The organism is Pseudomonas sp. A-RE-22 (assembly GCF_019956035.1).
GTDB classification, from domain to species: Bacteria; Pseudomonadota; Gammaproteobacteria; order Pseudomonadales; family Pseudomonadaceae; genus Aquipseudomonas; species Aquipseudomonas brassicacearum.
The window spans coordinates 1-57,671 of the sequence record NZ_JAHBCZ010000088.1 but is presented as its reverse complement, the minus strand read 5'-3'; the positions used below and the strand labels follow the sequence as shown (position 1 = coordinate 57,671).

The 57,671-nt window shown below is 62.3% G+C and carries 48 protein-coding genes (1 of these 48 running past the window's edge); 20 read left to right on the top strand and 28 right to left on the bottom strand.

The window, feature by feature from the left end:
* On the bottom strand, nt 1-878 hold the 5' portion of the coding sequence (locus KGA89_RS28870) for an ABC transporter substrate-binding protein (protein WP_003200192.1). It extends 262 nt beyond the left edge of the window; the window shows 878 of its 1,140 coding nt (coding positions 1-878); the start codon lies at nt 876-878; its stop codon lies beyond the left edge, outside the window.
* A 503-nt stretch (nt 879-1,381) separates the two neighbouring features.
* On the opposite strand from KGA89_RS28870, the gene KGA89_RS28865 reads away from it, so the two are divergent.
* Both KGA89_RS28865 and KGA89_RS28860 read left to right on the top strand, forming a co-directional pair.
* Nucleotides 1,382-3,040: a nitrite/sulfite reductase gene (locus KGA89_RS28865; RefSeq protein WP_223473139.1), complete on the top strand. Its 1,659-nt coding sequence runs from the start codon at nt 1,382-1,384 to the stop codon at nt 3,038-3,040.
* Nucleotides 3,024-3,518, top strand: coding sequence for a DUF934 domain-containing protein (locus tag KGA89_RS28860; protein WP_003200186.1), 495 nt, complete (start codon nt 3,024-3,026; stop codon nt 3,516-3,518). Before KGA89_RS28865 ends, KGA89_RS28860 begins: the two co-directional genes overlap by 17 nt.
* A 211-nt stretch (nt 3,519-3,729) precedes the next feature.
* Here the strand turns inward: KGA89_RS28860 and sohB are convergent, their stop codons facing one another.
* On the bottom strand, nt 3,730-4,761 hold the full coding sequence (gene sohB / locus KGA89_RS28855) for a protease SohB (RefSeq protein WP_223473138.1): 1,032 nt from the start codon (nt 4,759-4,761) through the stop codon (nt 3,730-3,732).
* Nucleotides 4,762-4,987: 226 nt separating this feature from the next.
* Between sohB and KGA89_RS28850 the strand changes: the two genes are divergently transcribed.
* From KGA89_RS28850 to KGA89_RS28835, 4 genes are all read left to right on the top strand, one after another.
* The gene (locus KGA89_RS28850) at nt 4,988-5,698 is read left to right on the top strand and encodes a histidine phosphatase family protein (RefSeq protein WP_223473137.1); all 711 of its coding nucleotides are present in this window, start codon (nt 4,988-4,990) and stop codon (nt 5,696-5,698) included.
* A 51-nt stretch (nt 5,699-5,749) separates the two neighbouring features.
* The gene (locus KGA89_RS28845) at nt 5,750-6,064 is read left to right on the top strand and encodes an SCP2 sterol-binding domain-containing protein (RefSeq protein ID WP_003200180.1); all 315 of its coding nucleotides are present in this window, start codon (nt 5,750-5,752) and stop codon (nt 6,062-6,064) included.
* Nucleotides 6,065-6,278: 214 nt separating this feature from the next.
* Nucleotides 6,279-7,997, top strand: coding sequence for a hydrogenase maturation protein (locus KGA89_RS28840; RefSeq protein WP_223473136.1), 1,719 nt, complete (start codon nt 6,279-6,281; stop codon nt 7,995-7,997).
* Nucleotides 7,998-8,060: 63 nt separating this feature from the next.
* Nucleotides 8,061-8,924: a LysR family transcriptional regulator gene (locus tag KGA89_RS28835; RefSeq protein ID WP_003200177.1), complete on the top strand. Its 864-nt coding sequence runs from the start codon at nt 8,061-8,063 to the stop codon at nt 8,922-8,924.
* Nucleotides 8,925-8,997: 73 nt separating this feature from the next.
* Here the strand turns inward: KGA89_RS28835 and KGA89_RS28830 are convergent, their stop codons facing one another.
* A complete protein-coding gene (locus tag KGA89_RS28830; protein ID WP_003200175.1) occupies nt 8,998-9,234 on the bottom strand; it encodes a YdcH family protein in 237 nt (78 codons plus the stop codon).
* A gap of 217 nt (nt 9,235-9,451) precedes the next feature.
* On the opposite strand from KGA89_RS28830, the gene KGA89_RS28825 reads away from it, so the two are divergent.
* Nucleotides 9,452-9,973: a DUF4142 domain-containing protein gene (locus KGA89_RS28825; protein WP_003200174.1), complete on the top strand. Its 522-nt coding sequence runs from the start codon at nt 9,452-9,454 to the stop codon at nt 9,971-9,973.
* Between the two features lie 193 nt (nt 9,974-10,166).
* Here the strand turns inward: KGA89_RS28825 and KGA89_RS28820 are convergent, their stop codons facing one another.
* From KGA89_RS28820 to KGA89_RS28790, 7 genes are all read right to left on the bottom strand, one after another.
* Nucleotides 10,167-10,448: a hypothetical protein gene (locus KGA89_RS28820; RefSeq protein ID WP_027912559.1), complete on the bottom strand. Its 282-nt coding sequence runs from the start codon at nt 10,446-10,448 to the stop codon at nt 10,167-10,169.
* Nucleotides 10,449-10,544: 96 nt separating this feature from the next.
* Nucleotides 10,545-12,656 (bottom strand): PAS domain-containing hybrid sensor histidine kinase/response regulator, encoded by a 2,112-nt coding sequence (locus KGA89_RS28815; protein ID WP_223473135.1) that lies wholly within the window; start codon nt 12,654-12,656, stop codon nt 10,545-10,547.
* Between the two features lie 117 nt (nt 12,657-12,773).
* Complete coding sequence (locus KGA89_RS28810) at nt 12,774-15,851, bottom strand: error-prone DNA polymerase (RefSeq protein WP_223473134.1); 3,078 nt, start codon at nt 15,849-15,851, stop codon at nt 12,774-12,776.
* Complete coding sequence (locus tag KGA89_RS28805; RefSeq protein WP_003200166.1) at nt 15,848-17,269, bottom strand: Y-family DNA polymerase; 1,422 nt, start codon at nt 17,267-17,269, stop codon at nt 15,848-15,850. Before KGA89_RS28805 ends, KGA89_RS28810 begins: the two co-directional genes overlap by 4 nt.
* A 7-nt stretch (nt 17,270-17,276) precedes the next feature.
* Nucleotides 17,277-17,909, bottom strand: coding sequence for a translesion DNA synthesis-associated protein ImuA (gene imuA / locus KGA89_RS28800; RefSeq protein WP_003200164.1), 633 nt, complete (start codon nt 17,907-17,909; stop codon nt 17,277-17,279).
* Entirely contained in the window at nt 17,909-18,526 is a 618-nt protein-coding gene (gene lexA / locus KGA89_RS28795; RefSeq protein ID WP_013692700.1) for a transcriptional repressor LexA, read from the bottom strand. Before lexA ends, imuA begins: the two co-directional genes overlap by 1 nt.
* Nucleotides 18,527-18,808: 282 nt before the next feature.
* The gene (locus KGA89_RS28790) at nt 18,809-19,852 is read right to left on the bottom strand and encodes an AraC family transcriptional regulator (protein WP_223473133.1); all 1,044 of its coding nucleotides are present in this window, start codon (nt 19,850-19,852) and stop codon (nt 18,809-18,811) included.
* 206 nt (nt 19,853-20,058) lie between these two features.
* Between KGA89_RS28790 and KGA89_RS28785 the strand changes: the two genes are divergently transcribed.
* The gene (locus tag KGA89_RS28785) at nt 20,059-21,003 is read left to right on the top strand and encodes a transporter (protein ID WP_223473132.1); all 945 of its coding nucleotides are present in this window, start codon (nt 20,059-20,061) and stop codon (nt 21,001-21,003) included.
* A gap of 82 nt (nt 21,004-21,085) precedes the next feature.
* On the opposite strand, the gene KGA89_RS28780 is transcribed toward KGA89_RS28785, so the two are convergent.
* The 3 genes from KGA89_RS28780 to KGA89_RS28770 all read right to left on the bottom strand — a co-directional run bounded on the left by KGA89_RS28780 (nt 21,086) and on the right by KGA89_RS28770 (nt 23,888).
* Nucleotides 21,086-22,384 carry a D-arabinono-1,4-lactone oxidase gene (locus KGA89_RS28780; RefSeq protein ID WP_223473190.1) on the bottom strand — a complete coding sequence of 433 codons (1,299 nt, stop codon included), beginning with the start codon at nt 22,382-22,384 and terminating at the stop codon, nt 21,086-21,088.
* A 115-nt stretch (nt 22,385-22,499) separates the two neighbouring features.
* Complete coding sequence (locus KGA89_RS28775; RefSeq protein WP_223473131.1) at nt 22,500-22,871, bottom strand: c-type cytochrome; 372 nt, start codon at nt 22,869-22,871, stop codon at nt 22,500-22,502.
* Between the two features lie 132 nt (nt 22,872-23,003).
* Complete coding sequence (locus KGA89_RS28770) at nt 23,004-23,888, bottom strand: LysR family transcriptional regulator (protein WP_053123328.1); 885 nt, start codon at nt 23,886-23,888, stop codon at nt 23,004-23,006.
* Nucleotides 23,889-24,018: 130 nt separating this feature from the next.
* On the opposite strand from KGA89_RS28770, the gene KGA89_RS28765 reads away from it, so the two are divergent.
* On the top strand, nt 24,019-25,662 hold the full coding sequence (locus tag KGA89_RS28765; protein WP_038858847.1) for a GMC family oxidoreductase: 1,644 nt from the start codon (nt 24,019-24,021) through the stop codon (nt 25,660-25,662).
* Between the two features lie 144 nt (nt 25,663-25,806).
* A complete protein-coding gene (locus tag KGA89_RS28760) occupies nt 25,807-27,429 on the top strand; it encodes an MFS transporter (protein ID WP_003200149.1) in 1,623 nt (540 codons plus the stop codon).
* 42 nt (nt 27,430-27,471) lie between these two features.
* Here the strand turns inward: KGA89_RS28760 and KGA89_RS28755 are convergent, their stop codons facing one another.
* From KGA89_RS28755 to KGA89_RS28740, 4 genes are all read right to left on the bottom strand, one after another.
* Nucleotides 27,472-29,949, bottom strand: coding sequence for a TonB-dependent siderophore receptor (locus tag KGA89_RS28755; protein ID WP_223473130.1), 2,478 nt, complete (start codon nt 29,947-29,949; stop codon nt 27,472-27,474).
* Nucleotides 29,950-30,045: 96 nt separating this feature from the next.
* On the bottom strand, nt 30,046-31,005 hold the full coding sequence (locus KGA89_RS28750) for a FecR domain-containing protein (protein ID WP_223473129.1): 960 nt from the start codon (nt 31,003-31,005) through the stop codon (nt 30,046-30,048).
* Nucleotides 31,002-31,523 (bottom strand): sigma-70 family RNA polymerase sigma factor, encoded by a 522-nt coding sequence (locus KGA89_RS28745; protein WP_003200143.1) that lies wholly within the window; start codon nt 31,521-31,523, stop codon nt 31,002-31,004. Before KGA89_RS28745 ends, KGA89_RS28750 begins: the two co-directional genes overlap by 4 nt.
* A gap of 103 nt (nt 31,524-31,626) precedes the next feature.
* Nucleotides 31,627-32,034, bottom strand: coding sequence for a response regulator (locus KGA89_RS28740; protein WP_003200142.1), 408 nt, complete (start codon nt 32,032-32,034; stop codon nt 31,627-31,629).
* 244 nt (nt 32,035-32,278) lie between these two features.
* Here KGA89_RS28740 and KGA89_RS28735 point away from each other — a divergent pair, with 244 nt between their 5' ends.
* Both KGA89_RS28735 and KGA89_RS28730 read left to right on the top strand, forming a co-directional pair.
* A complete protein-coding gene (locus tag KGA89_RS28735) occupies nt 32,279-34,225 on the top strand; it encodes a DNA topoisomerase III (RefSeq protein ID WP_223473128.1) in 1,947 nt (648 codons plus the stop codon).
* A gap of 664 nt (nt 34,226-34,889) precedes the next feature.
* Nucleotides 34,890-35,219 carry a hypothetical protein gene (locus KGA89_RS28730; protein ID WP_003200138.1) on the top strand — a complete coding sequence of 110 codons (330 nt, stop codon included), beginning with the start codon at nt 34,890-34,892 and terminating at the stop codon, nt 35,217-35,219.
* Between the two features lie 63 nt (nt 35,220-35,282).
* On the opposite strand, the gene glsB is transcribed toward KGA89_RS28730, so the two are convergent.
* Entirely contained in the window at nt 35,283-36,191 is a 909-nt protein-coding gene (gene glsB / locus KGA89_RS28725; protein WP_003200136.1) for a glutaminase B, read from the bottom strand.
* Nucleotides 36,192-36,409: 218 nt separating this feature from the next.
* Here glsB and KGA89_RS28720 point away from each other — a divergent pair, with 218 nt between their 5' ends.
* Complete coding sequence (locus KGA89_RS28720; RefSeq protein ID WP_003200134.1) at nt 36,410-36,604, top strand: hypothetical protein; 195 nt, start codon at nt 36,410-36,412, stop codon at nt 36,602-36,604.
* Nucleotides 36,605-36,613: 9 nt separating this feature from the next.
* Here the strand turns inward: KGA89_RS28720 and KGA89_RS28715 are convergent, their stop codons facing one another.
* Nucleotides 36,614-37,633 carry a hypothetical protein gene (locus tag KGA89_RS28715; protein WP_223473127.1) on the bottom strand — a complete coding sequence of 340 codons (1,020 nt, stop codon included), beginning with the start codon at nt 37,631-37,633 and terminating at the stop codon, nt 36,614-36,616.
* Between the two features lie 179 nt (nt 37,634-37,812).
* On the opposite strand from KGA89_RS28715, the gene KGA89_RS28710 reads away from it, so the two are divergent.
* The gene (locus KGA89_RS28710; RefSeq protein ID WP_223473126.1) at nt 37,813-38,220 is read left to right on the top strand and encodes a YkvA family protein; all 408 of its coding nucleotides are present in this window, start codon (nt 37,813-37,815) and stop codon (nt 38,218-38,220) included.
* Between the two features lie 25 nt (nt 38,221-38,245).
* Here KGA89_RS28710 and KGA89_RS28705 read toward each other — a convergent pair whose 3' ends face one another.
* From KGA89_RS28705 to KGA89_RS28690, 4 genes are all read right to left on the bottom strand, one after another.
* Entirely contained in the window at nt 38,246-39,175 is a 930-nt protein-coding gene (locus KGA89_RS28705) for a ZIP family metal transporter (protein WP_013692696.1), read from the bottom strand.
* 310 nt (nt 39,176-39,485) lie between these two features.
* Nucleotides 39,486-39,863 (bottom strand): general stress protein, encoded by a 378-nt coding sequence (locus KGA89_RS28700; protein ID WP_013692695.1) that lies wholly within the window; start codon nt 39,861-39,863, stop codon nt 39,486-39,488.
* Between the two features lie 396 nt (nt 39,864-40,259).
* Nucleotides 40,260-40,508, bottom strand: coding sequence for a metallothionein (locus KGA89_RS28695; RefSeq protein ID WP_013692693.1), 249 nt, complete (start codon nt 40,506-40,508; stop codon nt 40,260-40,262).
* A gap of 35 nt (nt 40,509-40,543) precedes the next feature.
* Nucleotides 40,544-40,816 carry a hypothetical protein gene (locus KGA89_RS28690; protein ID WP_223473125.1) on the bottom strand — a complete coding sequence of 91 codons (273 nt, stop codon included), beginning with the start codon at nt 40,814-40,816 and terminating at the stop codon, nt 40,544-40,546.
* Nucleotides 40,817-41,001: 185 nt separating this feature from the next.
* Between KGA89_RS28690 and KGA89_RS28685 the strand changes: the two genes are divergently transcribed.
* Complete coding sequence (locus KGA89_RS28685) at nt 41,002-41,829, top strand: NAD-dependent protein deacetylase (protein WP_003200121.1); 828 nt, start codon at nt 41,002-41,004, stop codon at nt 41,827-41,829.
* A gap of 46 nt (nt 41,830-41,875) precedes the next feature.
* Here KGA89_RS28685 and KGA89_RS28680 read toward each other — a convergent pair whose 3' ends face one another.
* Nucleotides 41,876-42,781, bottom strand: a complete 906-nt coding sequence (locus KGA89_RS28680; protein ID WP_223473124.1) for a LysR family transcriptional regulator — start codon at nt 42,779-42,781, stop codon at nt 41,876-41,878.
* Between the two features lie 130 nt (nt 42,782-42,911).
* Between KGA89_RS28680 and KGA89_RS28675 the strand changes: the two genes are divergently transcribed.
* The 3 genes from KGA89_RS28675 to KGA89_RS28665 are packed head-to-tail and all read left to right on the top strand — an operon-like array spanning nt 42,912 to nt 45,504.
* Complete coding sequence (locus tag KGA89_RS28675) at nt 42,912-43,610, top strand: CoA transferase subunit A (RefSeq protein ID WP_003200117.1); 699 nt, start codon at nt 42,912-42,914, stop codon at nt 43,608-43,610.
* Nucleotides 43,611-43,645: 35 nt separating this feature from the next.
* Entirely contained in the window at nt 43,646-44,311 is a 666-nt protein-coding gene (locus KGA89_RS28670; protein ID WP_003180355.1) for a CoA transferase subunit B, read from the top strand.
* An 11-nt stretch (nt 44,312-44,322) separates the two neighbouring features.
* Nucleotides 44,323-45,504 (top strand): acetyl-CoA C-acetyltransferase, encoded by a 1,182-nt coding sequence (locus KGA89_RS28665; protein WP_003200115.1) that lies wholly within the window; start codon nt 44,323-44,325, stop codon nt 45,502-45,504.
* A gap of 248 nt (nt 45,505-45,752) precedes the next feature.
* On the opposite strand, the gene KGA89_RS28660 is transcribed toward KGA89_RS28665, so the two are convergent.
* On the bottom strand, nt 45,753-46,463 hold the full coding sequence (locus tag KGA89_RS28660; RefSeq protein WP_223473123.1) for a FadR/GntR family transcriptional regulator: 711 nt from the start codon (nt 46,461-46,463) through the stop codon (nt 45,753-45,755).
* Between the two features lie 337 nt (nt 46,464-46,800).
* On the opposite strand from KGA89_RS28660, the gene KGA89_RS28655 reads away from it, so the two are divergent.
* Both KGA89_RS28655 and gudD read left to right on the top strand, forming a co-directional pair.
* A complete protein-coding gene (locus KGA89_RS28655) occupies nt 46,801-48,147 on the top strand; it encodes an MFS transporter (RefSeq protein WP_003200111.1) in 1,347 nt (448 codons plus the stop codon).
* A 28-nt stretch (nt 48,148-48,175) separates the two neighbouring features.
* Nucleotides 48,176-49,519 (top strand): glucarate dehydratase, encoded by a 1,344-nt coding sequence (gene gudD / locus KGA89_RS28650; protein WP_223473122.1) that lies wholly within the window; start codon nt 48,176-48,178, stop codon nt 49,517-49,519.
* 128 nt (nt 49,520-49,647) lie between these two features.
* Here gudD and glgB read toward each other — a convergent pair whose 3' ends face one another.
* The 3 genes from glgB to KGA89_RS28635 all read right to left on the bottom strand — a co-directional run bounded on the left by glgB (nt 49,648) and on the right by KGA89_RS28635 (nt 57,405).
* A complete protein-coding gene (glgB, locus tag KGA89_RS28645) occupies nt 49,648-51,882 on the bottom strand; it encodes a 1,4-alpha-glucan branching protein GlgB (RefSeq protein WP_223473121.1) in 2,235 nt (744 codons plus the stop codon).
* Between the two features lie 11 nt (nt 51,883-51,893).
* Nucleotides 51,894-55,238, bottom strand: coding sequence for a maltose alpha-D-glucosyltransferase (gene treS / locus KGA89_RS28640; RefSeq protein WP_223473120.1), 3,345 nt, complete (start codon nt 55,236-55,238; stop codon nt 51,894-51,896).
* 169 nt (nt 55,239-55,407) lie between these two features.
* Nucleotides 55,408-57,405 carry an alpha-1,4-glucan--maltose-1-phosphate maltosyltransferase gene (locus KGA89_RS28635; protein WP_003200102.1) on the bottom strand — a complete coding sequence of 666 codons (1,998 nt, stop codon included), beginning with the start codon at nt 57,403-57,405 and terminating at the stop codon, nt 55,408-55,410.
* Nucleotides 57,406-57,671 lie beyond the last annotated feature (266 nt).

Genomic DNA, 57,671 nt, shown 5'->3' with positions numbered 1-57,671 from the left:
ACGCTCAAGCGCCCGTCGATGCGGGCCTGGAGCGCCGCCCTGGAGCTGTTCATGGCGCTGAACAACACATCCTTGCCCGGTTGGCGACCCGCTTCCTCGAACGCCTGCATGGCGCCCAGGGCCATTTCATCATTGGCCGACCAGACCAGCGCGGTCTGCGGATAGCGCTTGATCAACTGGCTTGCCTGCTCATGAGCCCGTTCGCGATTCCACTCGCCATAGACCAACTGGCGCAGATGCACTTGCGGGTGCTCGGCCAGCGCCCGGAGCAGGCCTTTCTCGCGCAGTTGCGCCGAAGGGGTGAGTTTCTTTCCGGAAAAAGCCAGCAGATCGAGCGTCTGCCCAGGCGCCAACGGTCCGTATTGTCGCAACAGTTCCTTGAGCATCAGGTAACCGCTGCGCTCATCATTGGGCACCAGGCTGCCGAGCAACTCGGGAGGTGGGGCACCGTTCTCTGTCAGCAGGCGAGTCTGATCGCTGGTCAACGTGTTGTTCACCAGGAACAGCTTGACCCCACTGCCCTGCGCCAATTGCAGGATCCGCGGGGCGACATACTGCTCGTTGACCAACACCAGATAGTCCGGACGGTCCTTCGCCGTGACGGCCTCCCGCGCCTGGCGAATCATCCGCTGGGGATCGCGCTCGGCATACTCCACGCGCAGCCGCAAGCCCAGTTTGCTTGCCGCCGCTTGCATGAATTCGGTGTAGCTGACCCAGAAGGGCTCGGTGGAGTACCCCGGGTTAAGGAACACGACTGAAGGAGCAGCCGAACTGCCAGGCAACGCCTCGGACGAAGAAGAAACCACATGGGCGGCCTGGGCCTGGGCCCAGAATGACAGGCATAACAGCCCCAGTAGCCTACAGATAAACTTCGACATCCCGCCCGCCCCAAATAATACGCCACCCAGTATAACGACCCGGGTGGCGAACGGGCACATGAACACGAGACCTTCATGTGGCCTGCAACGGCTCGAACTTATTGATGACTGACCCAGAACACTGCGGTGCCCACCACCAGGATAATCAGGAACAAAATGGCCCAGGCATCAACAGTACTGTCGCTTTTCCTTGCTTTGGTCGGATTGCTCATTGCATCGCCTCTTGTCGGTTTTGTAGGTGATTGCATAGGGACTCGACCACAGTTAAGACGATGATTGCCCGTACGACAAATGTGGGTTAGGCAATAATCAATCTCATTAGTCGATTTGGTTCTTTACATATACTCAAACATCACTTTTGCGCATAACTCAAAACAGGTATCTTGCACCGGCTCCTCTAGGAGTGCGCGGCCGTGCGCGCAGAATTGCCGAGGCAGAACCCGATTCCAGCGAGCCAACATGCAGCTGTTTCTGATCGGCCCAAGCCTGAGACCGAGACTTATATGTACGTATATGACGAGTACGATCAGCGGATCATCGAGGACCGCGTCAAGCAGTTCCGTGATCAGACCCGACGCTATCTGGCAGGCGAGCTGAGCGAAGAAGAATTCCGCCCTCTGCGCTTGCAGAATGGCTTGTATATCCAGCGCTTCGCCCCGATGCTGCGCGTGGCTGTGCCTTATGGCCAACTGACCTCGCGCCAGGTGCGCAAGCTGGCGAAAATTGCCCGCGACTACGACAAGGGCTACGCCCACATCAGTACCCGGCAGAACGTCCAGTACAACTGGCCAGCCCTGGAAGATGTGCCCGAGATCCTCGCCGAACTGGCCACCGTGCAGATGCACGCGATCCAGACCAGCGGCAACTGCCTGCGCAACGTCACCACCGACCAGTTCGCTGGTGTCGCAGCCGACGAGTTGATCGACCCGCGCCCGTGGTGCGAGATTGTCCGCCAGTGGACGACTTTCCACCCGGAATTCGCCTATCTGCCGCGCAAGTTCAAGATCGCCATCAACGGCTCGACCTCGGACCGTGCGGCCATCGAAGTCCACGACATCGGCCTGGAAACGGTCTACAACGCGGCCGGCGAGCTGGGCTTCCGTGTCCTGGTCGGCGGTGGCCTGGGGCGTACGCCGGTGGTCGGCGCGTTCATCAACGAGTTCCTGCCGTGGCAGGACCTGCTGAGCTACCTCGACGCCATCCTGCGGGTATACAACCGCTACGGCCGTCGCGACAACAAATACAAGGCGCGGATCAAGATCCTGGTCAAGGCCCTGACGCCTGAAGTGTTCGCCGAGAAGGTCGAAGCCGAGATGGCTCACCTGCGCGGCGGCCAGACCACCCTGACCGAAGCCGAAGTGCATCGCGTCGCCAAGCACTTTGTCGACCCGCAGTACAAGGCGCTGGATAATCAGGACGCCGAACTGGCAGCCCTCGACAAGGAACACCCAGGCTTCGCCCGCTGGCGCACCCGCAACACCCTGGCCCACAAGAAGCCGGGTTATGTCGCGGTGACCCTGTCCCTGAAGCCGACCGGCGTCGCGCCAGGCGACATCACCGACAAGCAACTGGACGCCGTGGCCGACCTGGCCGAGCGCTACAGCTTCGGCCAGCTGCGCACCTCCCACGAACAGAACATCATCCTGGCGGACGTTGAACAGAGCCAGTTGTTCACCCTGTGGGGCGAGCTGCGCGAGCAAGGTTTCGCCACCCCGAACATCGGCCTGCTGACCGACATGATCTGCTGCCCGGGCGGCGATTTCTGCTCGCTGGCCAACGCCAAGTCGATCCCTATCGCCGAATCGATCCAGCGTCGTTTCGACGACCTGGACTACCTGTTCGACATCGGCGAGCTGGACCTGAACATTTCCGGCTGCATGAACGCCTGTGGTCACCACCACGTCGGCCACATCGGCATCCTGGGCGTGGACAAGAAAGGCGAAGAGTTCTACCAGGTCTCCCTGGGCGGCAGCGGTAGCCGCGACGCCAGCCTGGGCAAGATCCTCGGCCCGTCGTTTGCCCAGGACGACATGCCTGACGTGATCGAGAAGCTGATCGACGTGTACATCGAACAACGTACCGAAGACGAGCGCTTCATCGACACTTACCAACGTATTGGCATCGACCTCTTCAAGGAACGCGTCTATGCAGCGAATCATTAAGAACAACGAGGTTGTCGACGAAACCTGGCACCTGCTGCCCAAGGACGCGACCCTCGATGGCATCTCCAACTGTGACGACCTGATCGTGCCCCTGGCCCTGTGGCGCGATCATGCCCACGCCCTCAAGGCCCGCGACGGCGGCCTGGGCGTGTGGCTGGACGCCGACGAGGAAGCCGAGGAAATCGGCGAGGACGCCAACCAGTTGCAGGTCATCGCCTTGAACTTCCCGGCCTTCACCGACGGGCGCAGCTACTCCAACGCCCGCCTGCTGCGTGACCGCTATGGTTTCAAGGGTGAATTGCGGGCGATTGGCGACGTACTGCGCGACCAGTTGTTCTACATGCGCCGCTGCGGCTTCGACGCCTTTGCCTTGCGCGCCGACAAAGATCCCTACGAAGCCCTCGAAAGCCTCAAGGACTTCTCGGTGACCTACCAGGCAGCCACTGACGAGCCGCTGCCGCTGTTCCGTCGTCGCTGAGAAAGCCCTACGAAAAAGCCCTGAGCCGGGTGTACCGGTTCAGGGCTTTTTTGTTTCTGAATGATCAATGCCCAGCTCCCCCCCGAACCACTGTGGGAGCGAGCTTGCTCGCGATGGCGGTGTGTCTGGACAGAGGATGTTGGCTGTGCCACCACTTTCGCGAGCAAGCTCAAGCTCGCTCCCACAGGGAATTGGCGGTTCTGCCCCCGAATTACCAGAACCGCTGCTGGGTCAGGCGGCTCCACCAACTGAGCAGCACGCGATCCACCGAGCCGCTGGCCGCCATGCCGATGCGTTCCTGCAGGCTTTTGCGTTCGGCGTAGTGCAGGTGGTACAGCTCGGCACCCTTGGCGCGTTCGGCCAGGTATTCATCGCTGGTTTTCAGCTCGTCCACCAAGCCCTTGCCCTGCGCCGCGACACCCAGCCAGACCTCACCGGTCGCCACTTCATCGATGGCCAGTTGCGGGCGGTAGTTGGACACGAAGTTCTTGAACAGCTCATGGGTGATGTCCAGGTCTTCCTGGAATTTCTCCCGGCCCTTCTCGGTATTTTCGCCGAACACCGTCAACGTGCGTTTGTATTCCCCGGCCGTCAACACTTCGAAATCGATGTCGTGTTTCTTCAGCAGCCGATTGACGTTGGGCAATTGCGCGACGACGCCGATGGAGCCCAGGATCGCGAAGGGAGCGCTGATGATCTTCTCGCCGATGCACGCCATCATGTAGCCGCCGCTGGCCGCGACCTTGTCGATGCAGACTGTCAACGGCACGCCGGCCTGACGGATCCGCGCCAGTTGCGACGAAGCCAAGCCGTAGCTGTGGACCATGCCGCCGCCACTTTCCAGGCGCAGCACCACTTCATCCTTCGGCGTCGCCAGGGTCAGCAGCGCAGTGATTTCATGACGCAGGCTCTCGGTGGCCGAGGCCTTGATGTCACCGTCGAAATCCAGCACGAACACCCGGGGCTTGGCCGCCGGCTTGTCCTTGTTTTTCTTCCCGGCCTTTTCAGCCTTGCCTTCGGCCTTGCGCAGAACCTTGAGCTGATCCTTGTCCAGCAGCGTCTGTTCCAGGCGCTCACGCAGCCCCTTGTAGAAATCGTTGAGTTTGCTCACCTGCAACTGGCCGGTCGACTTACGTCGCCCCTTGCTGCGCAGCGCCGCAAAACTGGCCAGCACCACCAGGATGGCGATCACCAACGTCACGGTCTTGGCCAGGAAACCGGCGTACTCGATGAAAAACTCCACAGCAACTCCTTAAATGCAATGCGCCACTGAACGCAGGCGCGTAACGGTCCCAGCATACCCATGCGCCTGCGTCGCGACCAGTCATGAAACCGCTGGTTACCTTAACGCGAGCGAGGCAGGACAAGGCTGCAACGGGCATTTCAAACAAGCGTATGTTTTTTCATTGACAGCTCACCGCCATCCCCATAACCTCGCCAAACCTTCAACGTACCGGGATGACGCGGACGTGGGCAGTATCTATCTGATTCGACATGGCCAGGCCTCCTTTGGTGCGGACGACTACGATGTCCTTTCACCCAATGGCGTGCGCCAGGCGCAAGTGCTCGGCGGTCACCTGGCGGAGCTCGGTGTCGTATTCGATCGCTGCCTCTCGGGTGACCTGCGTCGCCAACAGAATACCGCCATCGGTGCGCTGGGCCAGATGTCCGCCGCCGGGTTGCCGGTTCCCGAGCTGGAAATCGACGCCGCGTTCAACGAGTTCGATGCCGACGCGGTCATTCGCGCCCTGCTGCCGGACATGCTTCCCCAAGAGCCCGAGGCGCTGCATATCCTGCGCAACGCTGCGCAGAACCGCGCCGAATTCCAGCGCATCTTCGCACTGATCGTCGAACGCTGGCTCAGCGGCCAGTATGACCCGCCGGGCCTGGAAAGCTGGCTGGGTTTTGTCGAGCGAGTCCAGGCGGGCCTGCACCGCATCCTGGAGCAAGCCGACAACACCCATAAAATCGCCGTGTTCACCTCCGGCGGCACCATCACCGCCCTGCTCCACCTGATCACCCGGATACCGGCCCGACAGGCCTTCGAATTGAACTGGCAAATCGTCAACACCTCGCTCAACCACCTGAAATTCAGGGGCCGCGAGGTGGCCCTGGCTTCCTTCAACAGCCATGCCCACCTGCAACTGCTGAAGGCCCCGGACCTCATCACCTTTCGCTGAGTCCGGATTACTGTAGACCCTTGCTGTACCACCCAAATAAGGATCGAAACCATGACCTCCGTAGCCGACGCCGTACAAGCCATGAAAGCCAAGTTCAACCCAGCCGCCGCTGCCGGCCTGGACCTGGTATTCGGTTTCCGCATCGACGATACCAAGAATTTCTCGCTGGTCGTCAAGGACAGCACCTGCGAACTGCAGGAAGGTGAAAACCCGGACGCCCAGGTGACCCTGGTGATGGACGGCGAAACCCTGCAAGGCATCGTCGACGGCAGCACCGACGGCATGCAAGCGTTCATGGGCGGCAAGCTGCGCGCCGAAGGCGACATGATGCTGGCCATGAAACTGTCCGAGCTGTTCCCAGGCTGAGACTGCGCTCGCGTTCTTCGCGGGCCTTTGATTGCAGACGAATCCCGCCCCCGTGGCGGGATTCGTGTTTTTGCCCTCCCCTGATCCCGCGTTGCACTCACAACCTTGATCCCTGTCAGTTGTCGCTCTTCCCCCAAGCGCTAACGTAGCGCTTCCATCAAGCCAGGGACGGCTCATCGGGAGCCGGCGCCTGCTCATCTCACGGAAGAGACTCATGCCCACACTGAAGATCATTTTGCTATCGAGTGCCTTCAACGGCCTGACCCAACGCGCCTGGCTGGACCTGCGCGAGGCCGGCTATCGTCCCAGCGTCGTTCTGTTCACCGATCCGGCCTCGGTCTGCCGGCAAATCGAAGAAAGCGGCGCCCACCTGGTGATCTGCCCGTTCCTCAAGGACCGCGTACCCGAGCAGTTATGGCGCAACCCGTTGCGCCCGGTGGTGATCATTCATCCCGGAATTGTTGGCGACCGCGGCGCCAGCGCCCTGGACTGGGCGATCACTCGGCAGCCCGAACGCTGGGGTGTCACGGCGTTGCAGGCGGTAGAGGAAATGGACGCCGGGCCAGTCTGGGCCACTTGCGAATTCGACCTGCCCCAAGGCCTGCGCAAATCCGAGCTGTATAACGGCCCGGTCAGCGATGCGGCCATTCGTTGCATCCGCGAGGTCGTGGAAAAATACCTCGACGGTTTCATCCCGGTGCCACTGGACTATGACCGTCATGACGTGGTCGGACGCCTGCAACCGAACATGACCCAGGCCCATCGCACCTTCAGCTGGCACGACAGCACCGGCTTCATAAAACGCTGCATCGATGCCGCCGACGGTCAACCCGGAGTGCTGGCAAGCCTGGCCGGCGAGCAGTTTTACCTGTACGACGCCCATCCGGACGTTCGTCACGGCCTGCCCGGCGAACTGCTGGCCGTGCGTGACGATGCGGTGCTGGTGGCGACAGGGGATGCAAGCCTGTGGATCGGCGCCCTGCGCCGCAAGCCGCAGCCCGGCGAACAGACCTTCAAGCGTCCGGCACGCCACGTATTGTCGAACCGGCTCGAAGGCGTCCCGATGCTCGACGGTTCCCTGGCTCGCCAGCCGTTCAGCGATGAGCCTTACCAACCCATTCGCTATCGGGAATGCGGCCATGTGGGAGAGCTGACGTTCGAGTTCTATAACGGGGCGATGAGCACTGAGCAATGCCAACGGCTGGTGGCGGCATTGCGCTGGGCCAAGTCCCGGGACACTCAGGTACTGTTGATCCGCGGCGGGCGCGGCAGCTTTTCCAATGGTGTGCACCTGAACGTTATCCAGGCCGCCGCCGAACCCGGCCTGGAGGCCTGGGCCAACATCCAGGCCATCGATGACGTTTGCCTTGAGTTGTTCAGCGCACGGCAACTGGTGGTCAGCGGCCTGACGGGTAACGCCGGGGCCGGCGGTGTGATGTTGGCTCTCGCGGCCGATATCGTGCTGGCGCGCCGTGACATCGTGCTCAACCCGCACTACGCGACCATGGGCCTGTACGGCTCCGAATACTGGACCTACAGCCTGCCCCGCGCGGTCGGCCCGGACATGGCCTGGAAACTCACCCAGGACTGCCTGCCGATCAGCGCCCTCCAGGCGTTGCGCTACGGCATGGTCCAGGAGATCGGACCACGCTGCCCCGACGAGTTCGGCCTGTGGCTGCTGCAGCGAGCCAACAGTGCGCTGCTCGATCCGAACTATGAAAGCATCCGGGTTCGCAAGGCCGAGCGGAGCCTGTCAGCGATCCAGGCGTGCCGCGATGGTGAGCTCGCGCAGATGCGACATGACATGGTGGACAATCGCCACGGCTTCGCCGACAAGTGCCGTGGGTTCGTCTTCAAGCACAAGGCCTGCCGCACACCAGAACGCCTGGTCGCCCCTTGGGCGCGAACAGCACAGGCCCAAGCCGTCCAATAATGCCCGGTATCGGCGAGGCGCGGCAGCTCTTACAATGCCCGCTTCCCCCGTATCGGCCTGAACATGGACATCGACCTCGCCCGCACCTTCCTGGAAATCGTCCGCCACGGCAGCCTCGCTGCTGCGGCCGAAAAGCTGCACGTGACCCAGACGGCGATCACCGCCCGGGTGCAGAAGCTCGAAAGCCAGCTCGGCTGCGCGCTGTTCGTGCGCAACCGTGCCGGCGCGCGCTTGACCAGCGACGGCGAGGCGTTTGTGGTCTACGCCAACCAGCTCGTGCAGACCTGGGAAGCAGCCCGCCGGGACCTGCCACTGCCCGAGGGTTATCGCAACGTCTTGCACCTGGGAGGCGAGGTCAGCCTGTGCAATCCCTTGATGCTCGCCTGGGCCGGCGAACTGCGCCAGAAAATTCCCGGCCATGCCCTGCGCATGGACATCCGCGACGGCGAGAAACTGCTGCAACAGCTGGAGCTGGGGCTGCTGGACGCGGCGGTGGTGTATCAACCCGAATACTGGCCGCGCCTGCAGGTAGAACAGCTGCTGGAAGAAAAACTCATCCTGGTACGCCTGGCCGCCCGTCCCGAACCCTACGTGTACATCGACTGGAGTGCTGACTTCCGCCGCCAACACGACACCGCGCTACCGGACAAGGCCAAGGCCGCCGTGACCTTCAACCTCGGTCCCCTGGCCTTGCAGTACATCCTGGAAAACGGCGGCAGCGGTTACTTCCGCACCCGGGTCGTGCAGAGCTACCTGGACAGCGGCATCCTGGAACGGGTGCCCAAGGCACCGGAATTCAACTACCCCACTTACCTGGTCTACTCCCGCGATCGGGATTCAGCAGCGTTGCAGCAGGCATTCGAGGTGTTGCGAGAGATCGTCAAGACCGGCAGCGACTGGTCGCAGCGCTGGGATCCATTGACCTGAGTTTATGAGAGTGAGGGCCTCGCCCAAAAAGCCCTTCGCAACACGAAGGGCCTTCACAGGTTCGGTCCCGAGGCTAGCGCTGCATCTGAGCCACGATCTCGTCCTTGACCAGCAATCGCTTCTTCTTGAGCGTCTCCAAAGCATCGTCGGACAGCGCGCCGGAGGACGGTTTCTCGGCTTCGACCACCTCGGCATCAAGTTGGGAGTATTTTTGAATTAACGAGTCGAGCCTTGGATTCTCGCTGCGTTTTTGCTGGATGTGGTCTTTTGTGCATTTGAGATCCTGGCACAAATCGTGGGACACCGGCATGGAACACCTCCTTCGATGGGTCGGTGGCAGGCGCCCTTGCGGCACCCGTCGATTATCAGGATGGCCTCCTCGACAGGGTTCTGTCGACCGCCAATCCGACCAGCGGTGACCGTTCGTCGTACCGGATCGCTTGGCGATCAAACCTTTGCCTGTACCCCACCCTCCATTGCTCAGAGACGACAAGAGTCGCTCGTTCAACTTGTGTGGAGACTTACCTATGGACAGATTTACCCTGCGTCAACTCGGCCTGGCAGTTGCCCTGAGTACCAGCATGGGCATGGCATGGGCCGCGACTTCCAACGACTTTGTCGACAACGCGGCGGCCGGCGGCATTGCAGAAATCGAGACCAGCAAACTGGCCTTGGAAAAAAGCCAATCGGCGGACATCAAGGCGTTCGCCAACAAGATGATCACCGACCACACCAAGGCCAACGAAGAGCTGAAAGCCCTGGCGCAAAAACATGACATCGAAGTACCCGACGACACCACGCTGATGAAAAAAGCCAAGGCGAAGATTCTCGACGTGCGCGATGAGTCTTTTGATGCGGCCTACGCCAACAACCAGGTCAAGGCCCACGAAGAAACCATCGCCCTGTTCAAGAAAGAAGCCGAAACCGTTACCGACGACAAGAAGGCTGGCAATACCGAACTCAAGGCGTTCGCCCAGAAGATGCTGCCGGATCTGCAACATCACCTGGATGCCGCCAAGAAACTTCAGGCTGCGCATCCAAGCAAGTAGAGCGAGACACTGCTCACCCAAGGAAAAACGGCGCCTCCCTTGGAAGGGAAGCGCCGTTTTCTCGAAGCGCCCCCCTGTGGGAGCGAGCTTGCTCGCGATAGCGGTGTTTCAGTCACAGGGATGGCGAATTTGCCACAGTCATCGCGAGCAAGCTCGCTCCCACAATGGCTCGGTGTCGCACATCCTTCAGGGGCTAGCCACCATCGGTGTCGATATCAGCGTCAGTATCCTCGCCAGATTTCGGCCGATCCGGTTCAGGCTTGAAGCCGGGACTGAAGGTGTTGTCATTGTCCTGATGATGATGCTTCTGATCGACCTCAGTGGCGCCGCTTTGGGCCTGGTCCGTTCCGGCAGGGCTGACTGGCTGGGCGCTCGCAGGCTTGTCCGGGACTTGGGGGTCGATGGCCGGATCGTTACGGGGGGACGGTGTCTGCGCCTGGCCTTGTTGCTGGGTGGTTGCGGGATCGTCGTTCATGGGCACCTCGTTCATGGCAGGGCCGGATGGATGACCGGTCTTGAACATTCGAAGGTGACGCGACGGCTTCGGTTCCATTTGTTTGCAGCGCCGCGATCAGCCGCCCAGCACACTCCTCACCATCCGGGTCAGCGCGTCCGGGCCGTAGGGTTTGCTCAATAAATGGGTATCGGGGCTCAGTTGATGGTTCCGGGAGATGATGTCCCGGGTGTGTCCCGAGGTGAACAGCACCGGAACCGGCGGGTTCTGCACCTTGGCCCAGGCGGCGAGGTCGGAACTCTTGATCAAGCCGGGCATGACCACGTCGGTGAAGATCAAGTCGACCGAGATGCCTTCCAGCAGCAGCTTCATCGCCTCATCACCGTTGGCGGCCGTGAGGGTCCGATAACCAGACTGTTCCAACAGTTCCACCGACGCGCTGCGCACCTCTTCGTTGTCCTCCACCACCAGGATCGTCTCTTGCCTGCCGGACTGAAGCACGTCGTGTTGCTCGGTTTCCCCCGCTTCGGGCGCAAGGCTTCGAGGGAAATACATCCGTACCCGCGTGCCCTCGCCCAGGTCGCTGGAGATCTCGATATGGCCGCCACTTTGCTTGACGAACCCGAACACCATGCTCAGTCCAAGCCCGGTGCCCTGGCCATCGGTCTTGGTGGTGAAAAACGGTTCGAACACCTGCTTCAGGATGTCGGGCGGCATGCCGGCACCGCGGTCGATCACCGACAGCCGGACGTAGTCGCCGGCCGGGATCCCCTTGCCGGCACAGAACGCTTCATCGAGTCCGATGTTCTCACCGATCAGGCGGATGGTGCCCTCGCCGCCCATGGCATCGCGAGCATTGATCGCCAGGTTCAACAGGGCGTTTTCCAGTTGATTGCGATCGACGTGGATGCACCAGGGCTCCTGGGGCAGGCTCACTTCAATCTGGATGGTTTCGCCCAAGGCCCGCTGCAGCAGTTCACCCATGCCATCGTAGATACGTCGTGGGTTGTAGACCGCCGGTGACAATGGCTGGCGCCGGGCAAAAGCCAGCAACTGCGATGACAACTTGGCCCCCCGTTCCACGGCTTCGATGGAGGCACTGACCCGCCGTTGCACGTTGGGGTTGTCCCGCTCGTGGCGGGCCAGCAAGTGCAGATTGCCGGCAATCACTTGCAGCAGGTTGTTGAAGTCATGGGCCACGCCGCCAGTGAGACCGCCAATGGCCTCGAGCTTTTGCGACTGACGCAACTGCTCTTCTGCCGCCAGCCGCGCCTGCACCTCGTCGGCGACCCGCTGTTCCAGGTCGCGGGTGAATTTGAGCAGCGAAGCTTCGGCTGTCTTGCGTTCATTGATGTCAATCAGCACACCTGGAAAACGCAGGGGCTTGCCCGTGGCATCGAATTCGCAGCGACCGCTGGCCAGCACCCACAGGTAATCACCGCCCACGCGGCGCACTCGATATTCAGCGCTGTAAGGCACGCCCGTGCGCACGGTCAGTTCGACCCGCTGGTTGACCTCTTCGAGGTCATCGGCGTGGATGCGCTGGCGGGCAATTTCGATGGGCAGTGCGTCCAGCGAACAGTCTGGCGGGTAGTTGAAGGTACGGGCGAAACGCTCATCGCCCGACAGGGTGTCGGCCTGGATATCCCAGACGAACGACCCCAGCAATGGTCCGGCCGAGAGGGCCAACTGGATGCGCTCATTGACGGCCCGGTAACTGCGTTCGGCCTCTTGCCGGGCGCGCTCGGTCAACACGAGCTCGGTGGTCTCCACCACAATCGCCAGCACGCCCGCCGGGGACTGGTCGTCATCGGGCACCGGGCTGTAATAGAGGTCCATCCACACATCTTCAGGCTTGCCATCGCGCAGCAGGACCAACTCTTTGCTGCGGTAGGACAAGGTGCCGCCGGCCAGGCAGACGTCCAGCACATGCCGATTGAATTCGGCGACCTCCGGCCAACCCAACTCCACCGCGCACCCCAGCAGGTAGGGATGACGGCCACCGGCGAACTCGGCATAGGCATCGTTGTAGATCATGAAGCCCTGGCGGCCCCACAACATCACCATCGGCAAGGGCGAAGCCAGCAACAACTGAACGGCACTGCGCAGGCTGGCGGACCAGTGCTCGATGGCGCCCAACTCGGTCCGGCTCCAATCGAACGCCCGGATACGCCCGGCCATTTCACCGCCCCATCCAGGGCACCCGTGATTTTGGGATAGAAACTGCATGGTCGATTCTGAACCTCAAAATGCCTGCAGGGAGTCGGCATTACACAAATCCCTTGCGATCAGTGCTTCGAGCGCTGGGTTGGCGTTTGGTTTCATGGGAGGATCCTGTTTGCGGATTCAGCGGAAATCACGGCTATGCACCTGGATACCCGCCAACAACTCGGTCAGGTCGCTCAGGCGCCCGGCGATCAAGTGGCGGACCTCGCCGACGCTTTCCCAGCGCCCGTCGACCCTGAGCAATTGCGAGCCCACCAAGGTCTTGCGCTGGCGTTCGGCCAAGTCGCGCCAGACCACCACGTTGAGGTTGCCGAATTCATCTTCCAGGGTGACGAAGGTTACACCGCTGGCCGTGCCCGGGCGTTGGCGGCCGGTGACCAACCCGGCGACGCTGACATTGCGCCCATGCTCCACATCCTGCAACTCCCGTGAACTGCGGCAGCGCCGGGCGCGCAGTTCGGGACGCAGCAGGGCCAGTGGATGAGGGCCCAGTGTCGTGCCGAGCGTGGTGTAATCGGCAAACAGGTTTTCCCCCAGCGTGGGTTTTGGCAGGGCCACGGGTGGTTCCTCCTGACTGGGCAAACCGGCGAACAAGCCCAGTTGCTTCTGCACCCCGGCCACTTCCCAGCGGGCACGATGGCGATCACCGGCCAAACCCTGCAAGGCACCGGCGTCGGCCAGTTGCGCCTGGGCCCGGGCATCGAGCTGCGCGCGCTCGCCCAAGTCGGCCACGTCGCTGAAGGGCCGATACCGGCGGGCCGCTTCGATACGGCGGGCATCCTCTTCGCGAAAGCCCTTGACCATGCGCAGCCCCATGCGAATCGCCGGTTGTCGGCCTTCCATGGGCTCGAGGCTGCAATCCCAATCGCTGGCACACACGTCCACCGGGCGGATCGACAGTTGATGCCGGCGGGCATCCTGGAGGATCTGGTCCGGGCTGTAGAACCCCATGGGCCAACTGTTGATCAGGGCACAAGCGAACGCGGCCGGTTCGTGGCATTTGAGCCAACTGCTGGCGTAGGTCAGCAAGGCGAAACTGGCGGCATGGGATTCGGGAAAGCCGTAATTGCCGAAGCCTTTGATCTGTTCGAAGATTTGCGCGGCGAATTCAGCGGTGTAGCCGTTTTTCTTCATCCCCTGCGCCAGGCGTTCCCGATGGGGCTCCAACCCACCGTGACGTTTCCAGGCAGCCATGGAGCGACGCAATTGGTCTGCTTCACCCGGGGTGTAATCGGCCGCAACGATGGCGATCTGCATGACCTGCTCCTGGAACAAGGGAACACCCAGGGTGCGGTTGAGCACTTGCTTCAACGCTTCAGAGGGATAAGTCACCGCCTCTTCTTTGTTTCTGCGCCGCAGGTACGGATGCACCATCCCACCCTGGATCGGCCCGGGCCGTACGATCGCCACTTCGATAACCAAATCGTAGAACGTCTTGGGCCTCAGCCGAGGCAACATCGACATCTGCGCCCGGGACTCGATCTGGAACACACCGATAGTATCGGCGCGGCTGATCATCTCGTAGGTCGCCCAATCATCCTGGGGCAGCGACGCCAGGGCGTAGCGCTGGCCCCGGTAGTGCTCGATCAAATCGAAACAGCGACGAATCGCACTGAGCATGCCCAGGGCCAGGATGTCCACCTTGAGCAGCCCGACCGCATCCAGGTCGTCCTTGTCCCACTGGATGATGGTGCGTTCGGCCATGGCGGCGTTTTCCACCGGCACCAGGGTGTCCAGGGGCTGCTCGGAAATCACGAAGCCGCCAGGGTGCTGGGACAAATGCCGAGGGAAACCGATCAATTGCCGGGTCAGGCTCAGGACCCGGCGCAACACCGGGCTGTCCGGGTCGAAGCCGCCTTCACGCAGGCGCTCCACTGGCGGCGCCTCGTCGCTCCAGCGGCCACAGCAATCGGCCAGGGCGTTGACCTGGTCCGGCGGCAGCCCCAGGGCCTTGGCCACATCGCGCACCGCGCCGGCGCCGTGGTAACTGCTGACCACCGCCGTCAATGCCGCACGATGACGACCGTAGCGCTGGAACACGTACTGCAGCACTTCCTCGCGACGGTCGTGTTCAAAATCGACGTCGATATCCGGCGGCTCGTTGCGCTCCCGGGACAGGAAGCGTTCAAACAACAGGCTGGTAAGGCTGGGGTCGATTTCGGTGATACCCAGGGCGTAGCACACTGCCGAGTTGGCCGCCGAACCACGCCCCTGGCAAAGGATATGGCGGCTGCGGGCGAAGCTGACGATGTCCTGTACGGTGAGGAAATAACTGTCATAGCCCAGCTCGGCGATCAGGCTCAGCTCCTTGTCGATCTGTGCCCGCACTTTGTCTGTCGCGCCATCCTTCCACCGCTCGCGCATGCCGCGCTCAGTCAGTTCCCGCAGCCAGGACGCCGGGTCATGCCCCTCGGGCACCAGCTCGCGGGGGTATTGGTAACGCAGTTGGCCAAGATCGAAGGTGCAACGCCGGGCGATGTTCAGGGTTTCGTCGAGCAAGGCCCGCGGGTAGAGATCGGCCAGATCCTTGCGGCTGCGCAGGTGGTGCTCGCCGTTGGGGTGCAGGCGCTGGCCAGCCTCGGCCACCGTGACGTGGTGGCGGATGGCGGTCATGGTGTCCTGCAGGGCACGACGGCCGCGCACGTGCATGTGCACATCACCACTGGCCACAACTGGAAGATCCAAGCGCTCGGCCAGCGCCAACGAGTCTGCCAACCGACGGCGGTCGTCCTGTCCACAATGCAACTGGACCGTCAGCCACAGGCGCCCGGCAAAGATCGACTGGAGCCAACGGCCATGTTCCTCGGCGTCTTTGCCCTCGGCTATCCACAACGCCAGCAGCCCCGACAAGGGCTGGTCGAAGTCCTCTCGCACAATGCGATAGTGACCCTTCTCGCTGCGACGTCGGGCGCGGGTGATCAGCCGGCACAAGGCTTGATAGCCCTCCAGGTTTTCCACCAGCAACACCAGCTTCGGGCCGTTCTCGACCTGGATTTCGCTGCCGACGATCAGTTGCAGTTCCAGTTCCTTGGCCGCCTGCCAGGCCCGGACGATTCCAGCCAGTGTGCATTCATCGGTGATCGCCAGTGCCTGGTAGCCCTCTTGCCTGGCCCGACGACACAGCTCCAGGGCACTGGAGGCGCCGCGTTGGAAGCTGAAGTTCGACAGGCAATGCAGCTCTGCATACTCGACGCTCATGCGAACCAGCCCTGCAGCCACAACGGCCCGCCCTCGCCCACCGTTCGATAGGCCCAGCCACGTTGTCCGCTGCGGGTTTCGATCAGGTAGTAGTCACGGCGTACGTCGGCGCCGTCCCACCAACCGGTCTCGATGCGTTCCGGGCCCATGAGGATTCGCGCCTGGCTGTCCTGCAGCAGCTGGGCTTCATTCAGCAGCCAGCCGGGACGCTGCACGCCAGCGCGCACCGGACAGGCCTGGGGCCGGGGTTGCGGTGTCATTTGCCAGGCGCATTCAGGTCGATGGTCATCGCGAAACCCCAGGCCCTGCACCGCGTCATCCCCCAGCCGCGCCCGCAGGCGTTCGCGCAGTTGCTCCCAGGGCAAGGACTGTTGCGGGCGCTCGTCGAACAGCTCCAGGCGCTGGGGCACGAAACTCGGCAGGTCCTCGGCACACAAGCGAAAACCCCGCACTGGGGCCGCGACCTGTACCTGTTCCAAGCGACCGCGGGCCAGTTCGAAGAGCATCGCAGGGTCCCGTTCGGCGCTGAGCAAGCCGACCTTGATCAGCGTGTCCGGCAAACCGGCGTGCTCCAGGTGCAGGTCGAAGCGCTGCACGCCGCTGTCGCGACCGCACAGGAAGGCCGACAAGTCACCGGTCAGCCGGCGCAACGGAAACAGCAGCGCCTGATGGGACTGAACGTCGTAGTTGAGTTCGATGCGCACATCGAAACGGTCTGGCGGCAGGTAGAACGACAGCGCCAGGGTGCGACTGCCCGTCAGCGCGTCGAGGTGCTTGAGCACCTGGGCCTCGAAGCGCCGAGCCAGGGTCTGCCGGGGCAAGGCCTGGACCTGGCTCAGACGGCGCAGGCCCATGCGCGACAGCGCCGTGGCGACCTCGGGTTCCAGGCCGATCCGCTCCACGGGCATGTCTCCCAGGCATTGTTGCAAGGTCTCGGCGTCGGGCACCACCAGGGCGTCATAGGCATTGGCCAACACCCGCGCCGCCACCGGATTGGGCGCGGCGACGATGCGATGACGAAAACCCAGCTCGGTCAGCTCGGTCCGCAAGCGCGCCTCGAACACCGGCCAGGGGCCAAACAGGCCCAGGCTCGACTCGATCTCGAACAGCAGCGTACGCGGGTAATGCACGCTGACCTGGGAGCTGAAACGGTAGGCCCAGGCCGCCAGGAACTGTTGCCAGTGTTCGATTTGCGCCGCGTCGTATTCGGCGGTGGCAAAGCCTTTGCTCAAGGCCTGGGCGGCGGTCATGGTCTGGCCGGGACGCAAGCCCAGAGCCCGTGCCGGCGCATTCACCGCTTGCAGCACCCGACGCTGTGCCGGACCGGTCAGCAATGCCAGGGGCTGGTCGGGATCGGGGCGCTGACGCAGCGCGGCGTCCAGCGCCAATTGCGGGAAGAGAATACAGACCCAGCGCATCGCAACCTCAATGCCCGGTTTGTGGGGCGAGCGTGGCAAAGGCAATCGGCGCCGAACGAGCCACCCCGCCGCGGCATTTGAGCACGCGCAACTGCGCCGGCCGGGTATCGATGGCGATGCGCAGCGCCGCCGGCGACGGGTTGATGGCCTCCTGGATCGAGCGCCAGGCGAATGCCAGGGTCTGGCCGGTTTCCGCCGCCACTTGCAAACGGCGCAAGGCCCGGTCGTCCGCCTGGCGGGGCCAGCACAGGACCGCGCCACAACTGCCCGAACGCAAGCACTGTTCGGTGGCCCACAGGGCATCGCGCTCATCGGCGCGGATCACCGACAACTGTTGCAGGTCGACGCCAGCGTTCTGCCAGGCCTGGGGATAGGGCACGAACGGTGGCGCCACCAGCACGATCCGCTCCCCCGCCGCCGACAGCCGCGCCAGGGTCGGCCACACCAGTTGCAACTCACCCACGCCCGGCGCGGCGATAAGCAGTTCCGTCAACGCCGCCTCCGGCCAGCCACCACTGGGCAACGCCGCATCCAGCGCCGCATGGCCGGTGGGTTGCGGGCTGGCGGCTGGCGGCGCAGGCCGACCCTTCCAGACCTGGCCGCCGTTGAACAGCGTGTCCAGCGCAACGACGGCGCCCATCAGCCTTGCCTCACCAAGCCACAGAACACCCCTTCTATCGCCAGGTCCTGATCGGCCTCGACGATGATCGGCTGGTAGGCCGGGTTGCGCGGCAACAAACGCACCCGCTCGCCAATGCGCTCGAAGCGCTTGATGGTGACTTCACCGTCCAGACGCGCCACGACAATCTGGCCGTTGGCGGCCTGCGGTGTGCGCTGCACGCCCACCAGGTCACCGTCGAGAATGCCGTCCTCGATCATCGAATCGCCCTGGACCCGCAGCAGGTAATCCGGCGCCTTGGTAAAAATCGCCGGGTCCAGCATCAGGCGGCTGTGGACCTCGGCATCGGCACCAATCGGCAGCCCGGCGGCCACTCGCCCCAGCACCGGCACGTCCAGCAACTCGGGTCGTGGTGGCTGGTTCAGCAAGCGAATGCCCCGGGCCTGGTGCGGATTGACCTCGATGAAACCGGCTTCGGTCAGCGCCAGCACATGCTTGCGCGCCACACTGCGGGAGGCAAAACCAAACGCCTCGCTGATTTCAGCGAGGCTGGGAGGCTGGCCCTGATCGGCGATGCGTTCGCGGATGAAAGTCAGGATGGCGGTACGGCGGGGAGTGAGAGTCGTCATGGAGTACATTTGTACTCTTTAAGGATTTTTCTGACAAGCGCCGCCAGTCAGTTCACAGCGGGAGCAATCTCTGGCCACAGGTATCAACACTTTTCCTCAAGTGAACAGCATTACCTTGTGGGAGCGAGCCTGCTCGCGAAGGCATCAGGCCATTCGACATCCATGGAGGCTGACCCACCGCCATAGCGGGCAAGCTTTGCTCCCACAGTTGGATCGAGGTACGGCTGCAGAACCAGGCCGACTGTCAGGTCGCTTCCCACACGGCTTGAGAAATACTGTTTGGACATACCCTTAGAGCCGGGCGTCGGCGCTCTCGTTGCGAAATGCGCTCGGGCTCATGCCTGTCCAGCGTCGGAACGCCCGGCGAAAACTGCGCACATCGCTATAGCCGACTTCTTCAGTGATGCGCTCGATGGACAGTCCAGGGTTGGCCAACAGGTTCAGGGTCCGGCCACGGCGCACTTGTTCGAGCAAGGCCTCGAAGGTCAGGTTGTGTTCGGTCAGGCGCCGACGCAGAGTGCGGCTGCTCATGTTGAGATCGCTGGCGATTTTCTCGATATGGCTGCCCCGGGTCAGGTCCCGGGCAATCGCCCGTTCCACGGTCTGGATCAGATCGATTTTCTGGTGTACCTCGGTGGTCTCCTGCTCCAGCAAGGCCAATGCCTGGCGCAGGGCCAACGGGTGGTGATTGGGCAAACGCATATCCAGCCAGCGCACGTCGATCAGCATGCGATTGTGTCGGCAACCGAAGTGCACATCCGGTCCCAAAATCCGCTGGTATTGCTGGGCATAGGACGGCGCGGCGTGCATGAACTCCACGGCCTGGGGCTTGAAGTCGGGCCCCGCCAGCGCCCGGCCATAGACCATCAGGCTGGCGAAGAACTCTTCCACGGCAAACACCTGGATCTCGGCGAAAGGCAGGCGGCAGATCGCCTCGACCATTATGCGGTCAGTGGCTTCTTCGACGCTGGCCACGGCGATGCCGCCGCTAGTGTGCTGGTAACGGACGCCCAGGGCGAAGGCATCGCGCAGGGTTTCGCACAGCGATAAGACGTGGCCCAACAGGCCGAGGGTGCCAAGCACGTTGCGGTCGCCCACCCACAACCCCAGCCCCTGGTCGGGTAACAGCTTGAGCGCCCGTTGAATCATGACCACGGCCTGGCGGTAGGAAATGCGCTGGGCGGGATCTTGCAGATCATCGAGGCCGAACCCCAGGCCGCGACACAGGCTGGCGGCATCGAAGCCTTTGTCCGCCACCACTTCGGCCAGGGTCTGCAGCAGGAATGGCGATACCAGCGCCAATTCATAGGTCGGGTCGATGACTTTCATCTGCATGGGGCGGGTTCCGGAGCACGTTAGGTGGCGTTTTTGTAACCGGTTGTTTCACAAAGTTAGCATGCCCCAGCGGATCGAGGGGCACAAAAATCTGGCCGCCCAAGTCCCCTGTATGGCCGCCAATACCCTGCCCTGTTGGCGGCGAACGGCTTATTTGTATGGCTCGGACTTTCGGTGCATCACCAACAATAATAATGAGCCCCCACATGAACCCGATCCGCACGACACTCGCCTTGCAATTGACCCTCGGCCTGGCCTGCGCCAGTGCCTTGCCGGCCCTGGCTACCGAAGCCGGGGTCGACAACATCGGCCCCGGTACAGATGGCTTCTTCATGCTGCCGCTGGAGGTCGACAGCCTTCCGGACAACATGGTTGCGTTCAACGTCTACTACAACCACTACAAGGCCCGGAAGCTCAACATCAGTTCGTTGGGCGGCGAAGTGCCGAATGTCGAAATCGAATCCACGGCGGTGATCCCGCGCATCGATTACTTGAGCCCGTTGCGGGTGGCCGGTGGGCGCCTGGGGATCTACATCGCCCAGCCGTGGCTCAAGCAGGAAGTCTCGGTGTTCGGCCTGCATGACACCCGCGAGGGCATGGGCGACACCACGATTTCGCCCATCGTGCTCTGGGACATGGGCAAGAACCTGACCCTGGCCGCGGCGGTGGAAATCACCGTGCCGACCGGCGAATACAGCACTGATCGACTGGCCAATACCAGCAACAATTTCTACACCTACAAGCCGCTGTTTTCCTTCACCTGGCTGCCCACGGAAAACACCGAGGTGTCGATGAAAACCACCTACAGCTTCAACCGCAAGAACAAGGACACCGACTACCGTTCGGGGCAGATTTTCCACTTCGATTATTCCGCCAGCTACCGCCTGACCGACAACGTGATGCTGGGGCTCAACGGCTACTACCTCAAACAGACCACCGACGACAAACAGTACGGCCGCACCGTGCAATTCGCCGGGCAGGACGTCGACGATGGTGTGCGCGGCCAAGTCTTCGCCATCGGCCCGGCGCTGCACCTGACCTTCCTCAAGTACGCCAGCGCCGAAATCCGCTGGGCCAAGGAATTTGCAGTGGAGAACCGCACCGAGGGCGAAATGCTCTGGGCAAAGATCAGTATTCCGTTTGCGTTTTGAATGGATGCAGCCATACCCCTTGTTTTGTCATAAGACCGAGTCGCCTGCTTCGCGAGCAGGCTCGCTCCCACAGGTTCTTCCTTCAGCTCAAACCCAGAATCGATGAAAGATGCCCATTGAGGAACTTGCCGCTGGGGTCCAGCGCCTGGCGCACCTCGGTGAATTCCGTCCAGCGCGGGTACAGCGCCTGGAGCGCCTTGGCGTTCAGGGAATGCAATTTCCCCCAATGCGGACGACCCTGGTATTTCCAGAAGATCGGCTCGATGGCGGCAAAGAAATTGTGATGGTCCATCTGGTAATGCTGGTGCACCGAGATCGAGCAACTGTCCCGGCCTTCGAACATGCTCAAGGCAATGTCGTCGGCCTTCACGTAGCGGTATTCGATGGGAAACCAGGTGCGCAGGTCCTTGTCGCGGATCAGCGCCAGAATCTCCCGCAGGCACGCCGGGCCGTGTTCGGCCGGCACCGAGTACTCCATCTCGTTGAAGCGCACGGTGCGAGCGTTGGCATAGATGTCATGGGAGTCACCGACCCGGTCGTCGAAATCGGCCACCAGCCGCAGGCTGTTGAGCAGCGCTCGCCGGATCGCTGGAAAGTCGCTGCCGTACTTGTCGAGGTTTTCGATCAGACTGACGAATTCGTTGCCGCCCTCCTCCTCGGGGCTGATCGGCGGCGTGGCCGGATCGGTGGTTTCGTTCAGGGCGATCGACAACGCATAGTCGGAATGGGTGACGACCTGCATTTCCCAGTGCTGGTTGTCCCGGGTGTTGGTGTCCACGTCTTCGAGCAACTCCTCGGTTATCGCCACCCATTGGTGCTCGCGCAAGCGATAGGCGGCGCGGTTCTGCAGGCGCACGCGGGTCACCAGCCCCAGCGCGCCAAGGGACACCCGAGCGGCCTTGAACACTTCAGGATGACGCTGGGCATCACAATCGAGGACCGCACCGCTGGCCGTCACCAGTTGCAGGCCGACCACTTGGGACGCGTACGAGCCGAAGGCCTTGCCAGTGCCGTGGGTCGAGGTGGCGATGGCACCGGCCAGGGTCTGGTAATCCACGTCGGCCATGTTCGGCAGTGCCTGGCCGATGGCCTTGAGCGCCGGGCCCATGCGGGACATGGGCGTGCCGCCGCCGAACTCGGCTTGCAGGCTGGCTGCATCATGAGCCAACAGGCCGCTGAAAAAACTCAGCGACAACAAGGTGCCGTCAGTGGGCACCAGGGCACTGAAGGAATGCCCGGAACCCACCGGACGAATCCGCCCTTCGGCGCGTCTCACCACGCTCACCAGTTCATCGAGGTCCTTGGGGGCCAGGCGCGCCGCCGGCAGGCAACTCTGCGCACCGGACCAGTTGCGCCATGGAATCAGCCGCGGCGCGCGCATCAGCTCGGCCAGGGCGCCCTGGCTGCCCAGGGCCGTAAAGGCTGCGACAACGCCGGCCTGTTGCAGCAACCGGCGCCGTGAGGAGTCCATCGTCATGCCGTAGTACCCGTAGTTATTATTGGAAGTGTTGGCCGGACATGAAGGCAATCAGGGCCAGGAACTGCTCTTCGGAACAGTGCATGCACAGGCCCATCGGCGGCATGCCGTTGTAGCCGTTGATCACGTGGTCCAGCAGGGTGTCGGCGCCCTGGGCCACCCGTGGCGCCCAGGCGTTCGTATCGCCGGTCAACGGCGCCCCGGCAGCGGGGTTGGCGTGGCAGAGCTTGCAGCTGCTGTCGTAGACCTGGGCCAGCGCCGCATCGCTGGGCATGGCCGTGAACACCGTGGGCGCGGGCGGCTTGGCCTCTTCGCCGCACCCTGTGAGCAGGGTGCCGAGCAGCACGATGAAGGCTGAGTGGAACACGGTTGAAGGCGTGGTAGCCGGCATAGTGGCCCTCTCGGCGGCGCTTTTGTTGTGGGTCAACACTAAGGCACGCCACTGCATCGGCTTGAGGTCATTGGGGGCCATAAAAGGGGGCTTGGGCGGCCAGGACATATGCACCCTGGCGAGGGAGCTTGCTCAGGGCAACAGCAGCCCCTGCTCACGCTCGCACAACTGCACCACGTAATCCCACAGCACCCGCAATCGCACGGATTTGTGCAGTTCGCGACGAGTGCTGATCCAGTAACTGCGGCGGATGGTTTCGTCCGGCAGCAACGGCACCAGCGTCGGGTCGCCGCTGGCCATGTAGCAAGGCAGCACGGCGATCCCCAGGCCCGAGCGCGCGGCCTGTTGCTGAGCGATGACGCTGGTGCTGTGGAACACCACCCGAGGGTTGCGGCAGAAGCTGTTGAGGAACATCAGTTCCTGGCTGAACAGCAGGTCATCGACATACCCGATCCAGGCGTGGCGGGCCAGGTCCTCGCGGCTGCGCAGTGCTGGCGAGCGGTCCAGGTAGGCCTGGCTGGCGTACAGCGCCAGGCTGTAGTCGGTGAGTTTGCGGGTGACCAGCAGGTCGGCCGCCGGGCGTTCGAGGTGAATGCTGATTTCCGCCTCACGGTTGAGGATGCTGACAAAGCGCGGCACCGCCACCAGTTCCACTTCCAGCCCCGGATAACGCTGGAACAGCCCGTCCATGCGACTGGCGAGGAACATGATGCCCAGCCCTTCGGTCACCCCCAGGCGGATCTTGCCCAGGGGCGCACTGGATTGGGTGATGTCCTCCTGGGCCAGCAACGCCACGTTTTCCATGGCTTCGGCGTGCTTGAGCAGCGTCTCGCCGGCCGGGGTCAGTTCATAGCCCTGGGCATGCTGGACAAACAGCGCGGTGCCCAGGCTTTTCTCGATGGCCTCGATGTGCCGGGCCACGGTGGCGTGGGTGGTGTTCAGCCGTCGTGCAGCCGTCAGCAGACGCCCGCTGCGTTGCAGCTCCAGGAAATAACGCAGGTCATTCCAGTCGAACATGAGGCGATCCTTGAACGCGCCTGAAGGCATGACTGTTTATAAACGCACAGCCGCTGCGCAAAAACTAACATTCTTTTGACGAAAACTAACAACTAGGATGGATCCCACAAAAACAAGAATGAGGTCGCGAATGCAACCTGTCGTCGATGAATACGATTACGTGATCGTGGGCGCCGGCCCTGCCGGATGCCTGCTGGCCAATCGGCTGTCGGCCAATCCGCAACACCGGGTGCTGCTGCTCGAAGCCGGTGGGCGCGACAACTATCCGTGGATTCACATCCCGGTCGGCTACCTGTTCTGCATCGGCAACCCACGCACCGACTGGTGCTTCAAGACCGAAGCACAACCAGGCCTGCAAGGGCGCGCCTTGAGCTACCCCCGCGGCAAGGTCCTGGGTGGCTGCTCCTCCATCAACGGCATGATCTACATGCGCGGCCAGGCGACGGACTACGACAGCTGGGCCGCCGAGGGCAATTCCGGCTGGGCCTGGAACGATGTGCTGCCGCTGTTCCGCCAGAGTGAAAACCACTTTGCCGGCGCGTCCGAATTCCACGGCGCCGCTGGGGAATGGCGGGTCGAACGCCAGCGCTTGTCATGGCCGATTCTCGATGCCTTCCGCAGCGCCGCCGAACAGAGCGGCATCCCCAACGTCGACGACTTCAACAGCGGCGACAACGAAGGCTGCGGCTACTTCCAGGTCAACCAGAAAGCCGGGGTACGCTGGAACGCGGCCAAGGCGTTTCTCAAGCCGATTCGCCACCGCGCCAACCTCACGGTATTGACCGACGTCGAGGTCGACCGCGTGTTGCTGCGTGACGACCGCGCCCACGCCGTCAGCGCCCGCTGGCAAGGCAAGGGCATGACCTTCAAGGCCCGCAAGGAAATTGTCCTGTGCGCCGGAGCCGTTGGCTCGCCGGGCATCCTGCAACGTTCCGGGATCGGCTCGCGCAACCTGCTGCAACGCCTGGGCATCGGTGTGACCCATGAACTGCCCGGTGTCGGCGGCAACTTGCAGGACCACCTGCAACTGCGGCTGATCTACCAGTTGGAAAACGCCCGCACCCTGAACCAGATCGCCGGCACCCTGTGGGGCAAGATGGGCATGGGCCTGCGCTACCTGTACGACCGCAGCGGCCCACTGTCCATGGCCCCCAGCCAGCTCGGTGCATTCGCCCGCTCGGGCCCGGAACAGGCCTCGGCCAACCTCGAATACCACGTACAACCGTTGTCCCTGGAACGCTTCGGCGAACCGCTGCACAGCTTCCCGGCGTTCACCGCATCGGTCTGCGACCTGCGCCCGCAAAGCCGTGGCCGGGTGGACATTCGTTCGCCCGACCCGCACGAAGCACCGCTGATCCAACCCAATTACCTGAGCCATCCCGAAGACTTGCGGGTCGCCGCCGACGCCATCCGCCTGACCCGACGCATCGTCGCGGCCCCGGCCCTGAGCGCGTTCAAACCGGTGGAATACCTGCCGGGCCCCAGCCTGCAAACCGAAGAGGAGCTGCACCAGGCCGCCGCCCGGATTGGCACGACGATTTTCCACCCGGTCGGCACGTGCCGCATGGGCCAGGATCGCGACGCGGTGGTGGATGCGCAACTGCGTGTCCACGGCATCAAGGGCCTGCGCATCGCCGACGCCTCGATCATGCCGCGCATCACCTCGGGCAACACCTGCTCGCCGACCTTGATGATTGCCGAGAAGGCGGCGCAGATGATGCTTGAGGCAGACACGAGAATCACCACGCCCCAGAAGGAGCCGGCCACGGTCTGAAAAACAGCAGAGCCCCCTTGTGGGAGCGAGCAAGCTCGCTCCCACAAGGGGATGGGTCGATTCAAGGAAAGTGTGTCAAATCAGGAGACGCCACCCCGGCGTCGCAGTGGAACAACAAAAACAATCACTGTGAGGGATACCGCTATGTCCGAGCATGTTCAGTCCCTGGAAGCCACGCGCAGCGTCGGCACCAGCCAGGAAACCCAGAAAGTCATCTTCGCCTCGTCCTTGGGGACGGTGTTCGAGTGGTACGACTTTTTCCTCTATGGCGCCCTGGCGGCGGTGATCAGCAAGCAGTTCTTTGCCGGGGTCAACGACACCACCGCGTTCATTTTCGCCCTGATGGCGTTCGCCGCCGGCTTCATCGTGCGGCCATTCGGGGCACTGGTGTTCGGCCGGCTGGGGGACATGATCGGGCGCAAATACACCTTCCTGGCGACCATCATCCTCATGGGCCTGGCGACGTTCTGCGTCGGCCTGCTGCCCAACTACGCCAGCATCGGCATCGCCGCGCCGATCATCCTGGTGGTGTTGCGCATGCTCCAGGGCCTGGCCCTGGGCGGTGAGTACGGTGGCGCGGCGACCTACGTTGCCGAGCACGCGCCAATGGGCAAGCGCGGTTTTCATACCAGCTGGATTCAGTCCACCGCTACCCTCGGGCTGTTGCTGTCGCTGCTGGTGGTGCTGGGCTGTCGCTACTTCACCGGCGATCAGTTCGAAGTCTGGGGCTGGCGCATTCCGTTCCTGCTGTCGATCCTGCTGCTGGGCATCTCCACCTGGATTCGCCTGAGCCTGCATGAGTCGCCGGCCTTCCTGAAAATGAAAGAAGAAGGCAAGTGCTGCAAGGCGCCGATCCGCGAATCCTTCGGCAAATGGGAGAATCTCAAGGTGGTGCTGATCGCCCTGTTCAGCATCAACGCCGGGCAAGCGGTGACCTTCTATGCCGCGCAGTTCTACGTGCTGTTTTTCCTCACCCAGTTCCTGAAGATGGACCCGGCCCTGGCCAACAGCTTGCTGATTGTCAGCGTGGTGATCGGCGCACCGTTCTTCATCTTTTTCGGCTGGCTGTCGGACAAGGTCGGGCGCAAACCGGTGCTGATGATCGGCCTGCTGCTGGCCACCGCGCTGTACTTCCCGATCTTCAAGACCCTGGCCCACTACGCCAACCCGGCCATCGACCAGGCGAGCCGCCAGGCACCGATCACCGTGATCGCCGACCCGGCAACCTGTACCTTCCAGTTCGACCCGGTGGGCAAGGCGCGTTTCGACAGCCCTTGCGACAAGGTCAAGACCTTCCTGGTCAAGCAAGGCCTGCCCTACAGCAGCGTCGCGGCCCCGGCCGGCAGCACGGTGCAGGTCAGCGTCGGTGACGTGAAACTCGAAGGTTACGACGAAGCCGCCCTGCGCGGCGCCGTGACCCTGGCAGGCTACCCGCAACAGGCCGATACCCAGCAGATCAACCGGCCGATGATCGTGGCCTTGATCGTGGCGCTGATCATCATCTCCGCGATGTGCTACGGACCGCTGGCAGCGTTGATGGTCGAACTGTTCCCGACCCGCATTCGCTACACCTCCATGTCCCTGCCCTATCACATCGGCAACGGTTGGTTCGGCGGCTTCCTGCCCACCGTGTCGTTCGCCCTGGTGGTCTACACCGGGGATATTTTCTACGGGCTGTGGTACCCGGTGGTGATCACCGGGGTGAGCCTGGTGGTGGGCATGATCTGCCTGCGGGAAACCCGGAACGTGGACCTGGATAAAAACTGAGGATGAAACCGTGGCGAGGGCACTGGTGCCCTCGCCAGCGGATCAGAAACGCGCCTTCACGGTCATGGTGAAGTTGCGCGGCTCACCGTAATAGTTACCGAAACCCTCGGTGCCGATGGTGGTGTAGTAGCGCTTGTCGAACAGGTTGTTGCCATTGAGGGCCAACGACCAGGTGTCATCGATGCGGTAGCCGACGCGGCCATTCCACACGGCATAACCGGCCTGGGTGATCTTCTCGCCCGTCGCTGGCGATACCCGGAAGTTGTCGCTTTGGGCATTGACCCCGGCACCGACACTGAACCGTTCGAACGCTCCGCCGAGGGCATAATCGCCCCACAGGCGCAGCACATGACGCGGCACATAACTGTTGAACGAACCACCGTTGAGGCTGGTGTCTATGTCGCTGAGGGTCTTGGTCTGGGTGTAGGTGTAGCCGGCAAGCAGTTGCAGGCGCTCGATGACTTCACCGCTGATCTCGGCTTCGAAGCCCTGGGCGCGAACCTTGCCGGAGTTCTCATAGCAGTAACCGTCCGAGGACGCACAACTTGAGTTGTAGTCGGTCTGCGCCTGGTCTTTCTGCAGCGTGCGGAACAGGTTGAAAGCGCTGTTCAAGCGTCCCTCGAACCACTCGCCCTTGATCCCCAACTCATAACTCTCGCCCACCAGGGGCTTGAGCGCCGCGCCGCTTTCGGAGCGATAGTTGCCCTGGGGCGTGAAGATATCCGAATAACTGGCATAGGCCGTCAGGTGCTCATTGAGGTCCAGCAGCACGGCGGCAAACGGCGTGACCTGGCCGGTCTCCGTGCTCTTGGCGTGCTCCGAACCACCCGTGAGGAACACCGAGTCGGTCTTGGAGCGGTACCAGCTCACCCGACTGCCGACGACAAAGGTCAGCGGGTCCGCCAGTTTCAGGCGCAGGGTCGAATACATGCCTTGCTGCTGGGTAACGGTCTTGACCGGGCCACCGCGCGTCGAGTTTTCGATGAAGTAACTGTCGTCCGGTTCGGGAATATGTCGATCCGGATCGAACACGTTCTGCTTCTGTGGCAGCAGTGCCACCGAGAAGAAGTCATCCTTGTCCGAACGACTGGCGTTGAAACCAACGATCAATTCATGTTGCTGCCCCAGGGCGTCGAACTTGCCGTCGAGATAGGCGTCGAGGCCGTAATCGACCTGGTCGTAGTCGTACATGCTGCCCAGCAGGTTGGTGGTCGAGGTGCCTGGCGCCACCGAACCCGATGCAAAGGCGTATTTGATGTCCTGGGTATTTTTCGTATAGACACCGGCGACCTTCACCGCCCAGTCGTCATTGAGCTGATGCTTGAGATCGCTGAACACCGTGGTCCGCTGGCTGCGCCAAGTGTTCCACGACGGATCCAGGCAAGTGGAACGGCTGAGTTTCAGATCGCTGCCGTCCCGGTAGCGAGGAAGCCCGCCCCAGCAAGGGCTTGCATCGACGTCTTCATAGGCAACGCCCACGCCGAGCATCGTGTCGGGCGACAGATCGAAATCCAGGGCACCGTAATAAATCTGGTCCTTGCGCTGGGCATCGTCGTAGAAATAATGCCGGCTCTGCTCGGCGATCACCGCCCTGCCCCGCACGGTGCCGGAATCATTCAGCGGGCCACCGGTATCGACCTGCCCGCGGTAGTTGTCCCAAGTGCCGCCCGAGAGGCTGAGTTCGGTCTGGGCCGTGGCCTGGCCACGCTTGCGGACAAAATTGACGCCACCGGAAGTACCGCCCGCGCCTTTCATCATCCCTGCGGCACCGCGCAGGACTTCGACCCGGTCGTAATAAGCCATGTCGCTGCTGAAACTGTCGGCCTGGACATAGCTGTTGCCCATGTCCAGCGGAACGCCGTCGTATTGATACTGACCGGACATCCGGAACCCACGGGAATAGAAATACTTGCCGCCCATGGTCGAGTCGTAGACGGTGATGCCGGGGGTCTTTTCCATCACTTGATCGATGGTATTGAGGTTCTGGTCATCGAGCATCTTGCGGGTGATCACCGTCACCGACTGCGGCGTTTCGCGCAGGGAGTGCTCGCCCTTGCCGATGGTCACCGCGCCCGTCGTGTAGGAACCACTGTTCTCGGTGGTCGCCCCGAGCATCTGTGCCTCGATGCTGGTTGCTCCCAGTTCCATGACCGAACCGTTGGCAGGTAACCGGCGCAGCACGTACGTGCCGTTGGCCTGGGGCTCAGCTTGCAGGCCGCTTCCGCCAAGAATGCGAGCGAAGCCGTCAGCCACGCCGAAAGAACCTCTCAGGCCGGGCGATTGCAGATCCTCCAGTTGCCGGGCATCAAACGAAAGGGCGACACCGGCGGCGCTGGAGAAACGGGTCAGCACATCCACCAGGCTGCCGGCGCCGATATCGTAGGCCTGCACCGAACGCTGCTGCACCGAGGCGCCTGGAACCGGGTTGGCATTCACGGCCGTGGCGCCGACGGTGGTGACAGCCAGCAAGCCGATTTTCACTGCAAACACCAGACGGCCTGGCGCGCTTACCCAAGGCATATTTCCCCTCCCCAAAACGGTCGATAAAAACTCACTGAGGAAGAGCCGAACGATGAGGCTGAAAAGTGCAGGGGCGGATATTTTTATTACACAGCGTCACCGCCGCTCGCCACCTGCGACCTGGACCCAGAATCGGCTGTAGCGCGTCACCCGCAACGAAAAGCCGCTCTCCAACGCCGCCAGGGCGAGGTCAGTGTTATCGACAGGAAACACACCGGAGACCTTCAAGTCGCCAATCGCCGGGTCCCAGCGCAGCACACCGGGGCGATAGCGCGACAGTTCATCCAGCAGCGCCGCCAGGGGACGGTCAATGGCGATGATGCTGCCCTTCTGCCAGGCACCAACCGACACATCGTTGCCCCGCAACGTGCCCAGCGACCGCTCATTGAAATCCAGGCGCTGGCCGGCTTCGACCCGCCTCCTTGACCCCATCGCCGGCAGACTCACCTCGACCGCTTTCTCCAGCACCGCTACTTCGCCGCCTCGCGCCTCACCACGGACGATAAACCGCGTGCCCAGCGCAAGCACCTCGACCGGCCCCGTCACCACTTTGAACGGACGCCGCAAGGGATCAACCGCCGTCGTCACGAGCACCTCACCCCGCAACAGCTCCACGAGCCGCTGCTGTCCATCGAAACGAACATTGATCGAGGTATCGGTGTTGAGCAGGACCGTGCTGCCATCAGCCAGTTGGAACTCGCGACGCTCGCCCACGGCGGTGCGGTAATCGCAAAACAGGTTTTGGCTTGCCTGACTGCGCCAGCCCAGCCAGCCCAGGCCGCCAGCGGACGTCAGCAGCAAAACGCTACGCAATACCTGGCGGCGGGATCGATGGTGGGCGTCGCTCAAGGTCGGTGCGGCCAGGGCGCCCGGTACGCTTGCCATCTGCTCGGCCACTGCCGCCATGCGTTGCCAGGCTTGGCCGTGCAGCGGATCGGCAGCCAGCCAGGCGCGCCAGTCGGCCCGGTCCGCGTCGGTGGTGATACCGGAATGCAGCCGGGCGTACCACTGCGCCGCCACGCGAATGGCGTGCAACTCTTCAGGGGGCAGGTTCATGAAAGCTGCAGTTGAATCTGCATCAGGCAGCAATGCTCCATGGCCTTGGCCATGTGATTGTTGACCGTGCGTACGCTGACACCCAGGCGTTCGGCAATTTGCGGGTAAGTCAGGCCATCGAACTGCGACAGGATGAACGCCTGCCTGACCCGCGGCCCCAGCCCCAGGAGCAAGCGGTCGATCTCCATCAGGGCCTGGAGCATGATTGCCTGCTCTTCCAGCGAGGGGTGCTGCTCTTGCGGCATGGCCGCCAATACTTCGAGGTAGGATTGCTCCAGCGAGCGACGGCGAAACAGGTCGATCAACAGCCCTTTGGCGATCATCGACAGGTACGGTCGTGGCTCACGGATATCCAGCGCAGTGCGCGCCTTGATGACCCGCACAAACGTATCCTGGGCAAGGTCCGCGGCATCGAAGGTGTTGCCCAAACGCTTGCGCAGCCAGCCCTGGAGCCAACCATGATGATCACTGTACAGAACGTCGACAGCACTGCGTAGGGACAGATCGTTGGCGGACATGGCAATGGAATAATTCGCGACTGATAATGACTCGCATTGTCATGGAGCCTATCGCCGCTTGCAACCCAAACATGCCCGGCCACCACCCACTCGCTGGAATGACTCAGTTCATGGAGTGACTTTTTACCGTGCTTTCCACCAGGTCCAGCATCTGTCCCAGCGCCCAGGGCTTGGCGATGAACGAAGCATGATGCTTGATTCCCGCGCTTTCCGGGGTCTCGAAACCGGACATGATCAGCAGCGGTATCTGCGGCCAGCGGTCGCCGGTCAGGTTGGCCAGGTCCGCGCCGTCGATCTTTCCGGGCATGGTGATATCCGTGAGCAACAGGTCGACGTAATGGGCGCTCTCTTCGAGAAACGTCAACGCCGCGTCGGCGCTTTCCCGAGGCTCCACGACAAACCCTTCCTCCTCGAGAATTTCACAGAGGAACTCCAGGATGGTCGGATCATCTTCCACAACGAGAATCAAACGTGTAGTCGCCTGGCCGTTGCCATTTGGCATCGAATTCATGAAAGTGACTCTCCTTGACCTCATAAAACCTTCTTTGCGGCAACAACCGCCTTGAAGTTATGAGCAATCCCCCTGCGAGAAATTCATTCTGTGTGCCAACAGGCCGCCGAATGTCATGCCAGAGCCGTCCTGGCAACGCAGCGCAACGCTTTTTATCTGTATATCCATACAGATAAAACTTGCCCTGGCGCGCATCCATGACCATGCTACAGCCCCATGAAAATCTGCTCGGGAAAAGGGCGCTATGCAGCTGTACCTGTGTGAAAAACCGTCCCAGGCCAAGGACATCGCCGCCGTGCTCGGTGCCACGCGCCGTGGCGACGGTTGCTGGCTGGGCCCTGGCATCACGGTCACCTGGTGCATCGGCCATCTGCTGGAAACCGCCCCACCCGACGCCTACGACGCGCGCTACAAGCGCTGGGTACTGGCCGACCTGCCCATCGTGCCGGCGCAATGGAAAATGACCGTCAAGCCGAAAACCGCCAGCCAGTACAAGGCGGTCAAGCGCCTGCTGGGGGAAGCGAAGGAATTGGTGATCGCCACCGACGCCGACCGCGAAGGCGAAATGATCGCCCGGGAGCTGGTGGAACATTGCCGTTATCGCGGGCCGATCCGGCGGCTATGGCTGTCGGCCCTGGACGAAGCATCGATCCGCAAGGCCCTGGCCGCCCTCAAGCCGGGGGCCGAAACCTTCAACCTGTATCACTCGGCGCTGGGCCGTTCCCGGGCCGACTGGCTGATCGGCATGAACATGAGTCGCCTGTTCACCCTGCTGGGGCGCCAGTCCGGCTACCAGGGCGTGTTGCCGGTGGGCCGCGTACAGACACCCACGCTGCGCCTGGTGGTGGACCGCGACCGCAGCATCGCCGACTTCGTACCGATCGCCTATTGGGCCATCGACGTGCAGCTCAGCCACGAAGGCACGGCGTTCACCGCCCAGTGGCGCGCCGACCCGGACGCCTGCGACGACCAGGAGCGCTGCCTGAACCAGGCCCTGGCCCGAGACGCGGCCATGGCCATGAGCAACGCCACCAGCGCCCGGACGCTGAAAGTGCGCACCGAGCGTCTGCGCGAAGCGGCACCCTTGCCCTTCGACCTGGGCACGCTGCAGGAAGTCTGCTCGAAGAAACTCGGCCTCGGCGCCCAGGAAACCCTGGACATCGCCCAGTCGCTCTACGAGACCTACAAGCTCATCACCTACCCTCGCAGCGATTGCGGTTTCCTGCCCTTGAGCCAGCACAGTGAAGCACCAGCCATCCTGGCCGCCCTCGCCCAGGCCGACCCAAGCCTTGCACCGCTGCGCGAGCACCTGCAGCCGCAACGCAAGTCCCGGGCCTGGAACGACGCCAAGGTCAGCGCCCACCACGGCATCATTCCCACCGCCGCCGCCAGGAACCTCGACAAACTCGCCGGCAAGCAGCGCGCGGTCTACACGCTGATTCGCGCGCGCTACCTGGCGCAGTTCCTGCCCAACCACGAATACGACCGGACCCAGGCCGACTTCGACTGTGCCGGCCAGGCGCTGCGGGCCGTGGGCAAGCAGATCGTCGAACCCGGCTGGAAACGCGCCCTGCCCGAAGCGCTGGCCCCGGCCAGGGGCCGTGAAGCACCGGCGCCGCAGACCTTGCCGGCGCTGGCCGAAGGCCGCGACTGCGCCGTGGACGAGGTGAAACCCAAGGACCTGTGGACCCAACCGCCCAAGCCGTTCACCGAAGGCGACCTGATCAAGGCGATGAAGAACGTCGCCAAACTGGTAGAAGATCCGCTGCTCAAGCAAAAGCTCAAGGACACCACCGGCATTGGCACCGAAGCGACCCGGGCCTCGATCATCCAGGGGCTGCTCGACCGCGGTTACCTGGTGAAAAACGGCAAGGCGCTGTCCGCCACCCCGGCGGCCTTCAGCCTGATCGACGCCGTGCCCCGGGCCATCGCCGACCCGGGCACCACGGCCATCTGGGAGCAGGCGCTGGACATGGTGCAAAGCGGCGAAATGAGCCTGGAGGAATTCGTGACCCGACAAGCCGCCTGGATGAGCAAGCACGTCGCTCGCTGCCAGGGCATGAGCCTGACCATCAGCGGCCCGGCCAGCCCCGCCGGGCGCGGCGCAACGCCGTGGAAAAACAAACGCAAGCCGGCCAAGCGCAAGGCTGGCGGCGCACCGCGCAAGGCGAGCAAGGCCAAGGCGACCTGAGCAGCGGCTCACCGAAGACATGGAACCTGTGGCAGAAGATCTGTGGGAGCAAGGCTTTGTGGGAGCAAGGCTTGCCCGCGAAGCAGGCGACTCGGTTCCAGATCGACCGTGTGATCTTCATCGCGGGCAAGCCTTGCTCCCACAGATAAATCCGCGCCTTCGCCAATTTTTCATACCCAAACCGTTTTGTCCGACAATATGTAGTGACCAAAAATAATCACTACAAAACCGTTGACGCCTCCGATTTGCCCTTGCATGATGCAGACGTCTCCCCGATCGGGAGTACAGGCAACTGTTTGAGCAAGCTCGTCTGACCGCCGAGCTGTTTTTTGGATAAGGGACTGCCCACAAGGCAGATTGAAGGTGCTGACCTGGCCTGACCGTCCGGTAACAAGGACGAGAAACGCCGGCGATCAATCCTCATGACGCGTGTGGTTCGACCCTCGAAAGTTGACACTGCCTGAAGATTCTTCGCTGTTTCTCTTCGTTGTAGCGCATTTGCGTAGCAGCCCTTCGATAAGACTACACAACCGATGCACGACCCTGTCGAAGTTCGACGGAAGAATGCTGACGGCCTGGTTTCGGTAGCAGGCAGGTACTTACCGAGTAGCGAAGTTTTTGCGAACCACCAGACAGATCAACCAAATGGTCAAGGGGCTTACACATGAATCTGAATAATCAACCATCTATTGATGAACTGGCTCGCATATTCGCAGCACACAAGGACACTCTCGACAGCCATATCCTGTGGATCAGCAAGACTGGCCAGGTGCATATGGACTGCCTGTCGCCCTACACCCGCGAAGACGAGTTCGAAAAGAACACGCAAGAGCTGGGTGCCCGGCTGAAGATGTACCGTCGTGGCCAGGGCTACGTTGGCAAGAAGGCCGCGGCCGACAAAGACTTCATCGGTCGCGTGTTGCAAACGCTGACCCAGGCCTGGCAGTCGATGCAGAACACTTCTGAGGTCCGGGTCATCGACCGCCTCTGCTGATCACTACTCAACAAAAAGGCCCGCTCCTGGATCAGGAGCGGGCCTTTTTTTGTGAGGCAGGTTCTAGAACACCGACCAGCCGATCCGCTGGCTCATCAACTCCAGCGCCGCCATGCCGGCCAGGGAGTTGCCGGCGACGTTGAGCTCAGGCGACCAGACGCACACCGTGAACCGCCCCGGCACCACGGCGACAATCCCGCCACCGACCCCGCTCTTGCCCGGCAGGCCGACGCGATAAGCGAAATTGCCGGCCTCATCGTACAAACCGCTGGTGGCCATGATGGAATTGACCTGCTGGGTTTGCCGGGCGCTGAGGATCTGTTCGCCGCTGTGCTTGCAGAACCCGTCGTTGGCCAGGAAGCAGAATGCCCGTGCCAGGTCGACACAGCTCATCCGCAGGGCGCAGTGGCTGAAGTAACTGCGCAGTACCGCTTCCACATCGTTATGGAAATTGCCGAACGATTGCATCAGGTACGCCATCGCCGCGTTGCGGGCGCGGTGCTGGTATTCCGATTCGGCGACCTTGCCGTCCACCATCACCTGTGGGTTACCCGACAGACGGCGTACGAAATCGCGCATCGACAGCGCCGGGGCGGCGAAACGCGACTGGTTTATATCGCAGATCACCAACGCGCCGGCATTGATGAACGGGTTGCGTGGTCGACCGCGTTCGAATTCCAGTTGCACCAGGGAATTGAACGGTTGGCCGGACGGCTCATGGCCCAGGCGCTCCCAGATCGCTTCGCCGGAATGCCCGATGGCCTGCACCAGGCTGAACACCTTGGAAATACTCTGCACCGAAAACGCTGTTTCGGCGTCGCCGGCGCAATACAACTCGCCGTCGTTGCCATACACGGCAATGCCCAACTGGTTGGGCGCCACAGTGCCCAGGGCCGGAATGTAGTCGGCCACCTTGCCCTGACCAATCAGGGGGCGAACCGCATCGAGGATCTCGTTCAACAGTGCTTGCATATGCGCGGGGTCCAGTCATTCCCCGTTCGAGTGCGGGGATACAGACGCTAGACGCTGGTGGGCGAGGTCAGAGCACACTGATTATCAAGCTTCAGGCACACAACCCTCCGGCAAGGGGATCTGTGGATGCAGACTTTGTGGGATCAAGCGCTTTCACAGGCGCTTGTCACAAAATCGAGCGGTCTATAGTTCCAAGGATCAATCGACAGGAGCAGACGATGCGCCAGATCATGCAAAAAGAACCCTGGTGGGCCTCGCCGCCCAAGCCCGGGCAGGATGAAAGCGAGCTGGAATGGGGCTGGCTGGTGATCTACAGCGAAGGCGAGCCGCGCTTCGAGTTCATCAAGGAACGCCCATCGGACGAACAGATCCGCCAGCGCAAGGGTTGTCGCGTCACCCTCGGGTCAGAATGAGCCGGCCCGTCACGGCTTGATGTCCGGCAATGCCACCGCGCGATTGGCCAGCTCCGCCTCCACCAGGTTGCCTTCTATTTCCTCGTCCAGGTAGTACACCGGTGCCATCACCCCGCTGAGGGGGTGCTTGAGCGACTTGAACCACGCCTCATCGAACGCAGCGCTCAGGCTTTTGCGGATTTCTGCCTCCATTTCCGGCCGCTCGCCCTCGTGGATGATCGCGCGAATACCCGCCACACCCACCGAGATCAACGCCCCGGCCGCCTTCCCGGCGACCGCCGCCGCCGCGCCGGTCGCTCCGCGTGTGGCAAATTGCGCCTCGATTTTTTCGCTGGTGTGTTGCGCCACCGTTGCGATCACCGCCTCTGAGGGCCCGGCACCTGTGGCAGCGGCCTTGTTGATGTGATCGATCAGGGCCGCATAAGCTGGCAGCGTGTTCAGCGGTTCGGTATGCACCACCTCGTACAACGACGCGTTACGCGCCGCCGGCGGCCCCAGGTTGATGGCAGGAATGCCGTGGAGGCGCCGGTTCATCAGTTCGTTCGGGATTCGATGCCGCAGGGCGATGACCTGGACCTGCTGATTGAGCTGGCGTATGTAGTAGTCCGTCGCGGCAGCCCTGATCGCCTCGGGATCAATTTCCACCGCCACCGGTTCCAGTACCCGCTCGCGATATTGTTCTTGCAGGTAAACCGCCAGGCGCCTGGCCGAGGAATCCTCCTCAGCCTTGGCACTGGCGGCATACCAGCTGACCTTCACCGCCAGCCATTCCTGGGTCCAATAGCTGCTGAACCAGGGGATGAACTCAGCCTCGGTGCGTTCATAGACCAACACACGCCAATGTTCCATCGACCCGCGGGCGTAGAGCCCCGCCTTTTCGATAGCGCTCTTCGATGCTGCGATGATCTGCTGGTCCACCTGTCGCCAAGTGGCCTGGTCAATCGTCACCGTGGCAACCTGTTGACCGCGCTGCGGCGTGGCGCACCCCGCCAGAACGAGCAAAACGGCCAGCACCAGCGAACGCAGCACGATCGCGCCACCCCGGATTCAGGTCACCCATGGGGTTGAGTATAGGTCGCGAGAACAGTAAAACCTGTGGAGGCAAAAACCTATGGGAGCAAACCTGTGGGAGCAAAGCTTGCTCCCACAGGTGTCATCTCGCAGTTTGCGAGTATCCTTTGTCGATCCCTAGACCTTGCAGGGCTTTGATGACCAGGCTCCTCGAACGTCTTCGCCAATGGGCCAGGACCCTGAAACGCCAGACCATGACGCTGTGGTTCTGCTATCGCCATCCGCAGACGCCCTGGCTGCCCAAATGGATCGCCATTATCGTGGTGGCGTATGCCCTGAGCCCCATTGACCTGATCCCGGATTTCATCCCGGTATTGGGTTATCTGGATGATGTGATCTTGTTGCCCCTGGGGATCTGGTTGGCGCTTCGCCTGATGCCGCTCGCAGTGCTCGCAGAATGTGCAGACAAGGCCCGGCAATGGCGGGAAAACGATGGCCAGCGCCCGGTGAACAAGCTAGCGGCGGCGTTGATTGTGCTGGCCTGGATAGCGACACTGGCAGGTACCTGGTTCATGTTCTACGGCGGTCCCGTCAATACCGGCTGAAACCATGCATTCGGTTCAGGGGGGCTCAGCCCAGCGCCGTGTCGAGAAACATCATCACCGCAAACCCCATCATCAGCCCCAGAGTGGCCGGTGTTTCATGGCCGTTGCGGTGGGTTTCGGGAATCACTTCGTGGGATACCACGAAAATCATCGCCCCCGCCGCCAACCCCAGGCTGATGGGGTACGCGACGGCGACGCCCGATGACATGCCCAGGCCGATCACCGCGCCCAGTGGCTCCATCAACCCCGAGCCGACCGCGATGAGCGCGGCACGCAAGGTGCTGATACCGGTAACCCGCAGCGCCATGGCAATGGCCAGGCCTTCGGGGATGTCCTGGATAGCGATGGCGGTGGTCAGGGGCAGGCCGACCTTGAAGTCGCCGTCGGCAAAACTGACGCCGATGGCCATGCCCTCCGGCAAGTTGTGCAAGGTGATGGCAAGCACGAACAGCCAGACGCGATTGATACGTTCGGCCTGGGGCCCACGCCGGCCACTGAGTTCGTGCTCGTGCGGCACGAAACGGTCCAGGCCGATCATCAGGGCGACGCCCAGGCCCAGGCCGACCACGACGACAAACGCGGCAAGCAACTGATTGCCGCAGATGACCTGTGCCGCTTCGATGCCCGGCAGGATCAATGAGAACGAACTGGCGGCGAGCATCATGCCGGCGGCAAAACCCAGCATGATGTCCTGGGTACGCGAGGCGATATCGCGCAGCACCACTGCCATCAACGCACCCAGGGCGGTGGCGGCAAAGCCCGAGGTACCGCCCAGCACGGCGTAGCCCAGGTTTTGACGATTGGCGCCAACCAGGGCGTTGTAGCCACTGTAGAGCAGCAACGCGGCCACCAACGCCAGCCCGAGCCAGAACGTTACCCCCAGCAACAGGTTGTCTTGCACGGGGTTGAGCCAGGTGCGCCAGGGCGATCGACTCCGGGAGGTGGGTTGGTCCATCGAAGGTCCTTACGGGTGTTGACCAAAACATGGCTGATCGTGCTCCTAAACGGTGGCAACGATCAAACATAATATCCAGGCAAGGAAGCGCCGCCCTCGCCGTTTTTTATAGTCGGAGGAAGTAACAGGATGATTTATCTTTTATTCAATAACGAGACGAACGGTGATTAACTCACCAATTAACCGATATTTTTAACGAACAAAGCGAAAAGACTGTAAAGCCCGGCAGTAGTTTAAACCCGGCAAACTCGGCTATATAAACCAATGAGGCCCCATGCCATGGGCACGGGGCTTGCCATGTCAGCGGGCATTATGAATCACGGCCGCCGCCGCGGCTGTTCTCACCGCCTTTTCTACCCGCTTCGGAGGCTTTCTCCCGGTCGTTGGCAAAGTTGCCGCCCGAGGCCTGGCCACCTTTGCGGCCGGCTTCCGAAGCCCGCTCAGGGTCGTTGGCAAAATTACCGCCAGAGGCCTGCCCGCCTTTGCGGCCGGCTTCTGCGGCACGCCCAGGGTCGTTGGCAAAATTACCACCCGATGCCTGCCCTCCCTTGCGCCCGGCCTCGGATGCACGCTCAGGATTATTGGCGAAGTTACCACCTGATGCATGGCCGCCCTTTTTCCCGGCTGCCGATGCCTTTTCACGATCGTTAGCGAAATTGCCAGGATTGTTATTTCCTGTGTTAGCCATTTCATTCACCTCGTTTAGTTGATGTCAACGAGTCTTGCTGACTCGTCTTATTCGGAAAACATGACGCCGCCAAGGTTTTAAGGAAACGTTGTAAACGGCGACGAATGGTCAATGCTCGATTTATATTGCCGCCGCCATGATCTTTATTGCATCAGGCTATTAAACAGGTCGAGGCTGAAACTCCCACATGGGGGGGGGAAAACAGTGCGTGTCTTTCCACGCTGTCCGCCAAAGGCCAAGTGGCGCCGGCACCCCATTGCACCGGTCTCGTCACCCTGGCCTCGCGCCGTTCCAGGAAGCCAAAACTCGCGGGCTGCCGGTGTTGTCCTGCACCACCGCACTGACCGGCTTGCGGCGTCCGGATACCCTGTCGCCGATACCCGGATTCAAGAATGCTCAGGGTGAAATCGGATCGCTCGCCGGAAACGTTTCCTCCAGCGCGTCGTCCAGTTGGTTATCGGTGACATTCCGCTCACCCACCTTGCCACTGCGTTCGCAATGGCAGTCGGGGGCCGGACACGGCTCACCGTTGGGATGTTGTTCGGCACACGCCTGGCTGCAATAAGCCTCGCCGTCGTGGTTGAACATCCGTTGCGGATCCACCTCGCATTGGCAATCGGGGCAACCGCACTTTAGTTTGCTCATGCTCTTTCTCCCTAAGTAATAAGTCGAAGGCGCCGTCAGGAAGAGCCCACCATCAACAGGACCTCAAGGTTGGCCGTCGCCACACCGTGGTTTGCCACATACACATCGGCGGTCCAGCCCTTGGTCTGGTTGTGATAGGACTGAGTGCCCAAGGCCGTGCCGCTGTCCCACTCCAGGATGTCGCCAATATCGATGTCATTGGCCGAACGCAGCGCTAGCACGGTATGGCCGTGCTCCTGCCCCACGTACACACCCACCATTGCGCGCGGTCGATTGATGGCCCGTACTTCACCGATGGTCTGTTTCATAAGCCTCCCCTGCGACAGGTTCAGAGCGACCGAAACAACCCGATTGCTCTTTCGCACATAAGTGTGGAGGCCCCTCCTGCAAGGAAAGTTTGCAGAACAGCGCCGCTGAGCGACGAAAGGCGTGACGCAGGCCCCGTGCTCGACAGTGCTACCCTCAACGAATCCAGGCCCACGGAGAAACACCCATGCCGGACGATTTCCATCGCGAACCGCTCGATCAGTTGCAGGCGTACCTGGCCGGACGCCGCTTCCTGGTGCTCACCGGTGCTGGCATCAGCACCCCTTCGGGCATCCCCGACTACCGCGACAGCGACGGTGTACGCCGGGGTCGACAGCCGATGATGTATCAGGAGTTCCTCGCCCAGGCCGAGGCAAGACGGCGCTACTGGGCGCGGGCGATGCTGGGCTGGCCACGGGTGCGGCAGGCCAGGCCGAACGCAGCTCACGAGGCCTTGGCCCAATTGCAGGCACGGCAGCGCATCACCGGCCTGATTACCCAGAATGTCGACACCCTGCATGACCAGGCCGGCAGCCAGGACGTCATCGAACTGCACGGCAGCCTGCATCGCGTGCTGTGCCTGGATTGCGGCCAGCGCAGCGAACGACAGCAGATTCAACAGTTGATGGAAACCGAAAACCCTTACCTGGCCGGTGTCGATGCGGTGCAGGCACCCGATGGCGACACCCTGCTCGACCCGGCCTTCGAGGCGCGCTTCCAAGTGCCTCGCTGCCCTCATTGCGGCGGCGAGCGATTGAAACCCGACGTAGTGTTTTTCGGCGAGAACGTCGCCCCCCTCACCGCGACCCGCGCCGTGCAAGCCGTCGAGCAAGCGGACGGCCTGCTCGTGGTGGGCTCGTCGCTGATGGCGTATTCGGCATTTCGCCTGTGCCGGGCCATCAAGGACCAGGGCAAGCCGCTGCTGGCGATCAACCGAGGCAAGACCCGGGCCGATGAGCTGCTGGACCTCAAGCTTGAAGAGCCGTGTGAGCAACTGTTGCCACTGTTGATCTGACACCACGCCATACCCTGTGGGAGCGAGCTTGCTCGCTCCCACAGGATCAGTGGTAGCCTGCGGTCAATGTGCCCAAATCCTGATCCCTGAGCGTATCGAACAACGCCTGCGCCGCCGCCGACAGTTCATGCCCCGGCTTGGTCAGCACCCCGATGGCCCGTTCGATCACCGGATCGCTCAAGGTGATGCAGCGGGCGCCCAGCTCATGCATCTGCCCGACGCACAGCGCCGGCACGGCACTCACCCCCAGCCCGCTGGCGACCATCCGCCCGACGGTCGCCAATTGGTGGCTCTCGAACTCCACAGGCAGTTTCATGTCCCGGGCCCGCAGATGCTCCTCCAGCATCACCCGTACGGTGGAGGGCCGTTGCAGCGTGATGAAGGGCTGTTCCAGCAGGGTTTCCCAGTGGATTTCGTCGCGCAGGGCAAACGGTGAGTCCAACGGCACTACCGCGACGAAGCGATCCAGATACAAGGGCGTGAACGCCAGTGACGAACCCTGCATCGGCTCGAACGCCACACCCAATTCGACATGACGATCGCGGACCATTTCCAGTACTTGCTCGTTGATCACGTCGTTGACCGTGACGTTGACATTCGGATAGCGGGCGCGGAAGGTCTTGAGGATCGGCGGCAGCAGGTTGCCGGCAAACGACGGCATCGCCGCCAACGTCACGCGGCCACGCTGCAAGGTGAAGCGCTGGCGCATTTCGTCCTCGGCGTTGTCCCAGTCGGCAATCAGCCGTCGGGCCAGTGGCAGCAAGGATTCGCCTTCGGGGGTCAGCGCCACGTTACGGGTATTACGGCTGAACAAGCGACCGCCGAGGCCTTCTTCCAGGGCCTTGATGGTCAGGCTCAGGGCCGACTGGGACAGGTGCAACCGCTCGCAGGCCACGGCAAAGCTCAGACTCTGGGCCACGGCGAGGAAGGCGCGGATTTGCTTGAGGGTCATGCTCGCTACGCTCCAAGGTCTATTGTTGAGTTTTATCAATCAATCCAACCTAAAAATCAACTTAACAAATATATGACTTGGCGCAACACTGCATCCCATTGCGACCCCATCAAGAATAAAAGAGGTGTCTATGGCAGGTTTCGACAAACGCGTGAGCTCTTATGAGGAAGCGCTGGAAGGCTTGAAGGACGGCATGACCGTCATCGCCGGCGGCTTCGGCCTGTGCGGGATCCCGGAAAACCTGATCGCCGAGATCAAGCGCAAGGGCATCCGCGACCTCACCGTAGTGTCCAATAACTGCGGCGTCGACGGCTTCGGCCTCGGCGTGCTGCTGGAAGACCGGCAGATCCGCAAGGTGGTCGCCTCCTACGTGGGCGAAAACGCCCTGTTCGAGAAGCAACTGCTCAGCGGTGAAATCGAAGTCGTACTTACCCCCCAAGGCACCCTCGCGGAAAAAATGCGCGCCGGCGGCGCAGGCATCCCGGCGTTCTTCACCGCCACCGGCGTCGGCACCCCGGTGGCCGAAGGCAAGGAAGTGCGTGAATTCCATGGTCGCCAGTACCTGATGGAAGAATCCATCACCGGCGACTTCGCCATCGTCAAAGGCTGGAAGGCCGATCATTTCGGCAACGTGATCTATCGCCACACCGCCCAGAACTTCAATCCACTGGCCGCCACGGCGGGCAAGATCACGGTGGTGGAAGTCGAAGAAATCGTCGAACCCGGCGAGCTGGACCCGACGCAGATCCACACCCCTGGCATCTACGTCGACCGGGTCATTTGCGGCACGTTCGAAAAACGCATCGAACAGCGCACCGTGCGTAAGTGATCCCCTGCCCCCGGCCCGAATGAAGGAATAACAACATGGCACTTTCCCGCGAACAAATGGCTCAACGCGTCGCCCGCGAAATGCAGGACGGCTACTACGTGAACCTGGGCATCGGCATTCCGACCCTGGTCGCCAACTACATTCCCGAAGGCATGGAAGTCATGCTGCAATCGGAAAACGGCCTGCTCGGCATGGGTGCGTTTCCCACCGAAGCCGAAGTCGATGCCGACATGATCAACGCCGGCAAGCAGACCGTCACCGCGCGCATTGGCGCGTCGATCTTCTCTTCGGCCGAATCGTTTGCCATGATCCGTGGCGGGCATATCGACCTGACCGTGCTCGGCGCGTTCGAGGTGGACGTGGAAGGCAATATTGCCTCGTGGATGATCCCCGGCAAGCTGGTCAAGGGCATGGGCGGCGCGATGGACCTGGTGGCCGGTGCCGAGAACATCATCGTCACCATGACCCATGCGTCCAAGGACGGCGAGTCGAAACTGCTGCCGCGTTGCAGCCTGCCGCTGACCGGCGCCGGTTGCATCAAGCGGGTGTTGACCGACCTGGCCTACCTGGAAATCCAGGACGGCGCCTTCATCCTGAAAGAACGTGCCCCGGGCGTCAGCGTCGAGGAAATCGTCGCCAAGACCGCCGGCAAATTGATCGTGCCGGACCACGTGCCTGAAATGCAGTTCGCTGCCCAGTGAGGAGAGATTCGATGCAAGAAGTCGTGATTGTCGCCGCTACCCGTACCGCCATCGGCAGTTTCCAGGGTTCGCTGGCTTCCATTCCCGCGCCGGAACTCGGTGCCGCGGTGATTCGTCGCCTGTTGGAACAGACCGGTTTGTCGGGCGAACAGGTCGATGAAGTGATTCTTGGCCAGGTGCTGACCGCAGGATCCGGGCAAAACCCGGCTCGCCAGGCGGCGATCCTGGCCGGCCTGCCTCATGCGGTGCCGGCGCTGACCCTGAACAAGGTCTGCGGTTCGGGACTCAAGGCGTTGCACCTGGGCGCCCAGGCGATCCGCTGTGGCGACGCCGACGTCATCATCGCCGGCGGCATGGAGAACATGAGCCTGGCCCCGTACGTGTTGCCGGCCGCCCGCACCGGCCTGCGCATGGGCCACGCGAAGATGATCGACAGCATGATCACCGACGGCCTGTGGGATGCCTTCAACGATTACCACATGGGCATCACCGCCGAGAACCTGGTGGACAAGTACGGCATCAGCCGCGAGGAGCAGGACGCTTTCTCTGCCGCGTCCCAGCAGAAGGCTGTCGCCGCCATCGAGGGCGGTCGGTTCGCCGATGAGATCACGCCGATCCTGATTCCCCAGCGCAAAGGCGATCCTGTGGCGTTCGCCACCGACGAACAGCCGCGCGCCGGGACGACCGCCGAATCCTTGGGCAAGCTCAAGCCTGCCTTCAAGAAGGACGGCAGCGTCACCGCGGGCAACGCGTCCTCGCTCAACGATGGCGCCGCTGCGGTGATCCTGATGAGCGCGGAAAAAGCCAAGGCCCTGGGCCTGCCCGTGCTGGCGAAAATCAGTGCCTACGCCAATGCCGGCGTCGACCCGGCCATCATGGGCATTGGCCCGGTCTCGGCTACCCGCCGCTGCCTGGACAAGGCTGGCTGGTCGCTGGATCAACTGGACCTGGTCGAAGCCAACGAAGCCTTCGCCGCCCAATCGCTGGCCGTGGCCCGGGAACTGAAATGGGACATGGACAAGGTCAACGTCAACGGCGGCGCCATCGCCCTGGGCCACCCTATCGGCGCATCGGGGTGCCGAGTCCTGGTGTCGCTGCTGCATGAAATGATCAAGCGCGACGCCAAGAAAGGCCTCGCGACACTGTGCATCGGCGGCGGCCAAGGCGTGGCCCTGGCGCTGGAACGGGCATAACCGATACAGGTTCAACGGTGGTTGCGCGGACCCACGAATATCCGCACAACCACTGGCACCACCACCGGCGCAACCTCGGTTGCGCCGGTTTTTTTTGCCTGCTGTTTTGCGCATGGCCTACCGACCTCATCGCGAGCAAGCTCGCTCCCACAGTGGATCTGTGGTGTTCTGGGATTCTGTGCCCACCGCCAATCCCCTGTGGGAGCGAGCTTGCTCGCGATGGCGGTGGGTCAGGCGACGATGAGCCGTCAGGAACCTGCGCCAAACCGGTCGCGGCTGTTGGTCAGGTGCAGCCACATGGCGGCGCGGGCGGCGTCCGGGTCCTGGCGTTTGATGGCGTTGAAGATCGCCTCATGCTCGAGGTTGGCCAGTTGTGCCAGCTTGCCCAGGTCCGCCTGGCCGCGTTCGGCCACGTTCACTCGGGTCCTGGGGATCATAGCACTGCCCAGGTGCTGCATGATTTCAACAAAACAGGCGTTGTCCGTGGCTTCGGCGATGAGCAGATGGAAGCGCCGGTCGGCCTCGACACAGCTGTCATTGTTGCTGGACAACCGCTGATAGTCAGCCAGCGCCTGGCGCATCTGCTGCAACTGGTGTTCGCTGCGGCGCTGGGCCGCCAATGCCACCGCCTGGGTTTCCAGGCCCAGGCGCAGCTCCAGGATTGCCCGCACCCCTGCCGCAGTGTCGACATTGAGCCGCAACCCCGGCTCGCCGGTTTGCGCCAGCACAAAGGTGCCGATGCCGTGGCGGGTCTCCACCAGCCCCGAAGCCTGCAACTTGGAAATCGCCTCGCGCACCACGGTCCGGCTGACGCCATGCTCGCGAACGATGGCACCTTCCGATGGCAGTTTTTCCCCGGGTTTCAACTGTCCCAGCAAGATGCTCTGGCTCAGCTTCGCCACCAGGTCATGGGCCAGGTTATGGGTACGCTTGCGCAGCGGCGCTTCGGTGTCTTGCATCGCCAGGGTTCCTCGAAAACAGGCTGGTCGATCCTACCATCAGCAGGCTTGAGAGTGAGCATTACAGAACGCCCAACTTGTATGACAACACACCGCGCCTGGCGATTAACTTCGAAAATCAACGCCCATAAAAGCTCGACCTCTATCGCACCGTGCGCCCTGCACACCGTCAAAAACCTCAACGACACCCAATAAATACAGCATTAAAAAGTCTGACCGCCCATCCAATCGCGCTAAAAAATATCTTGTCACTCAAAAAAATCAAGTTGTATGATGTCTATCAACATCGGCACCTGCACGATGCCCCGCATAAAAATAACGAGTGGGAGAAAAACCAGTGAACACATCCAGCCTCAAGGCGAATGCCGGAGCGGATCCGGTGCTGCTGTCGGCCATCGCCAAGGTCAAGCGCCACATCCTGCCGCTGTTCGTCATCATGTTTATCGTCAACTACATCGACCGTGTAAACATCGGCTTCGTGCGCGCCCATATGGAGCACGACCTGGGCATCGGTGCCGCGGCCTACGGCTTTGGCGCCGGCCTGTTCTTCATCGGCTACGCGCTGTTCGAAGTCCCGTCCAACATCCTCTTGCAAAAAATCGGCGCCCGTATCTGGCTGACCCGCATCATGCTCACCTGGGGCCTGGTGGCCGCGGGCATGGCCTTCATCCAGAACGAAACCCACTTCTACATCCTGCGTTTCCTCCTGGGCGTGGCCGAAGCCGGCTTCTTCCCTGGGGTGATCTACTACTTCACCCGCTGGCTGCCGGGTGTCGAACGCGGCAAAGCCATCGCCATCTTCCTCAGCGGTTCGGCGATTGCGTCGCTGATCTCCGGCCCGCTGTCGGGGCTGCTGCTGCAAATCAATGGCCTGGGCATGCACGGCTGGCAGTGGATGTACTTCATCGAAGGGATGTTTTCCGTCGGCCTGTGCGTCTTCGTCTGGTTCTGGCTGGACTCCAAGCCCCACGACGCCAAATGGTTGAGTCGCGAAGAACAAGATGTGCTGGTCAAGACCATCGACGATGAACAGCGCGCACGGGAAGCCGCCTCGCCGATCAAACTGTCCATCGGCCAGTTGCTCAAGGACCGCCAGATCATCCTGTTTTGCCTGATCTACTTCTTCATCCAATTGACGATCTATGCCGCCACGTTCTGGCTGCCGAGCATCATCAAGAAAATGGGCGAACTGAGCGACATCCAGGTCGGGCTGTTCAACTCGATCCCGTGGCTGTTGTCGATCGTCGGCATGTACGCCTTCGCCTCGCTGTCGGCCAAGTGGAAATTCCAGCAGGCCTGGGTCGCCACGGCCCTGTTGATCGCGGCAGCCGGGATGTTCATGTCCACCACCGGCGGGCCGATCTTCGCCTTCGTCGCCATCTGCTTCGCGGCCCTGGGCTTCAAGTCGGCGTCGTCGCTGTTCTGGCCAATTCCCCAGGCTTACCTGGACGCCCGGATCGCCGCCGGGGTGATTGCCCTGATCAACTCGGTGGGCAACCTCGGTGGGTTCGTCGCCCCAACCACGTTCGGCCTGCTGGAACAGAACACCGGCTCGATCCAGGGCGGCCTCTATGGCTTGGCGGCCACCTCGATCATTGCCGCGATCATCGTGTTTGCCGCACGCAACACGCCCAAGCCCAAAGCCGTGACAACCCCAGCCGACCCGGCCGCCAGCCACGTCTGATCATTCGATTGTTCAAGGATAAGTACAGATGAGCACCCCAGAAACCAGCAAAGCCCCGATCATCACCAGCATGCAGATCGTGCCCGTGGCCGGCCATGACGGCATGTTGCTGAACCTCAGCGGCGCCCACGGCCCGTTCTTCACCCGCAACATCGTCATCCTCAAAGACAACGCCGGCCACACCGGCGTGGGCGAAGTGCCCGGTGGCGAGCGCATTCGCCAGACCCTCGAAGACGCCCGTTCGCTGGTGGTCGGCAGCCCCATCGGCACATACCAGAAGATCCTCAACACCGTGCGCCACGCCTTTGCCGACCGCGATGCCGGCGGTCGTGGCCTGCAGACGTTCGACCTGCGCATCACCATCCACGCGGTGACCGGCCTGGAAGCGGCGTTGCTGGACCTGCTCGGCCAACACCTGGACGTACCGGTCGCCGCCCTGCTTGGCGAAGGCCAGCAACGCGATGAAGTGAAGATGCTCGGCTATCTGTTTTACGTCGGCGATCGCCAGCAGACCGACCTGCCCTACCGCAGCGAGCCGGACGCCGACAACGACTGGTTCCGCATCCGCCATGAGAAGGCCCTGGACGCCGACGCCGTGGTCCGCCTGGCCGAAGCGGCACACGCCCGCTATGGTTTCCAGGACTTCAAGCTCAAGGGCGGCGTGCTGCAAGGCGACGCGGAGATCGAAGCGGTTACGGCGCTGGCCGAACGCTTTCCCCAGGCACGCATTACCCTGGACCCGAACGGTGCCTGGTCACTCAAGGAAGCCATTCGTTTGTGCCGCGACCAGCACAAGGTGCTGGCCTACGCCGAAGACCCTTGCGGTGCCGAGAACGGCTACTCCGGCCGCGAAGTCATGGCCGAGTTCCGCCGCGCCACGGGCCTGAAGACCGCCACCAACATGATCGCCACCGACTGGCGCGAGATGGGCCACGCCATCACCTTGCAGTCCGTGGACATTCCCCTGGCCGATCCGCACTTCTGGACCATGCAGGGTTCGGTACGGGTGGCGCAGATGTGCAATGAATGGGGCCTGACCTGGGGCTCGCACTCCAACAACCACTTCGACATTTCCCTGGCGATGTTCACCCACGTGGCCGCTGCCGCACCGGGCGACATCACGGCCATCGACACCCATTGGATCTGGCAGGACGGCCAGCGGCTGACCAAGGCACCGTTGCAGATCCAGGGCGGCTGCGTGCAAGTGCCGAAAAAACCGGGGCTGGGGATTGAGCTGGACACCGACCAACTGGCCAAGGCCCATGAGTTGTACAAGGGCATGGGCCTTGGCGCGCGGGACGATGCGGTGGCGATGCAGTTCCTGATTCCAGGCTGGACGTTCAACAACAAGCGGCCGTGCCTGGTTCGCTGAAGCGAGCAATATCCCTTGTGGGAGCGAGCTTGCTCGCGATTGCGCAGTGTCAGCCTCTATCCAGGTGACTGATCCACCGCCATCGCGAGCAGGCTCGCTCCCACAGGGTTGCACGGCAAGACTCGCGACTAACCCTCCGGCCGCAGGATCAAAACCGCCAACGGCGGCAAGTTGAGTTCCAGCGACAGGGCCTGGCCATGGCTGGGCACCTCTTCGGTGGAGGCACCACCGCCATTGCCATAGTTGGAACCGGCGTAGGTGTCGGCATCGCTGTTGAGCAATTCGACCCAGCGCCCGCCGAACGGCACGCCGACCCGGTAGGCCTCGCGCGGCACCGGTGTGAAGTTGGCGACCACCAGCACCGGCCGGCCCTCCTTGCTCCAGCGCAGCCAGGCGTAGACGCTGTTGAGCGCATCGTCACCAATCAACCACTGGAACCCCTGGGGCGCGTCATCCTGATCGTGCAGCGCCGGCTCTTCGCGATACAGACGGTTCAGATCGCTGACCAGTTTCTGCACGCCACGGTGCTCAGGGTATTGCAGCAGGTACCAGTCCAACTGCTGGTCGTGGTTCCACTCGCGCCATTGGCCGAATTCACAGCCCATGAACAACAGCTTCTTGCCGGGATGCCCCCACATGAAGCTGAGGTAGGCCCTCAGGTTGGCGAATTTCTGCCAGCGGTCACCGGGCATCTTGTCGATCAGCGAGCGTTTGCCGTGAACCACTTCGTCATGGGAAATCGGCAGGACGAAGCGCTCGGACCAGGCATACACCAGGCCGAAGCTCAGTTCGTTGTGGTGATGGGCGCGGTACACCGGGTCTTGCTGGATGTAGTGCAGCGAATCGTGCATCCAGCCCATGTTCCACTTGTAGGCGAAACCCAGGCCGCCCTGCTGGGTGCTCTGGCTGACGCCCGGCCACGCCGTGGATTCTTCGGCGATGACCAGCGCACCGGGGGTTTCCAGCGCCACCACATCGTTGAGGTGCCGCAGGAAATCGATCGCTTCGAGGTTTTCCCGTCCGCCGTGGCGGTTGGGCACCCACTCGCCGGCCTTGCGCGAATAGTCGCGGTACAACATCGAGGCCACGGCATCCACCCGCAGGCCATCGACGTGGAAATGCTTGAGCCAGTGCAGCGCCGACGCCAGCATGAAACCGTGCACTTCGGTGCGGCCCAGGTTGTAGATCAGCGTGTCCCAATCCTGGTGGAAGCCTTCCAGCGGGTTGCCGTATTCGTACAGCGCAGTGCCGTCGAACTGGGCCAGGCCGTGGGTGTCGGTGGGAAAATGCGCCGGCACCCAGTCGAGGATGACGCCGATATTGGCCTGGTGGCAGGAGTTGACGAACGCCGCGAAATCGTCCGGCGAGCCGAAGCGTGCCGTCGGCGCGAATTGCGACAGCGGCTGATAGCCCCAGGAGCCGCCGAACGGGTGCTCCATGATCGGCATCAGCTCGATGTGGGTGAAGCCCAGGTCCTTGACATACGGGATCAGCCGCTCGGCCATTTCATGCCAGTTGTACTGCCGGGCCACCTCCCCCGCCTCGTCGATTTCGCACTGCCAGGAGCCGGCGTGCAATTCGTAGATCGACAGCGGCGCACCCGGGAGATGCCGCTCGCGACGGTGCTGCATCCACTCGTCGTCCTGCCACTCGATCTTCAGGGGTGAGGCGACTCTCGACGCCGTGTCTGGCGGCATCTGCGTGGCCAGGGCCACCGGGTCGGCCTTGAGCGGCAGGATGCCGTGGGCGCCGAGGATTTCATACTTGTAACCTTCGCCGGGGCCCAGCCTGGGAATGAATATCTCCCACACGCCGGACGGATAACGGATGCGCATCGGATGCCGACGCCCGTCCCAGACGTTGAAGTCCCCGACCACCGAAACGCGTCGGGCGTTCGGCGCCCAGACAGCGAACCGCACGCCGTCGATGCCATCGACTGTGGTCAGTTGCGCACCGAGGCAGGAACTGAGGTCGCGGTGATTGCCCTCGCCAAACAGGTAAAGGTCCATCTCTCCCAGCAACGGACCGAAGCTGTAGGGGTCTTCGGCAACTTGCTCACCGCCGGCCCAACGGGTGCGCAGCAAGTACGCCTGGGTACGGTCGAAATGGCCGACGAACAGTCCCGGGGTTGCGGTGGATTGCAGCTCCCCCAGCTCTTCGCCGCCATCGCGGGCCAGCACATGCACGCTCAGGGCTCCGGGCAGATACGCGCGAATGAATTGGCCGCCGGCGTCGTCGCCATGAGGCCCCAGGATGGAAAACGGGTCGTGGTGTTCGGCACGCACCAGCGCGTCGATGTCATGGGGCGCCGGCAGCAACGACTCTTTGGCCTGCCCCTGTGGTTCTTTGTTCGAGACACTCATGATTCTCTCCACTAAATCGGTCCGGCTACGTCGGAAAAGGGTTGCAGCCCACTCAATAACCCGACCAGACCGTGCAACGGCACGGGCAGCCAGGTGGGGCGATTCTCGGCTTCATAGGCCACTTCATAGGCCGCCTTCTCCAGGCCGAACAACGCCAGTGCGGCGTCTTCGCCTTCAGCATCCTTCCACTCATGGGCAAGACTAGCTGCCGCCAGCCGATATGCCTCGACAAATGCCTGGCGAGCCTCTTTCAAATAACGATCGGCGACCCTTTGCCGCGCCGCATCGGCATCGGCCGTGCTGTCGACGGTGTGCAAGTGAATCGCCATGGCCGCCGCGTAATCGAAGGAACGCAACACGCCACTGACGTCTTTATAGGGGCTGTGCTTGCCCCGTCGCTCATGCAATGGCCGCGCCGGCTCACCTTCGAAGTCGATCAGGTAGGCGTCGCCCTTGATCACCAGCACCTGCCCCAGGTGCAGGTCACCGTGGACGCGAATGCGCAAGCCTCCCTCAGCCTTGCCGGCCAGCGTCTGGACATGGGCCAGGACGGTTTTCTTGTGCTCCAGCAAACGTGCGACCATGGCCTGGTCCGCGGGGTTCAATTGGCCCTGGTTCTGTTTGAGCAGGCGCAAGGCGTTTTCCACTTGGGCGGCCACGTCCTTGCCGATGGCCTGGGCTTGCTTGGCGTTGGTAGCCTGCGGCGCGAAGTTCGGGTCGTCGGTGGCCTGGGCCAATACCTGGTGCATTTCCCCCAGGCGCTGGCCGAGCATGCCGGCGAAATCCTTCAGTTCGCCCAGGGCGTTGTAATGCTGCTCCTGTTCGGACACCGCGTCCGCCAGCTCATCGCGCAGGGCGCGTTCGAGGTTGTTCTGGGTCCATTCCCAGGCATCGCCCTGATTGCTCAAGTAGCCCTGGGCGATCATCAGCAGCGCATCTTCACCCTGGGCGTCGCGGCGAACCACCGAACCCAGCAGCGGTGAGATGTTGCTGAAACCGGCGGCGGTCAAGTAGGCGCTCATTTCCAGTTCCGGGTGCACACCCGAGGCGACCTTGCGAATCAGCTTGAGCACGAGGCTGCTGCCCACCACCACCGAACTGTTGGACTGTTCGGCGGACAGGTAGCGCACCTCCGGCTCTTCGCCCAGGTTCAGCGCAGCCAGGCCTTCGGTGGGTTCGAAGCGCAACTCACCTTCGGCGAACGGCAGCACCGTGGCGGCCTGCATGCTGTGCAGCACGGCGCGCACGAAGCTTTCCAGGCTGAATGCATCGGTGATCAAGCCCACCTGACGCACCCGACGTACCCGCGACAACGCCAGTTGCTGCGGCAATGCCGCACCGACCTGATCTTCGGCGAGCAGGCCGAACGGCAGTTGATAACGCAGGGTCTGGCCGCCACTGGTGACATCGATTTCGCTGAGCAGCACGGGGTGCTGCGGGTCACCAAAGCGCACGCCATAGACTATCTCGACCTTCTCGATCGCGCTGTCCTTGCCGGCGAACCAGCGCCGGTTCTGCAACCAGCTCGGCAGGATGGTTTGCTCCAGCGTGGTGCGCGATGGCGTTTCGAGCAATTCTTCCAGGCGTTTTTTCAGCACCAGGGTGGTGAAGTCCGGCAGGCTCTGGGCCGGTTCCACGTGCCAGCTCGGCATCTGGTTCTCGGTTGCCAGGGCAAACCAATAGAAGCCGTACGGCGCCAAGGTCAGCAGGAAGTTCAACTGGCCGATGGGTGGAAAGGCATTGCCGCCGAGCATCTCCACCGGGACCATGCCGGCGTAGGTCGACAGATCCAGTTCAGCAGCCTGGGCGCTGCGGGACACGTTGGCCACGCAGAGGATGATTTCGTGCTTGCCGTCGGGCCCGGTGTATTCGCGGGTATAGGCCAGGATCCGGCGATTGCTCGGCGAGAGCATCTTCAACGTGCCACGGCCAAAGGCCTTGGACTGCTTGCGCACCGCCAGCATGCGCCGGGTCCAGTTGAGCAGCGAGTGCGGGTCGCCGGCCTGAGTCTCGACGTTGACCGACTGGTAGCCGTACTGCGGGTCCATGATCGGCGGCAGCACCAGGCTGGCCGGGTCGGCACGGGAGAAACCGCCGTTGCGGTCGATGGACCACTGCATCGGCGTACGCACGCCATCGCGGTCGCCGAGGTAGATGTTGTCGCCCATGCCGATTTCATCGCCGTAGTACAGCGTTGGCGTGCCAGGCATCGACAGCAGCAGGCTGTTGAGCAACTCGACGCGACGACGGTCGCGCTCCACCAACGGCGCCAGGCGCCGACGAATGCCCAGGTTGATACGCGCCCGACGGTCGGCGGCGTAGTAGTTCCACAGGTAGTCACGCTCCTTGTCGGTGACCATCTCCAGGGTCAACTCATCATGGTTGCGCAGGAAAATCGCCCACTGGCAATTGGCGGGGATCTCCGGGGTCTGGCGCAGGATGTCGGTGATAGGGAAGCGATCTTCCTGGGCCAGCGCCATGTACATGCGCGGCATCAGCGGGAAGTGGAAGGCCATGTGGCATTCGTCACCGTTCATCCCCTGGGCGTCGACATCGCCGAAGTACAACTGGGTGTCCTCCGGCCACTGGTTGGCTTCGGCCAGCAACATGCGGTCGGGGTAGTTGGCGTCGATCTCGGCGCGGATCAGCTTCAGGACGTCATGGGTCTCGGGCAGGTTTTCGTTGTTGGTGCCGTCGCGCTCGATCAGGTACGGGATGGCGTCCAGGCGCAGGCCGTCGATGCCCATGTCCAGCCAGTAGCGCATCACCGACAACACGGCCTTGAGGACCTGCGGGTTATCGAAGTTGAGGTCGGGCTGGTGGGAGTAGAAGCGGTGCCAGAAGTACTGGCCCGCCACCGGGTCCCAGGTCCAGTTGGACTTCTCGGTGTCGAGGAAGATGATGCGCGTGCCGTCGTACTTGTGGTCGTCATCGGACCAGACGTAGAAGTCCCGCGCCTTCGAACCCGGCTTGGCCTTGCGCGCGCGCTGGAACCAGGGGTGCTGGTCCGAGGTGTGGTTGATGACCAGCTCGGTGATCACCCGCAGGTTGCGCTTGTGGGCTTCGGCAATGAACCGCCGCGCATCGGCCATGGTGCCGTAGTCGGGGCTGACGCCGCGGTATTCGGCAATGTCATAACCGTCGTCGCGCCTGGGTGAAGGATAGAACGGCAGCAGCCAGATGGTGTTGACGCCCAGATCGGCGATGTAGTCGAGCTTTTCGATCAAGCCGGGAAAGTCACCGATCCCGTCGTTATTGGAGTCGAAATAGGATTTTACGTGGACCTGATAGATCACCGCGTCCTTGTACCAGAGCGGGTCTTTGATAAAGGTGGCAGACCGGGGTTTCTTCGCCATTTGCAACTCCTGATGAATTCAATAAAGCCGCGGGATACAGGCTTGTGAGGTCTTTTTGTGTTGTGAGGCCTGCGCTTTGTGGGAGCAAAGCTTGCTCGCGATGCAGGCACCTCGATTCCTCAGGGAGACCGCGCCCTCTTCATCGCGGGCAAGCCTTGCTCCCACAGCATCACGCCACGCTGATCCGCCAAATCCCGAACGGCTGGTACGCCGGGTCAATCCGCATGAACTGGTACTTGCCGTACCAGGTCCAGCGATGTCCATTCATCAGATCCTCGCCCTGGGTCTGGGCGTCGTCGGGCAGGCCCATCTCCCACAGCGGCAACTCAAAACTGGCTTCCTGCGGGTTGTGCGGATCAAGGCTCACCGCCACCAGGATGAAATTGCTGCCGTCGGCGGCGCGCTTGCCGAAATAGAGAATGTTGTCGTTCCAGGCGTTGTAGATTTTCAGGCCCAAGTGGGTATGCAGCGCCGGGTTCTGCCGGCGGATGCGGTTGAGCTGGGCGATCTCGGCAATGATGTTGCCCGGCGCGGTGAAGTCCCGGGGGCGGATCTCGTATTTCTCCGAATCGAGGTATTCCTCCTTGCCCGGCACCGGTGCCGACTCACACAGCTCGAAGCCCGAATACATGCCCCACAGGCCTGAGCCCATGGTTGCCAGGGCCGCGCGGATCAAAAAACCGGCACGCCCCGACTCATGGAGAAAGGCCGGGTTGATGTCCGGCGTGTTGACGAAAAAATTCGGCCGGTAGCATTCACGCCACGGCGATTCATTGAGCTCACTGAAGTAGGTCGCCAGCTCAGCCTTGGTGTTGCGCCAGGTGAAATAGGTGTAGCTCTGGGAGTAACCGACCTTGCCCAGCCGCGCCATCATGGCCGGCGTAGTGAACGCTTCAGCCAGGAAGATCACTTCAGGATATTGCGCCCGCACATCGGCGATCAGCCATTGCCAGAACGGCAACGGTTTAGTGTGAGGGTTGTCGACGCGGAATATCTTCACGCCTTCCTTGACCCAGCCCACCACGATGTCCCGCAGCTCCGTCCACAGGCTGGGAATCGCATCGGCCGCGTAGAAATCAACGTTGACGATGTCCTGGTATTTCTTCGGCGGGTTTTCCGCATATTTGATCGTGCCGTCCGGACGCCAGCTGAACCAGCCCGGGTGCTGCTTGAGCCAGGGGTGATCCTGGGAACACTGGATCGCGAAGTCCAGGGCGATCTCCAGGCCGTGGTCAGCGGCCGCCGCCACCAGGCGCCGGAAGTCCTCGCGGCTACCCAATTGCGGGTGAATGGCCTCGTGCCCGCCCTCCTCGCTGCCAATGGCATACGGACTGCCCGGGTCGTCGGGACCGGCAGTGAGGGAATTGTTCGGGCCTTTGCGGAAACTGCGACCGATGGGGTGGATCGGCGGGAAGTACAGCACGTCGAAGCCCATGTCCTGGATCACCGCCAGGCGTGAATGCACGTCGTTGAAAGTGCCGTGGCGCTGGGGATCGTCGGTGATCGATCGGGGAAACAGCTCATACCAGCTGGCAAACTCGGACAGCTTGCGCTCCACATCCAGCGGATACTCGGGGCTGATGCTCAAGTACGGGCGATGATCGGCCCGGGACATCAGATCGGCACTGCGCGGCGCCAGGAACAGCGCCACCTGCTCGGTCGGCAACAAGCCGGAGAGCTCATGGTGCAAGGCCGCCAGTTGCTCGCTCAATTCACCCGTGCTGCGCTCGACGGCCATTTGCACTTGGCTGCGCCCTTCTTGCAGCTCCAGGCTGATCGGCACTCCTGCACCGAATTTCTTCTCCAGCTCGTAGCGAAAACTGGCGAACTGATCGATCCAGGCCTCGATACAAAACACATAGCGGCCTTGTTCCGGCACGTTGAACTGGCCGTGCCAGCCGTTGTTGCCCAGGTCACTCATGACCTCGCTGTTCCACACTTCATCCTGCAGCGCACGCCAGCGAATGCGCACGGCCAGCTTGTCATGACCATCGGCGAAGACTTTGCTGGTCACTGTCACGTCCTGTCCAGCCACGGCCTTGGCGGCGAATTGCCCGCCGTCGATCACCGGCATGGTGCTTTCAATAGCGATACGCGGCAACAGCAAGGCTTGGGACAGCGGCAAATGCGGGTTGTAGGCCAGTTCAGTCGGGTGTTCGGCAGTCATCGAGCATCGCTCCTTTTACGCCCCATGGACGCGCTTGTGGCGGTAAAGGCCCAACGGGTCCCTGAAAAAACTCACTTAAACTCCGAACCGGATCAGCGGCTAAAAGTTCAGAGGGATTTACCCCGATGCATCCCGGGGATCAAAGCCGGTGCAAGGTGGTCAACAACAATAAGCACGACTCAAGCCATGTGCGTCACGGAGACCCGTCCCGATGAACATTCCCATCCCGGCCGAAACACCCGATCCGAACATCGACGACCCCACCT

What these genes read in the sequence shown, in the direction of transcription:
- KGA89_RS28865 (WP_223473139.1), top strand. Translation starts at nt 1,382, where the DNA reads ATGTACGTATATGACGAGTACGATCAGCGGATCATCGAGGACCGCGTC.
- KGA89_RS28860 (WP_003200186.1), top strand. Translation starts at nt 3,024, where the DNA reads ATGCAGCGAATCATTAAGAACAACGAGGTTGTCGACGAAACCTGGCAC.
- KGA89_RS28845 (WP_003200180.1), top strand. Translation starts at nt 5,750, where the DNA reads ATGACCTCCGTAGCCGACGCCGTACAAGCCATGAAAGCCAAGTTCAAC.
- KGA89_RS28840 (WP_223473136.1), top strand. Translation starts at nt 6,279, where the DNA reads ATGCCCACACTGAAGATCATTTTGCTATCGAGTGCCTTCAACGGCCTG.
- KGA89_RS28835 (WP_003200177.1), top strand. Translation starts at nt 8,061, where the DNA reads ATGGACATCGACCTCGCCCGCACCTTCCTGGAAATCGTCCGCCACGGC.
- KGA89_RS28830 (WP_003200175.1), bottom strand. Translation starts at nt 9,234, where the DNA reads ATGCCGGTGTCCCACGATTTGTGCCAGGATCTCAAATGCACAAAAGAC.
- KGA89_RS28825 (WP_003200174.1), top strand. Translation starts at nt 9,452, where the DNA reads ATGGACAGATTTACCCTGCGTCAACTCGGCCTGGCAGTTGCCCTGAGT.
- KGA89_RS28820 (WP_027912559.1), bottom strand. Translation starts at nt 10,448, where the DNA reads ATGAACGACGATCCCGCAACCACCCAGCAACAAGGCCAGGCGCAGACA.
- KGA89_RS28815 (WP_223473135.1), bottom strand. Translation starts at nt 12,656, where the DNA reads ATGCAGTTTCTATCCCAAAATCACGGGTGCCCTGGATGGGGCGGTGAA.
- KGA89_RS28810 (WP_223473134.1), bottom strand. Translation starts at nt 15,851, where the DNA reads ATGAGCGTCGAGTATGCAGAGCTGCATTGCCTGTCGAACTTCAGCTTC.
- KGA89_RS28805 (WP_003200166.1), bottom strand. Translation starts at nt 17,269, where the DNA reads ATGCGCTGGGTCTGTATTCTCTTCCCGCAATTGGCGCTGGACGCCGCG.
- imuA (WP_003200164.1), bottom strand. Translation starts at nt 17,909, where the DNA reads ATGGGCGCCGTCGTTGCGCTGGACACGCTGTTCAACGGCGGCCAGGTC.
- lexA (WP_013692700.1), bottom strand. Translation starts at nt 18,526, where the DNA reads ATGTACTCCATGACGACTCTCACTCCCCGCCGTACCGCCATCCTGACT.
- KGA89_RS28790 (WP_223473133.1), bottom strand. Translation starts at nt 19,852, where the DNA reads ATGCAGATGAAAGTCATCGACCCGACCTATGAATTGGCGCTGGTATCG.
- KGA89_RS28785 (WP_223473132.1), top strand. Translation starts at nt 20,059, where the DNA reads ATGAACCCGATCCGCACGACACTCGCCTTGCAATTGACCCTCGGCCTG.
- KGA89_RS28780 (WP_223473190.1), bottom strand. Translation starts at nt 22,384, where the DNA reads ATGCGCGCGCCGCGGCTGATTCCATGGCGCAACTGGTCCGGTGCGCAG.
- KGA89_RS28775 (WP_223473131.1), bottom strand. Translation starts at nt 22,871, where the DNA reads ATGCCGGCTACCACGCCTTCAACCGTGTTCCACTCAGCCTTCATCGTG.
- KGA89_RS28770 (WP_053123328.1), bottom strand. Translation starts at nt 23,888, where the DNA reads ATGTTCGACTGGAATGACCTGCGTTATTTCCTGGAGCTGCAACGCAGC.
- KGA89_RS28765 (WP_038858847.1), top strand. Translation starts at nt 24,019, where the DNA reads ATGCAACCTGTCGTCGATGAATACGATTACGTGATCGTGGGCGCCGGC.
- KGA89_RS28760 (WP_003200149.1), top strand. Translation starts at nt 25,807, where the DNA reads ATGTCCGAGCATGTTCAGTCCCTGGAAGCCACGCGCAGCGTCGGCACC.
- KGA89_RS28755 (WP_223473130.1), bottom strand. Translation starts at nt 29,949, where the DNA reads ATGCCTTGGGTAAGCGCGCCAGGCCGTCTGGTGTTTGCAGTGAAAATC.
- KGA89_RS28750 (WP_223473129.1), bottom strand. Translation starts at nt 31,005, where the DNA reads ATGAACCTGCCCCCTGAAGAGTTGCACGCCATTCGCGTGGCGGCGCAG.
- KGA89_RS28745 (WP_003200143.1), bottom strand. Translation starts at nt 31,523, where the DNA reads ATGTCCGCCAACGATCTGTCCCTACGCAGTGCTGTCGACGTTCTGTAC.
- KGA89_RS28740 (WP_003200142.1), bottom strand. Translation starts at nt 32,034, where the DNA reads ATGAATTCGATGCCAAATGGCAACGGCCAGGCGACTACACGTTTGATT.
- KGA89_RS28735 (WP_223473128.1), top strand. Translation starts at nt 32,279, where the DNA reads ATGCAGCTGTACCTGTGTGAAAAACCGTCCCAGGCCAAGGACATCGCC.
- KGA89_RS28730 (WP_003200138.1), top strand. Translation starts at nt 34,890, where the DNA reads ATGAATCTGAATAATCAACCATCTATTGATGAACTGGCTCGCATATTC.
- glsB (WP_003200136.1), bottom strand. Translation starts at nt 36,191, where the DNA reads ATGCAAGCACTGTTGAACGAGATCCTCGATGCGGTTCGCCCCCTGATT.
- KGA89_RS28720 (WP_003200134.1), top strand. Translation starts at nt 36,410, where the DNA reads ATGCGCCAGATCATGCAAAAAGAACCCTGGTGGGCCTCGCCGCCCAAG.
- KGA89_RS28710 (WP_223473126.1), top strand. Translation starts at nt 37,813, where the DNA reads ATGACCAGGCTCCTCGAACGTCTTCGCCAATGGGCCAGGACCCTGAAA.
- KGA89_RS28705 (WP_013692696.1), bottom strand. Translation starts at nt 39,175, where the DNA reads ATGGACCAACCCACCTCCCGGAGTCGATCGCCCTGGCGCACCTGGCTC.
- KGA89_RS28700 (WP_013692695.1), bottom strand. Translation starts at nt 39,863, where the DNA reads ATGGCTAACACAGGAAATAACAATCCTGGCAATTTCGCTAACGATCGT.
- KGA89_RS28695 (WP_013692693.1), bottom strand. Translation starts at nt 40,508, where the DNA reads ATGAGCAAACTAAAGTGCGGTTGCCCCGATTGCCAATGCGAGGTGGAT.
- KGA89_RS28690 (WP_223473125.1), bottom strand. Translation starts at nt 40,816, where the DNA reads ATGAAACAGACCATCGGTGAAGTACGGGCCATCAATCGACCGCGCGCA.
- KGA89_RS28685 (WP_003200121.1), top strand. Translation starts at nt 41,002, where the DNA reads ATGCCGGACGATTTCCATCGCGAACCGCTCGATCAGTTGCAGGCGTAC.
- KGA89_RS28680 (WP_223473124.1), bottom strand. Translation starts at nt 42,781, where the DNA reads ATGACCCTCAAGCAAATCCGCGCCTTCCTCGCCGTGGCCCAGAGTCTG.
- KGA89_RS28675 (WP_003200117.1), top strand. Translation starts at nt 42,912, where the DNA reads ATGGCAGGTTTCGACAAACGCGTGAGCTCTTATGAGGAAGCGCTGGAA.
- KGA89_RS28670 (WP_003180355.1), top strand. Translation starts at nt 43,646, where the DNA reads ATGGCACTTTCCCGCGAACAAATGGCTCAACGCGTCGCCCGCGAAATG.
- KGA89_RS28665 (WP_003200115.1), top strand. Translation starts at nt 44,323, where the DNA reads ATGCAAGAAGTCGTGATTGTCGCCGCTACCCGTACCGCCATCGGCAGT.
- KGA89_RS28660 (WP_223473123.1), bottom strand. Translation starts at nt 46,463, where the DNA reads ATGCAAGACACCGAAGCGCCGCTGCGCAAGCGTACCCATAACCTGGCC.
- gudD (WP_223473122.1), top strand. Translation starts at nt 48,176, where the DNA reads ATGAGCACCCCAGAAACCAGCAAAGCCCCGATCATCACCAGCATGCAG.
- glgB (WP_223473121.1), bottom strand. Translation starts at nt 51,882, where the DNA reads ATGAGTGTCTCGAACAAAGAACCACAGGGGCAGGCCAAAGAGTCGTTG.
- treS (WP_223473120.1), bottom strand. Translation starts at nt 55,238, where the DNA reads ATGGCGAAGAAACCCCGGTCTGCCACCTTTATCAAAGACCCGCTCTGG.
- KGA89_RS28635 (WP_003200102.1), bottom strand. Translation starts at nt 57,405, where the DNA reads ATGACTGCCGAACACCCGACTGAACTGGCCTACAACCCGCATTTGCCG.